This is a genomic window from Streptomyces sp. NPDC046349, assembly GCF_055587885.1.
Window position 1 is genome coordinate 229,200 of sequence record NZ_JBVJFK010000013.1, and the last position, 53,511, is coordinate 282,710.

The window sequence follows — 53,511 nt, forward strand, 5'->3', positions numbered from 1 at the left end:
GGGGCGCGGCCGGACAGGCGGTGCGTGGCGCCGTCCTTGCGGCCCTCGCCCTCCGCGACCATGACCTCCAGGGTGCGGCCGACCTGCTTCTTGTTCTCCTCCCAGGAGATCTCCTCCTGGAGGGCGACCAGGCGCATGTAGCGGTCCTGCACGACCTCCTTGGGGATCTGCCCGTCCATGTCGGCGGCCGGGGTGCCGGGCCGCTTGGAGTACTGGAAGGTGAAGGCGTTCGCGAAGCGGGCCTCGCGCACCACGTGCATCGTCTGCTGGAAGTCCTCCTCCGTCTCACCGGGGAAGCCCACGATGATGTCGGTGGAGATCGCGGCGTGCGGGATCGCGGCACGGACCTTCTCGATGATGCCGAGGAAGCGCTCCTGGCGGTACGAGCGGCGCATCGCCTTCAGGATCGGGTCCGAGCCGGACTGCAGGGGCATGTGCAGCTGCGGCATCACGTTCGGGGTCTCGGCCATCGCCGCGATCACGTCGTCCGTGAAGTCGCGCGGGTGCGGGGAGGTGAAGCGGACCCGCTCCAGGCCCTCGATCCCGCCGCAGGCGCGCAGCAGCTTGCTGAAGGCCTCGCGGTCGCCCAGATCGGAGCCGTAGGCGTTCACGTTCTGGCCGAGCAGGGTGATCTCCGAGACGCCCTCGGCGACCAGGGCCTCCACCTCGGCGAGGATGTCGCCGGGCCGGCGGTCCTCCTCCTTGCCGCGCAGCGCCGGGACGATGCAGAAGGTGCAGGTGTTGTTGCAGCCGACGGAGATCGAAACCCATGCGGCGTACGCGGACTCGCGGCGGGTGGGGAGCGTGGAGGGGAAGGCCTCCAGCGACTCGGCGATCTCGACCTGCGCCTCCTCCTGGATCCGGGCGCGCTCCAGCAGCACAGGCAGCTTGCCGATGTTGTGCGTACCGAAGACGACGTCGACCCAGGGGGCCTTCTTGACGATCGTGTCGCGGTCCTTCTGGGCGAGGCAGCCGCCGACGGCGATCTGCATGCCGGGGCGCTTCGTCTTCATCGGTGCGAGCCGGCCGAGGTTGCCGTACAGCTTGTTGTCGGCGTTCTCGCGGACGGCGCAGGTGTTGAAGACCACGACGTCGGCGTCGCCGTCGGAGCCCTCGGGCGCGCGGACGTAGCCGGCGTCCTCCAGCAGACCGGAGAGCCGCTCCGAGTCGTGAACGTTCATCTGGCACCCGTAGGTGCGCACCTCGTAGCTTCGCTTCTCGTCCACTGCCTGGCTCCGGTCGCTGCTGGTCATGCAACAAGGGTAGGCGGTGGACGGGAGCCCTCCGGTCGCCGTGCGCCAGGGCACCTGGCGGCAGCCGGCCGAACCGGACGAGCCGCAGGTCAATGGCTCGGGGGCGGTCGTGGGCGGGGTCCGCGGACATCCCGCGCCGTGACAGGACGGCGGCCGGGTGGCAGGATCGCGCCCATGCCTCTCGTACCGCCCCGGATCAGCAGGCGCCACGCCCTGCGGGTCCTGGTGGCCGTACTCGCCGTGCTCGGCGTCCTCACCTGGTGGCTGAATCCCTTCGGAAAGCCGGACCCGGAGGGCGAGCTGACCTTCAGCACGGGCGCTCGGACCGGTGTCTACCACCGGTACGGACAGCTCCTGCAGGAGGCGCTGGGGCGGGACATGCCCGGGGTGGACGTGACACTGGTGACCAGCGAGGGCTCGCAGGAGAACCTGAAGCGGCTGGCGACCGGGGAGGCCGACTTCACCGTGGCCACGGCCGACGCGGTCGCCAAGTACCGCCTCGACGGGAAGCCCGGCGCGGACCTGCTGCGCGGATGCGCGCGGCTCTACGACGACTACGTGCAGCTGGTGGTGCCGGCCGGGTCCCCGGTGCAGTCGGCCCGGGACCTGCGGGGCAAGCGGGTGGCGATCGGCCAGCCCGGTTCCGGGGTGCGGCTCGTCACGGAGCGGCTGCTCACCGCGGCGGGCATCGACCCCGTCCTGGACCTCACGTCGGTGTCCATCGGCCTCGACACCATGCCGGCCGAGCTGGAAGCGGGCAGGATCGACGCCTTCTTCTGGTCGGGCGGCCTGCCGACGAACGCGGTGAAGGAGTTGTCCGAGCGCTTCGACATCCGGCTCGTGCAGCTCGGCGACCTCGTGGAGCAGCTCCAGGGGAGCGGCAGCCCGGCGCGCTACTACCGGACGGCCGTCATGCCGCAGGACGCTTACAGCCGGGCGCGCAACACCAGCGCCGTGACCACCCTCGCCGTGCCGAACCTGCTGGTGACCACGGCCAAGACCGACCCCGAGCTGACCGAGCGGCTGACCCGGACGGTGATCCTCAGCCGCGACCGGGTCGGGCGGGCGGTGCACGCGGCGCAGCTGGTGGACCTGCGCACGGCGATCTACACCGACCCCTTGGAGCTCCACGAGGGAGCCGGCCGGTACTACCGGTCCGTCAAGCCCTGACGCTCACGCCGTGTGCGCGGGGGCGGGGGCGGATTCCGAGGACGCGGACGGGGACGGGGACAGCAGCATCGTCGCCGCCGCGGCCGCGCCGATCAGGCCCGCATGAGTCCCCAGGGTCGCCGGCACCACCTGGAGCTCCTGCACGAAGGAGAGCGTGGCGTACTGCGCGAGGTGGCTGCGGATCGGGCCGAAGAGGGTGTCCCCGGCGGCGGCCACTCCCCCTCCGATGACCGCGATGTCCGTTTCGACAAGGGTGGCGCTGGCCGCGATGGCGGCGGCCAGGGCGCGGCCGGCGCGGTCGAAGGCGGCCAGGGCGATCGGGTCCCCCTGTGCGGCGGCCGCGGCCACACCCGCCGCCGTGGCGTCGCGCACGGCGCCGGGGCCGTCGGAACCGTCCGGGCCGGAGCCGGCCGACGGGGTCCAGCCCTGATCGAGGGCCCAGCGGGCGATGGCCGTGCCGGAGGCGATCGACTCGACGCACCCGCGGCTGCCGCAGACGCACGGCTCACCGTCGAAGGCCACGCTGATGTGGCCGATGTGGCCCGCGTTGCCGGTGGGACCGGGGTGGAGCCGGTTGTTCAGGATGAGGCCGCCGCCGACGCCCGTGGAGACCACCATGCACAGGGCGTTCGCGTGTCCGCGGGCGGCGCCCAGCCAGTGCTCGGCCGCGGTCATCGCCACGCCGTCGCCGGCCAGTACGGTCGGCAGGGCGGCCCCGCGTGCCGCGAGCTCCGCCGCGATCCGCTCCTGCACGGGAAAGTCCCGCCACGCGCCGATGTTGACCGGGCTGACCGTGCCGCGGGAGGTGTCCACGGGGCCGGCGCTGCCGATCCCGCAGCGGACCGCGGAGGTCCACAGTGGTGATGCGGACAGGTCGGCGACGACCTCGGCCACCGCCGCCATGACGCCTTCGGCGTCCACTCCGCGCGGAGTGGGGCGGCGGGTGGTGGCCGTCATCGTGCCGTCGGGGTGCACCAGCGCCCCGGCGATCTTCGTGCCGCCGATGTCGATCGCCACCGTCGGTCCGGCGGCCGCCGTGGCGGCGCGCGGCGCGGGGGACGGGGCGGTGGGGGTGCTCACGGTGGCGGCTCCAGGAAGGGGTCAGGAATCAGTATGCGCCGGGGGCGGCGCCGTGCTGTCGCGAGGCTCCAGCCTCGGCCGCTCGCTCTCGCGGACGCCGGGCGGACCTCCGGCGAGCACGGAGAGGAGTTCCTCGGCGGCCAGCCGTCCGAAGCCGGCCGTGTCGCGGACGAGGGCGGTGAGGCGGGGGTGGTTGACCCGGCACAGCGCGGAGTCGTCCCAGGCGACGATCGAGAGCCGGTCCGGCACGGGGATGCCCAGCTCGGCGGCGACCGCACTGCCGGCGACGGCCATCACGTCGTTGTCGTAGACGAGCGCCGTCGGGGGCTGCGGCTCGGCGAGGACCCGGCGGGTGGCGGCCGCGCCCTGCGCGTCGGAGTAGTCGGTGACCACCGAGTACACGTGGTCCGGACCGAGGCCGCGGCGCGCGGCCTCGACCCGCAGGGACTCCATCCTGCGGACCGTGTGCGCGAGGCCGGGGAGCCCCGCGACGTGCACGATCCGGCGGTGGCCCAGCGCGTGGAGGTGCTCCAGGACCTGAGCCATCGCACCCGCGTCGTCGGCCCGGACCGAGGAGACGGGCGAGGGTGCGGGGACCGCCGAGGATCCGGGGACCGCCGAGGATCCGGGGACCGCCGAGGGCACCGGGTCCTTCGCGGACCCGGGGACCTTCGCCGACCCGGGGACCTTCGCGGCCGGGGCGCCGGGCTCGCCGATGGTGACCGCGGGCAGGCCCAGCTCCGCCAGGAGCGCGGGGCGCGGGTCCCCCGTACGGGGGTCGACGACGAGCACGCCGTCCACCCGACGCTCGGCCCACCACCGGCGGTAGACCGCGCATTCGGCGTCCACGTCCTCGACGACCTGGAACAGCAGGGCGGTCCGGGCGGCGGCGAGGACCTCCTGGATGCCGGAGACGAGCTGGAGGAAGAAGGACTCGACTCCGAGGGTGTGCGCGGGGCGGGCCAGGACGAGCCCGACGGCTCCGGACCGTTCGCCGGAGAGCGCACGGGCAGCGCTGTTGGCCTGCCAGCCGAGCTCCTCGGCGACGCGGCGGATCCGGGCCCTGGTGTCCTTGGAGACGCCAGGCCGGTCGTTGAGCGCGAAGGAGACGGCGCTCTCCGACACCCCGGCCCGGCGGGCGATGTCCTTGATCGTGGGTCTGCGGGCCATGGCCTGCCAGTCATCCTTCGCGCTACGGGCTACGGGCTACGGGCTACGGACGGCGCTGGCCGGACCGTACGCGATCCGGCCGCGGCGGACAGCACCGATCGCCGCACCCGTTGGGCCTCCCGGCAGGCGCGAACGGCCGCAGCCACCCGCCGCGATGACCGGGAATCCACTGTCCATTTCCGCACACTTCCCTGATCTCCGCCAGCACTAAACCGCATTAGCGAACAGGGAAGTTCAAAACTGAGCCCCTTGCGCCGAGCGGGCTGAAGCGCATAAGTGGGCGCACTTGAGGCCCTGTTGACTTTCCGTTTCGGCACCGGCAGTTTGTGGGCGTCCGGTGAATTCGTGCAGACTCCAGAGCCCCAGGACGCCTTGTGCAGGATCACGCGCTCCGCTTCGGTGCCAACTACACACCGGCCCAGGGATGGTTCCATCACTGGCTCGACTTCGACCTCGACGCGGTCAGGGCCGATCTCGACGCGATCGCCGCACTCGGGCTGGACCACGTCCGCGTGTTCCCGCTGTGGCCCGTCTTCCAGCCGAACCGCACGCTGATCCGGCCGCGGGCCGTCGAGCAGCTCGTCGCGCTCGCGGACGCGGCCGCCGAGCACGGGCTCGACGTCAACGTGGACGGCCTGCAGGGGCACTTGTCGAGCTTCGACTTCCTGCCGGCTTGGACCCGGACCTGGCACCGGCGCAACATCTTCACCGACCCCGACGTGGTCGCCGGTCAGGAGGAGTACCTGCGCACGCTCGCCGTGGCCCTCGCCGACCGGCCGAACTTCCTCGGCATGACCGTCGGCAACGAGATCAACCAGTTCTCCGGTGCCCCGCACCCCGACCCCGACCGCATCACCCCGGCGCAGGCCGCCGACTGGCTGGAGCGGATGCTGGCAGCCTGCGAGCGGGGGGCGCCCGGCCGCCTCCACCTGCACGCCGAGTACGACGCCGTCTGGTACCGGGACGATCACCCCTTCACGCCCGCCCAGGCCGCCGGGCTGGGCGGGGCCACCGCCGTCCACTCCTGGGTGTTCGACGGCACCGCGCAGCGGCACGGCGCCCGCGGGACGGCGACCGAGCACCATGCCGCGTACCTCGTCGAGCTCTCCAAGGCCTGGGCGCCGGACCCGCACCGGCCGGTGTGGCTCCAGGAGGCCGGCGCTCCGGCCCCGCTGATCGGGCCGGAACAGGCGGCGCGGTTCACCGAGGCCACGGTCGTGAACGCGCTGGACTGCCCGGACCTGTGGGGCGTGACCTGGTGGTGCTCGCACGACGTGTCCCAGGAGCTCGCCGACTTCCCGGAGCTGGAGTACGGCCTCGGCCTGCTCGCCAACGACGGCAGCACCAAGCCGGCCGGCGCCGCCATCGCCCGGATCGCCCGCGAGTGGCGCGGACGCGCGCACCGGCCCGCTCCCCGGTCCACCGCGCTCGCCGTGGACGTGGGCGGGGCGGAGCACGCTCCCCGCCGCTCCGTGTGCGCCCCCGGCGGCGCCTTCTTCGACGCGTGGACCGTGCTGACGGCTCAGGGGGCGCGCCCCGCGGTCGTGCTGGCGGAGCGTGCCGAGGACCGGGTCCACCTGGCGGCGCGCGGCATCACCGAGGTGCTGCGGGTGCGCGACGTCGTGTGATCTGCCCCGAACTGCCCCGAGCGGCCCCCGACATGCCGCGAGCGACAGCACGTGAACGACCCGGCGGACCCCGACCCGGCCCCGCCCCGCCCCGACCCCGTCCCGCCCCGACCCCCGTGAGGAGCCCCGCATGTCCGACCCCGACCACGGCGGCGATCCCCGTACGCCCCCCGCCCGGTTACGCCCGTCCCGGCGCAGAGTGCTGGCGGCCGGGACCGGCGCTGCCGCTCTGCTGGGCCTGGCCGGCCGGGCCCGGGCCGCGGCCACCACTGCGGTGCCGACGGCGCCCGTGCCCGAGCCCGCACCCGGCGGCCTGGCCCCGTACGCCTCCTACTGGTTCCCCGACTCCCTCCCGGCCGGCGCCCCGGGCCCCGGGATCGTGTGGCGCTCGCTCATCCGGTGGACCCCCGAGACCGACCCCGACCTGGCCCACAACACCGCGACCGTGCCGCTCGCCGAGCGGTTCACCCCTGTCCCGGCCAACGGGACCGCCCGGGCCGGCCAGGCCCGGATCGCCTCCCTCGTGTCCTTCGCGCCGACCGCCGCAAACCCCTCCCAGGGCTCCCCCACCGCCGACTACTACGCGCTCACGCACTGGGCGTACATCGACGAGCTGGTCTTCTGGGGCGGCTCCGCCGGCGAGGGGATCGTCCTGGCCCCGAACGCGCCGGTCGTGGACGCCGCCCACCGCAACGGCGTCCGCGTGCTGGGCAACGTGTTCCTGCCGCCCGTGGCCCACGGCGGCGACCTGCGGTGGACCCGCGACCTGGTGCAGCGCGACTCCCAGGGCCGCTTCCCGATCGCGGAGCAGCTCGTCCGGGTGGCGCGCACGTACGGCTTCGACGGCTGGTTCGTCAACGCCGAGACCGACGGCGGCGACAGCAGCCTCGCCACCCGGATGCGGGAGTTCCTGAGGGCCCTGCGGGCGGCGGGCGAGCCGCACGGTCTGCGGATCACCTGGTACGACGCCATGAACAGCACCGGCCGGGTCGGCTGGCAGGGCGCCCTGAACGCCCTCAACCAGGAGTTCTACGAGGACCGGGCCGGCAAGGTCGCGGACACGCTGTTCGTGGACTTCCGCTGGACCCCGCAGACGCTGGCCGACTCGGGGGCGCTGGCCGACCGGCTGGGCCGCTCCCGCCACGAACTGTGGGCGGCCGTGGACACCGAGTCGCGGGGCTGGAACGCCGACGTCCGCTGGGACGCGATCGTCCCCCGGGCACGTGACCACGTCGTCAGCTACGGCTTCTACCGGCCCGAGTGGACCCGAAATCACCTCATTGACCGCTCCCCCGGCGCCTTCCACCACGCCGACGACCGGTTCTGGACGGGTGAGTCCATGGATCCGGCCCGACCCGCCCCCGAGCGCTCGTGGCGGGCTCCCGCGACGGCCGTCGCCGACCGGTCCACCGTCACCGCCCTCCCCTTCGCCTGCTCCTTCAACACCGGACACGGACTGCGCTGGTACCACAACGGCCGGGCCGCCTCCGACACGCCCTGGAACCACCTCGGGCTCCAGGACCGGCTGCCGGGCCGCCGCTGGGTGGTGGACACCGCCGGAACCCGCCCGTCCGTCGGCTTGGACTTCGCCGACGCCTGGCGCGGCGGCTCCAGCCTGCTGGTCTCGGGCGTCCTGACGGCTCCGGTCGCCGTCGGTCTGCACTCCACGCGGCTGCCGCTGACCGGGGCGAGCGTCGTGGAGCTGGTGCACGCGGCCGGGTCGGGGCCGGTCTCGGTCGAGGTCGGGGTGGCCACCCGCGAGCCGTCCGCCCCGGGCGGACGGATCCCCTACACCTGGCTGCCAGCGGGGCGCACCGGCGCCGGGGCGGGCTGGCGCACGGCACGGGTCGCGCTCGCACCGCTGGCGGGCAGGACCGCGTACGCCCTGGCCGTACGGATCACGGCGCGCGGGGGGAGACCGGTGGTGTGGCGGCTCGGCGCGCTGTCGGTGTACGACGGGCCGCGCACCCGGCGCCCGGCCCCGCCCACCGCTGCGGCCGTGGACGCCGCGGCCCGCCAGGACGGCAGAGCCTGGCTCCGCCTGTCCTGGCGAAGGGCTGCCGGTGCGGGCGGGCGGCCGCGCCACTTCGAGGTGCACCGGGTACTCCCCGACGGCGCCCGCCCCTTCCTCGGCGGGACCTGCGGCACCGCCCTGTACCTCCCCGGGGTCCCGCGCGCCGGCCGGGAGGGGGCGGCCGTTTTCGAGGTTCGGGCCGTGGACGAGCTGTACGCGGCGTCCACCCCTGCCCGCGCCGTCCTGCCCTGGGAGCCGTAGCCCGGTGGGGGCCAGAGGCAGGGGGGCAGGGGCGCAGGGCACGCGCGCAGGGGCCAGGGGGCAGTCAGGGGTCAAGGGCCCTAGGGGCCGGTGCGGGGGACGGTCACCGTCACCCGCAGGCCGTGCGGCGGGTTCGTCTCGTAGGAGAGCGTCCCGCCGCCCCCGGCGAGCAGGGCCCGGGAGATCGACAGGCCGAGTCCGGAGCCCTTGATGTTCTGGTGGCGGCCGCTGCGCCAGAACCGGTCGCCGACACGCTGCAGCTCGTCCTCGGTGAGGCCGGGGCCTCGGTCGGCGACGACCACGCGCACCGAGCGGCCCTCGGCCGACACGGACACCTCGACCTCCTCGCCGGCGGGGGTGAACTTGAGGGCGTTGTCGATGACGGCGTCGAGCGCGCTGGAGAGGGCGATGGGGTCGGCCCAGCCGGTGACGGCGGTCCGGCCCGTCTCGGTGAGCCGTACGCCCTTCTCCTCGGCGAACGGCCGCCAGGCGGCGACCCGTTCCGCCGCCAGCGCGCCGATGTCGGTGAGGCTGATCTCGGCGGAGGCGTGCTCGGCCAGCGCGAGGTCGAGGAGGTCGTCCAGGACCTGCGTCAGGCGCTTGCCCTCGGTCCGGACGGAGGCGATCTCCTCGTTCCCCTCGGGCAGTTCGAGGGCGAGCAGCTCGATGCGCAGGAGCAGCGCCGCGAGCGGGTTGCGCAGTTGGTGCGAGGCGTCGGCGACGAACGCCCGCTGCTGCTCCAGAGCCTCTTCGACGTTGTCGGCCATCTCGTTGAACGAGCGGGCCAGGCGCTGGAGTTCCGGCGGGCCGCTGGCGGCCGCGACACGGGAGTTCATCCGCCCGGTGGCGATGCCGTGAGCGGCGGCGTCCAGGGTCTGTACGGGCTTGAGCACCCAGCTGGTGAGGCGCAGGGCTGCGCCGAAGGCGACCAGCATGGCGGCGGCGAGGCCGCCGGCGATGAGCAGCCAGCCCCTCAGGATCCGGCCGCGCATGAGGTCGGTCGGCGACTCGGTGGCGACGACCGCGACCACGTCGCCGTCGAGGACGACCGGGGAGACGACGAGTAGCTTTCCGTCGGTCTGCCAGGGCCACACCTGCGGCGGGTCGTGGCTGCGGCGCCCCGCGAGTGCCTCTTCGAGGGCTTTGCGGCCCTCACCGGACCGCGGGAGCTGCCACCAGCCCGGGGAGCGTGCCAGCGCGTTGTCGTCGCGGAGGAAGACCCCGACACGGATGCCGTACAGCTCCTGGTACCGGGCGAGTTCGAGCTGGAGCAGGTCCCGGCGCTCGGCGGCGCCGGTGGATCCGGAGCCCTGGGCGTCGATGACGAACTGGGCAAGGGCGGCGAAGCGGGCGCTGTCGTCGATGCGGTCGACCACGACCCGCTGCTGCTGCCCGGCGGCGAGCGACACCGCGAGCGGGAAGCCGAGCGCGAGGAGCGTGCCCGCCATCAGGATGACGAGCAGCGGGAGCAGACGTGCGCGCACGGCAGGAGTTTCCTAGGGGGCGGTCGGGGCGACGAGCCGGTAGCCCACCCCTCGGACGGTCTCGATCAGGGCGGGCATGCGCAGCTTGGAGCGCAGCGAGGCGACGTGGACCTCGAGGGTGCGCCCGGTCCCTTCCCAGCTGGTGCGCCACACCTCGCTGATGATCTGTTCGCGGCGGAAGACGACGCCGGGCCGCTGGGCGAGCAGGGCCAGGAGGTCGAACTCCTTGCGGGTGAGGGGTACGTCGGTGCCGTCCACGCTGACCCGGCGGGTGGACAGCTCGATGCTGACGGGGCCGAGGCTGACGACGGTGGGAGCACCGGTTCCGGTGGCGGCCGCCTCCTCGGAGGCTCCGGTGCGCCGGGCGACGGCGTGGATGCGCGCGAGGAGCTCGCCGGTGTCGTAGGGCTTGACGACGTAGTCGTCGGCTCCCATGTTCAGGCCGTGGATGCGGGAGCGTACGTCGGCCCGCGCGGTGACCATGATGACGGGCGTGGCGGTGCGCTTGCGGATCCTGCCGCACACCTCGTAGCCGTCCTGGTCGGGCAGGCCCAGGTCGAGCAGGACCACTCCGAAGGGCGGGGCGCCGGCCGGCAGCAGTGCCTGGAGGGCCTCTTCGCCGTTGCGGGCGTGGGTGACCTGGAAGCCGTGCCGGGCGAGGATCGCGGACAGGGCGGCGGCGACGTGATCGTCGTCCTCGACGAGCAGCAGTCTCATGTCGTCCCCCTCTCCTCTTCTCACTCTCGGTGGACCGGCGCCCGGGCACGGGTCACGGTCCTCGGTCCCTCGGTTCTCGCGGCTGGTCGGTGCCGCACGTGGCCGCAGAAAGGCCACCCTGCATCCACGCCCATGCGGAGTCCCACGTCAAGAGGGTTCCGCCGTGGCGCGCCTTCCGTTATGCACCCGGTACGCGCACAGGATCGGCCACGCCGGGCCGCGCACGGAGCGTATCCGGAAGAGGCCGGATCGTTATGCTCAATTCTCCCTCAGATGTGATGACGTTGTGCGCGACTCGTCACTACTGTCCTCCCAACCGAGGAGGACGGAGCTAGAAGCCGATGAGCGGAGTATCAGTGACCAAGGACGTTCAGGACGCGGCCGGTACCGCGGACGACCTGGTCGTGCTGAGCAACGTCAACAAGCACTTCGGCGCGCTGCACGTGCTTCAGGACATCGATCTGAGCATTGCCCGCGGCGAGGTGGTCGTGGTGATCGGTCCTTCGGGATCGGGCAAGTCCACGCTGTGCCGGACCATCAACCGCCTGGAGACCATCGACTCGGGCACCATCACGCTCGACGGCAAGGAGCTGCCCTCCGAGGGCAAGGAGCTCGCCCGTCTGCGCGCCGACGTCGGCATGGTGTTCCAGTCGTTCAACCTCTTCGCGCACAAGACGGTGCTGGAGAACGTCATGCTGGGCCAGCTCAAGGTCCGCGGGATCGACCAGGTCACGGCCCGCGCGAAGGCGGTGTCCCTGCTGGAGCGGGTCGGCGTCGGCACGCAGGCCGACAAGTACCCGGCGCAGCTCTCCGGCGGCCAGCAGCAGCGCGTGGCGATCGCCCGGGCGCTGGCGATGGAGCCGAAGGTGATGCTCTTCGACGAGCCCACCTCGGCTCTCGACCCGGAGATGATCAACGAGGTGCTGGAGGTCATGCAGCAGCTCGCCCGTGAGGGGATGACCATGGTGGTCGTCACGCACGAGATGGGCTTCGCCCGCTCCGCGGCGAACCGGGTCGTCTTCATGGCCGACGGAAAGATCGTCGAAGAGGCCACCCCCGAGCAGTTCTTCAGCAACCCGCGCAGTGATCGGGCGAAGGACTTCCTGTCGAAGATCCTGCACCACTGAGGTTTACGTCTGGTAGTCATCCGTATGCGGATCACTGCCGGAACGGTTCCTGTCGGCCGTGCGTGCGCCGTAAGCGTCGCTCGTCGTTCAACAACGTCTCATCCGAGGGAAGTTCACCATGAAGATCTCCAAGGCCGCTGCGGCCGCGGCAGTCGCCGTCGCCCTGTCCCTGACCGCGACCGCGTGTGGCGGCAGCAAGCAGGACGCCGCCACTGACGGCGGTGCGTCCGGTGGCGCCAAGGACAAGATCGTCGTCGGCATCAAGTACGACCAGCCCGGTCTCGGCCTGAAGACCCCGGACGGCAAGTTCACCGGCTTCGACGTCGACGTCGCGACCTATGTCGCCAAGGAGCTCGGTTACCAGCCCGACCAGATCGAGTTCAAGCAGGCCGTCAGCGCCGAGCGCGAGAACCTCATCTCCAACGGCGACGTCAAGTTCATCGTCGCGACCTACTCGATCAACGACAAGCGCAAGGAGCGGGTCGACTTCGCCGGCCCGTACTTCCTCGCGCACCAGGACCTGCTGGTCCGCGCCGACGAGACGAGCATCACCAAGGTCGAGGACCTCAACAAGAAGAAGCTCTGCTCGGTCACGGGCTCCACCTCGGCACAGAACATCAAGAAGACCCTGGCGCCCGAGGCCGACCTGCTGGAGCTCGGCGGCTACTCCGAGTGCCTCACCGGCCTGGAGAACGGGAAGGTCGACGCCCTCACCACGGACAACTCGATCCTGGCCGGCTACGCCGCGCAGGAGCAGAACAAGGGCAAGTTCAAGCTCGCCGGCCTGAGCATGAGCAACGAGAACTACGGCATCGGTCTGAAGAAGGGCGACAAGGAGCTCCAGACCAAGATCAACGCCGCGCTCAAGAAGATGGTCGAGGACGGCAGCTGGCAGAAGGCCGTGGACAAGAACCTCGGCCCGGCCAACTACAAGAACGAGCCTGCTCCGCAGATCACCGAAGGCAGCTGATTCATCGGTGAGGGGCGTCGCCGCCCGCCTGCCGCGGGCGGCGGCGCACCTCACCGGCCATCCTGGGGAGAGCGCAGGGCATCGTGTTCGATTTTCTTGATTCCGGGCAGTACGACGTGCTCGGAGCCTTCTGGGTGACGGTTCAGCTCACCCTCTACTCGGCGGTCGGCTCCCTGATCTGGGGCACCGTCCTGGCGGGGATGCGGGTCAGCCCGGTCCCGCTGCTGCGGGGCTTCGGTACCGCGTACGTCAACCTGGTGCGCAACACGCCGCTGACCCTCCTGGTCATCGGCTGCTCGCTGGGACTCAGCCAGACCCTCGGCATCGATCTGGGCGGCACCACCTTCAAGGAGACCGGCTTCCGGCTCGCGGTCCTCGGACTGGTCGCCTACACCGGCACCTTCGTCTGTGAGGCCCTGCGCTCCGGCATCAACACCGTGCCCGTCGGCCAGGCCGAGGCGGCCCGCGCACTGGGGCTGAGCTTCTTCCAGGTACTCACCCTGATCGTGCTCCCCCAGGCCTTCCGGGCGGTCGTCGCACCGCTCGCCAACGTACTGATCGCGCTCACCAAGAACACCACGGTGGCGGCGACCATCGGCGTGGCCGAGGCGGCGCTGCTGATGAAGGAAATGCTGGAGAACGAGGCCCAGGCGGTCTTCGCCGTCTTCGCGGTCTTCGCCCTCGGTTTCGTCCTTCTGACCCTGCCGACCGGTCTGCTGCTGGGCTGGGTGGCCAAGCGAGTGGCGGTGAAGCGATGAGCTCCGTGCTGTACGACACCCCCGGCCCCAGGGCCAAGGTGCGCAACTGGATCTACAGCGGGATCTTCGTCGTCCTGTTCGGGCTCGTCCTGTGGTGGGCGCTGTCCCTCATGGGCGAGAAGGGCCAGCTCGACGCCGACAAGTGGACCCCCTTCGTCACCGACAGCCGAATCTGGACCACGTACCTGATCCCCGGCCTGATGGAGACCCTCAAGGCCGGCGCGCTCGCCATGGTGATCGCCCTCCCCCTCGGCGCGGCGCTGGGCATCGGCCGGCTGTCCGACCACGGCTGGGTACGGGCAGCGGTCGGCGCGTGGGTGGAGTTCTTCCGCGCCATCCCGGTGCTGATGCTGATGCTGTTCAGCAACGCGCTCTACGCACCCCAGCTCATGGACGTCCCCTCCGACACCCGGCCGTTCTGGGCCGTGGTCACGGGCCTGGTCCTGTACAACTCGGCCGTCATCGCCGAGATCGTCCGGGCGGGCGTGCTCTCCCTTCCGAAGGGGCAGGCGGAGGCCGCGAAGGCGATCGGCCTGCGCAAGGGCCAGACCATGACCCACGTGCTGCTGCCGCAGGCCGTCACGGCCATGCTGCCGGCCCTGGTCAGCCAGCTCGTCGTGATCCTCAAGGACACCGCCCTCGGCGGCGCCCTGCTGGGCTTCGCGGAACTGCTCTCCATGAACCGGCAGATCGCGGCGAACTACAGCAACACCATCGCGACCATGTTCGTGATCGCCCTGATCTACATCGTGGTGAACTTCGCCCTCACCACTTTGGCCTCCTGGCTGGAGAAGCGGCTGCGGCAGTCGAAGAAGGGCACCGGCGCCGTCGTCGAGGGAGACGTGGCCGAGGTCGACGCGGGCGGCGCGGCCGGCGTGGGCAAGGCCCCCTGACCCGACGGGACGGCACTCCCGGGGCCTGACGTACGGTCAGCCACAGTGCGTATCCAGTGTGGTGCGGCGGAACTCATCCGCCGCACCACGCTGCGTTGCGCCCTCGGGTGTCACTTGACGCAGACACCTCCAGTGGGTTGCATACCTTCTGTGATCACATACCGGACATCGGGAGCCGCGCCATGGACCCGGTGATCGTCGTCGGCGCGGGCCCCGTCGGGCTGTCCCTGGCGCTCGCCCTGGCGGGCCAGGGCGTGCCCTCCGTCGTGCTCGACGAGCGGCCCGGCAAGGAGGAGGTCCGGCCGGCCCGTACGGTCGTCCTGCACGCGGACACGGCGGCCATGGCGCACAGGCTGGGCTGTACGACGCTGCGCGACGAGGGGGCGTACTTCGCCGCCTGGCGCACCATGCGGCGCGGGCGTGACGCCCATCGGCTCACTTTCGAGGACCACCCGGCGCCCCTGCACGTCCCGCAGCACGCGCTGGCGCGCGGACTGCGGGACACCGCCGCCGCGCACCCCCTGGTCCAGCTGGTCTGCGACAGCAGGCTGGACTCCCTGGAACAGGACGACCGGGGTGTCACCGCGCACACCCGGGGCGCCGAGACCACCTGGTGGCGCGGGAGTTACGTGGTCGGCTGCGACGGGGCCCGCTCCACCGTGCGCAAGCTGCTCGGCATCCGCTTCCCGGGCCGTACCGCCGTCGAGCGCCACGCCGTGGCCGCGCTGCGGACCGATCTGCCGTGGCCGGGGGAGGCCCTGCTGCAGCGCGGCGCACAGCAGGAGGTCACCTCGCGGCCGCTGCCCGACGGGGTCTGGCGGCTGGACTGGCTGCTCCCGGCCCGCGGCGAGCTGGTGACCCCCGACGCGCTGGTCACCCTGATCCGCGACACCCTCGCACAGTGGTGCGGCGGCACGACTCCCCCGTACGAACTGCTCGACACCGGCGTGCACACCCTGCACCACCGGCTGGCCCGGCGCTGGCGCGACGGCCGGGCCTTCCTCGCCGGCGACGCCGCGCACCTGCTGGGCGCACTGGGCACCCAGGGGGTGGAGGAGGGGCTCCGGGACGCCGAGAACCTGGCGTGGAAGCTCTCGCTGGCCTGGCACCAAGGCGCCTCCGAGGCCCTGCTGGACAGCTACGAGGGCGAACGGCGCACCGCGGTGGCCTCCCGGCTGCGCGCGGCCGACCAGGCGATGCCGACGCTGCGGTCCGGGGGCGGCCTGCGCACCTACCTCCCCGGGGCATCGCGTTCCGCGGAGTCCCTCCTCACCGACGGCCACCTGGGCCGGGGGCCTCTGGGCGCGGAGCCCGCGTACGCCCCGCCCGTCGCCGTGCGCGAGGTGCCGACAGCCACGGAACCGGGCGGTCCGGTGGCGAACGTCCCGGTCACCGCGCCCGACGGGGCGACCGTGCCGCTGCGCGACCTGCTGGGCCGGGGCCGGCTGCTGGTGGTCCTGGTGGCCCCGGGTACCGGGGTCTGGGACCGGCGCCACTGGCTGGGCGCCGGGCTGATGCCCCGCCTGGCCGCCGCGGTCAGCGCCCTGCCGGTCCGCACCGACCTGCTGGTCGCCGACAGCTACCCGGGCGCGCCGGCGCACACCGTGCTGCTCGTCCGGCCGGACGGTCATCTGGCGGCGACCTTCGCGGGGGTCCGCCCCGCGGAGTTGTACGAGGCCGCGGACGCCGTGCGGGCCGGCGCTCCCGCGTCCCGGGTGCCCGCGCCGGCACCCGCGCCGGCGCCGACCGCGGTGATCGATTGACCGTGCGCGGGCCCGCGTGGTTCACTCGCGAAATGACCGGCAACGACGTACGCCTGTGGCGGAGGGTCCATATGGACCTGCTCCGCTACGCGGGGTGCGTGTGTCGCCCTTCCTGTTGATTCGCCCTTCCCTCCGCGCGCCCCGTGCCGTCCTTCGGCCTGCGCGCACCTCCGCGAACCCAGGAACGGTCACCTTCCATGTCTGTACCCGCACCCGCGTACACCCCTGCGTCCGTACTCGCCGGGGGCCCCACGGCCACCGAGCTCCTCGACTTCGCCCTCCGTGCCGCGGCCGACCCCGACATCACGGCCTCGCTGCCGCTCGATCCGGAGGGCCGCACCTGGATCCGTCTCGACGGGCCCGGCGGCAGCGAGGCCTGGCTGATCGGATGGCCGCCGGGCACCGGCACCGGCTGGCACGACCACGCCGAATCCGTCGGCGCGTTCGCCACCGCCCGCGGTCGGCTCACCGAACGCTCGCTGGCCGTACGCCTGCCCTCGCAGGGGTGGCGGTCGCTGGAGCTGACGCCCGGCGTCGACCGCAGCCGCACGCTCACGGCGGGCGGCGGGCGGGCCTTCGGGCGTCACCACGTGCACGAGGTCCTCAACGAGTCCCCGGACGAGCACGCGGTCTCGGTGCACGCCTACTACCCGCCGCTGCCCCTGATCCGCCGGTACAGCCGCAGCGGTCCCGTGCTGCACCTGGAGCACGTCGAGCGTCCGGCGGACTGGCAGTGAGCGCCCAGGCCGAGCCGAGCGGCCCGAACGCCCCGATCGCCCCGGTCGGTATCGACGAGTTGCTGGAGCGCGTCCGAGCGGGATACACCCGCGTCGACGCCCAGGAGGCGTACGCGGCGGCCTCGTCGGCCGGCGCCCTCCTGGTGGACATCCGCTACCAGGCCCTGCGGGAGCGGGACGGACTGATCCCCGGGGCGCTGGTGGTCGAGCGCAACGAGTTGGAGTGGCGCCTGGACCCGACGGGAAGCCACCGCGCCCCCGAGGCCACGGGCCACGACCTCCGGGTGGTGGTGATCTGCAACGAGGGGTACGCCTCCAGTCTCGCCGCGGTCTCCCTGCATGCCCTGGGCCTGCACCGCGCGACCGACCTGACCGGTGGCTTCCAGGCCTGGAAGTCGGCCGGCCTCCCCGTCATACCGGGATCGGCGCCCCTTCGCTGATCACCCGGGGGGCCCGCGCTGCCCGAGCGGTGCGCGCCGCCGCGCGGCACTCGGTGCGGATCTTGGTGCGGAGTCCTGTGTCGAGGAGGCTGCAGCAGGCTGTCACGAGGGCCCTCGCGCGCAGGAGTGCGACGAAGGCGCCGAGGTAACGCAGCATCATGGCGTCAACTCGCTGCGCGGCACCCCTTGGCACGGGAGTCGTCCGGCGTCCCGGCCGGGGGCGGGCCGGCCGCACCCCGGGCCCTGGGGCTCACTCCCCCGGACACCCGAGGTCGTCTGCGTCCTCGCCCTCCGCCTCCAGGGCTCGGCGGACCACTCTCAGAGCCATGCCCTCGGGGTATCCCTTGCGGGCGAGCATCCCGGCCAGGCGCCGGATCCGCTTGTCCCGCTCCAGGCCCCGGGTGGAGCGGAGCTTGCGCTCCACGAGTTCGCGGGCGGTCTGCTCCTCCTGGTCGGAGTCCAGCTGTTCCAGGGCCACTTCCACGAGGGTGGCGTGCACCCCCTTGGTCCGGAGCTCCTGCGCGAGCGCCCGGCGGGCCAGGCCCCGGCCGCGGTGGCGGGACTCGACCCAGGCTCCGGCGAACGCCGCATCGTCGATCAGGCCCACCTCCTCGTACCGGGAGAGGACCTCCTGCGACACCTCCTCGGGGATGCCCCGCTTGTGCAGGGCGTCCGCGAGCTGGCGCCGGGTGCGCGGGCTCCCCGTGAGCAGGCGCAGGCAGATCGCCCGCGCCTGCTCCTCGGGGCTCTGGGGCGGCAGCTCCTGGCGGCCCTCACGGCCTCCTCGACTCCCGCCGCCCCCTTCCTGCTCGCGCATGGGTCAGCTCTTGGCCACGGCGGCCTTGGCCGTCGTCTTGGCCTTCGACGCGGGCGCGGGCACCGCCGTGCCATCGGCGGGCGCGGCGGCGGCAGCGGTCGTGTCGCCGTCGCCGTCCTTGCGGACGCCCACGCCCAGCTTCTCCTTGATCTTCCGCTCGATCTCGTTCGCGAGATCCGGGTTGTCCTTGAGGAAGTTGCGGGCGTTCTCCTTGCCCTGGCCGAGCTGGTCGCCCTCGTACGTGTACCAGGCACCGGCCTTGCGGATGAAGCCGTGCTCCACGCCCATGTCGATCAGGCCGCCCTCGCGGCTGATGCCCTGGCCGTAGAGGATGTCGAACTCGGCCTGCTTGAACGGCGGCGCGACCTTGTTCTTCACGACCTTGCAGCGGGTGCGGTTGCCGACCGCCTCCGTGCCGTCCTTCAGCGTCTCGATGCGGCGGATGTCGATGCGCACGGAGGCGTAGAACTTCAGCGCGCGGCCACCGGTCGTGGTCTCCGGCGAGCCGAACATCACGCCGATCTTCTCGCGGAGCTGGTTGATGAAGATCGCGGTGGTCTTGGACTGGTTGAGCGCACCCGTGATCTTCCGGAGCGCCTGGCTCATCAGACGGGCCTGCAGACCCACGTGCGAGTCGCCCATCTCGCCCTCGATCTCGGCGCGCGGCACGAGGGCCGCCACGGAGTCGATGACGATCAGGTCGAGGGCGCCCGAGCGGACGAGCATGTCCACGATCTCCAGCGCCTGCTCACCGGTGTCCGGCTGCGACAGGATGAGGTTGTCGGTGTCGACGCCGAGGGCCTTCGCGTACTCGGGGTCGAGCGCGTGCTCGGCGTCCACGAAGGCGACGGTGCCGCCGGCCTTCTGCGCGTTGGCCACGGCGTGCAGGGTCAGGGTCGTCTTACCGGAGGACTCCGGACCGTACACCTCGACCACGCGGCCGCGGGGCAGCCCGCCGACACCGAGGGCGATGTCCAGCGCGGTCGACCCGGTGGGGATGACGTCGATGGGGTCGTTCGGCTTGTCGCCGAGGCGCATGACCGCACCCTTGCCGAATTGCCGTTCAATCTGTGCGAGCGCGGCGTCGAGAGCCTTCTCGCGGTCGGTGCCTGCCATGGGTTCCACCCGGTTTGCTTGAGTCGATCGCTTCACGCCATTGACGCTAATGCCTGCCACTGACAATGCGCCTCCACGACCGGTTCGGCTGTGGATAACTCATCAGAATGGATGTTCGATTTCCGTGTCAAGCGCACCGCACTCAGAGCGCTATGCCCTGATTTCGTAGATATCCTATGAAGTGTGATCGAGTCTGGACGGCCGCGACATCGTAGGCGCCCCGGCCCGGGAAGGCTTGTGCGACTGTCGCCGGTCATCCTGACCATCGTCATCGCCAGCCTGGCATACAGCACTCCGCCGGAGATGGCCTTCAGCCGCCTCCTGCCCGCGGCCCCGGCCCTGGCCGCCGCCATGTGGCCGGTGCTCCCCACCGTCCTGCTCGGGACCGTCTGCCTCATCCTGATGATCGGCCTCAGCTTCGTCTTCCCGGACCTCGGGACGTGGTGGACGGCCGCGGGGATCATCGCGGTCACCGTGGCCGCCGCGTACGGGAGCCATGTACGGCTCCAGCGGGAGCGCACGCTCTTCCAGGTGCGGCTCGTCGCCGACGCGGCCCAGCAGGTCGTCCTGAGCCCCATGCCGCGCCTCCTCGGCAGGATCGAGATCGAGTCGCTCTACCTCGCGGCCGCGGCGGAGGCCCGCATCGGCGGGGACTTCTACGAGGTGGTCGACACCCCGCACGGGGTCAGGCTGCTCATCGGCGACGTACGCGGCAAGGGCCTGCCCGCGGTGGGGGCCGCCGCGGCGATCGTCAACGCCTTCCGGGAGGCCGCCTACGGCGAGACCGGCCTGGTCGAGGTCGCACGCCGACTGGACGCCAGCAGCACCCGCTACAACGCCGCCTTCCCGCCCGAGGGGCCGATGGAGCGCTTCGCCACCGCCCTGCTCGTGCAGATCCCGCACGAGGGAGGACGCATCGACGTCCTCAACTGCGGACACCCCCCGCCGCTGCTCCTGACCAGCGGCGGGCTGCGCACCCTCGAGTCGGCCACCCCGTCGCCGCTGCTCAGTCTCGCGGACTTGATCGGTGATCAGTACAGCATCGACAGTTTCGACTTCGCCCCCGACGACCTGCTGCTGCTCTACACCGACGGGATCGCCGAGGCCCGCGCCCGCGACGGCGAGTTCTTCCCGCTGGCCGCCTGGATGGACCGGCAGCCCCCGACGCCGCCCCACGAGCTGCTCACGGCCCTCCACCGCGACCTCCTGCGCTACAGCAGGGGGCGCCTCGACGACGACATCGCGGCCCTCGCCGTCCGCCTGCGCGACCCCGTGGCCACGGATCTTCCGTGAGCGCCCGGCACCGGCGGGGCTCGCGTCCGCCAATTCACGGCCGCGCGGGCGCGGGGCTCATACGATCGCCACATGTTCGAATTCCTGTATCCGCCCAAGCCCCGTCCCGGGGACCGGATCGCGGTCCTGTCCCCCTCCGCCGGGCTGCCCGGCCTGTTCCCGCTCCCCTTCGAACTGGGGCTTCGCAGGCTCCGTGACGACTTCGGACTGGAGCCCGTCGAGTACCCCACCACGCGGAAGATGGGCGCGACGCCCGAGGAGCGGGCCGCGGACATCCACGCCGCCTTCGCGGACCCCGACATCAAGGCGGTGATCGCCAGCATCGGGGGCGACGACCAGATCACCGTCCTCCCCCACCTCGACGGCGACCTCCTGCGCGCCCACCCCAAGCCGTTCGTCGGCTACAGCGACAACACCAACCTCCTGCTGTTCCTGCGGAACCTGGGCATCGTCTGCTACCACGGCGCCTCGGTGATGGTCGAGCTCGGCCGACCCGGCGCCATGCATCCGGCCACCGCCGACTCGCTCCGGGCGGCGCTGTTCACCTCGGGCGCCTACGAGCTCAACCGGTCCGGCGAGTACGGGGACGTCAACCTCCCCTGGGAGGACCCGCACACCTTCGAGTCCGAGCCTCCGATGGAACGCTCCTACGGCTGGACCTGGCACAACGACGACCGCGTGGTCGAGGGCGCCGGCTGGGGCGGCAACCTGGAGATCCTCACCTGGATGCTGGCGGCCGACCGCGAGGTGCTGCCCCCCGACGCGTACGCCGGCGACGTGCTGTTCCTGGAGACCTCCGAGGAGATGCCGCGCGCGGAGGAGGTCTACCGGATGCTCCGGAACATGGGCGAGCGCGGCCTCCTGCGGCAGTTCCCCGCGCTGCTGATGGGCCGGGCGAAGAGCTGGTCGTTCGAGAACCCGTTCGACGCCGAACGGAAGGAGCGGTACCGCAAGGAGCAGCGCGAGGCCGTCCTGCGCGCGCTGCGGCAGTACGCCCCCGACACGATGGCCGTCTTCGACGTGGACCTCGGCCACACCGACCCGCAGCTCGTGGTCCCCGTGGGCGGGCGGATCAGGGTGGACGGGCCGGCCCGGCGGATCACCGTCACCTACTGAGCCGTCACCCCCCGGGGCCGGGCGAGAGCGCGACGCCGAGCGAGTCGGCGGCGAAGGGCTTCGGCGCGCGCTCCTGGTAGAAGACGTCGAGTTCGGCGACCGTGAAGCCGGCGGCGGTCAGCAGGTCCACGGTCGGCCGGGTGAGGTGGCACCCGCCGCAGAGCCGCTTGTGCAGCGGCTCGATCCGTCGCTGCATGCGGCGCACGCGCGGGTCCTCCTCCGGCGCCAGACCGTGCTCGACGAAGTGGAGGCCGCCTCCGGGCTTGAGTACGCGGCGCACCTCGCGCAGGGCCGCCACGGGATCCGCAATGGTGCACAGCGTCCACGTGGACAGGGCGGCGTCGAAGGCGCCGTCCTCGAAGGGCAGCGACCGGCCGTCCGTGCCGGCCCGCCGTACCGGGACCGGCGAGGCCCGTACGCGGTCGGCGGCGAGCCTCCACCCCAGGTCCGAGGGCTCGATCGCGGCCACGCCGGTGACACCCGGCGGGTAGAAGGGGACGTTGTGGCCGGAACCGAAACCGATCTCGACGACCTCCCCGGCCAGGCCGGCGCAGACGCGCCGCCTGAGCGGCAGGGTGGCCCGTGCCCCGCATGCGAGGTCGACGATCCGCGGAACGATCCGTTCGGCGTAGAAACCCATCGCAGCCTCCGAGTCCGTGTTCCCAGCATGACACCGGGGCGCGGCGAATCCGCCACCAAGTGACAACCCAAGGTTGACACCCTCTCGACTGTCAACCTAGGGTTGCACTTATGACGAACCCTTCGGTGGAACCCGTTCGCATGACCAACCCGGTACGCCTCGACGACCTGATCGAGGCCATCAACAAGGTCCACACCGATCCCCTGGAGCAGCTCAGCGGCGCCGTCGTCGCCGCTGAGGCCCTCGGGGACGTCGCGGACCACCTCATCGGCCACTTCGTCGACCAGGCCCGCCGCTCCGGCGCCTCCTGGACCGACATCGGGCGCAGCATGGGCGTCACCCGCCAGGCGGCCCAGAAGCGCTTCGTCCCCAAGGCGGACAAGGAGGGCGCCGGCGCACTCGACCCGAACGCGGGCTTCGGCCGCTTCACCCCCCGCGCCCGCAACGTGGTCGTGACCGCGCAGAACGAGGCCCGCGCGGCCAACAACGCCGAGATCCGCACCGAGCACCTGGTCCTGGGCCTGATGGCCGAGGCCGACGGCCTCGCGGGGCTCGTCCTGCGCGCCCAGGAGGTCTCGCCGGAGGACGTCCGGGCCGCCGCGACCGCCGCACTCCCGCCGGCCCAGGACGAGATCCCCGACCTCGTCCCCTTCGACGCCTCGGCCAAGAAGGCCCTGGAGCTGACCTTCCGTGAGGCCCTGCGCCTGGGCCACGACTTCGTGGGCACCGAGCACATCCTGCTCGCGCTCCTGGAGCTGGAGAACGGCGAGGGCCTGCTGAGCGGCCTCGGACTGGACAAGGCCGCCGCCGAGGCGACCGTCAACGAAGCCTTGGCAGCCGTACTCGGCGACGCGGACGGGAAGTAGAGGAGTCCGCGTCCCGCGTCAGCTCGTAGCGCTTGACGTACGCGCCGAGGAAGGCCTGCAGGGTGGCGACGGCCGGGATCGCGATCAGCGCCCCGACCGCGCCCAGCAGGGCGGTGCCCGCGATGACCGATCCGAAGGCGACCGCCGGATGGATGTCGACGGTCTTCGAGGTCAGCTTCGGCTGGAGCATGTAGTTCTCGAACTGCTGGTACACCACCACGAATCCGAGGACGTACAGCGCGTACCAGGGATTGACGGTGAAGGCGAGCAGGACCGGCAGCGCGCCCGCGAGATAGGTGCCGATGGTGGGGATGAACTGCGAGACCAGTCCCACCCACACGGCGAGGGCGGGCGCGTACGGCACCCCGAGGACCGCCAGCACGATGTAGGTCGCGACACCCGAGATCAGCGCCATGAGTCCGCGCGAGTAGAGGTAGCCGCCCGTCTTGGCGACGGCGATCTCCCAGGCGCGCAGCACCTCGGCCTGCTTCGCGGGCGGCAGCACGGAGCACAGCGCGCGCCGCAGTCGCGGTCCGTCGGCGGCGAAGTAGAAGGAGAACAGTCCGATCGTCAGCAGCTTGAAGAGCCCGCCCAGCACCGTGGCGGACACGTCGAGCACACCGGACGCGCTGTTCTGCATGTACTTGCGCAGCCAGTCGGAGCGCAGCACGCTCTCCTGGATCTCCAGCCGGGACAGGTCGGTGTTGAGGGTGGAGTTGATGAAGTTGATCACCGAGTCGAGGTAGCCGGGGAAGCCCTCCACCATGGCCACGATCTGTCCGGCGAGCAGGGAGCCGAGCAGCGCGAGGAACCCCACGGACACGGCGAACACCGCCGTGAACACCAGGAAGGTGGCGAGCCCGCGGCGCATCCCGCCCGCCGCCATCCTGGCGACCGCGGGTTCGATCGCGAGCGCGAGGAAGAACGCGATCAGGACGTTGACGAGCAGCCCGATCAACTGGTGGAAGGCCCAGCTGCCGAGCTGGAAGCAGGCGACCAGGCTCAGGACGAGGACCACAGCGCGCGGCAGCCAGGGCGGCATGCGCTCACCGCCGTCGGCCGGCGGCCTGCCGGGGCCGACGGGCCCGCGCGGCGATGCGGGATCGGCGGGCCGGTCCGGCCCCGGGCCCGCCGCGTTAGGGTCCGGCTCCGGCTCCGGGCCGGAGGCGACCGGTGCGGCGGGGGCGGCGCCCGGGTCGGCCGCCCGGGGCGGCGGCAGCGCGCCCTGGACGGCTGCGGGCTGGTCGGTCGTCTCTTCGAAGGCTGCCACGCCCACAAGTCTGTCCCACCGGCGGCCCGTGCAGCGAAAAACGCCGCCCCGCCCGCGCTCCGGCCGCCGGAGGGCGTCAGCGCAGCGAGGCCGGCACGTCCATCGCCGAACACACCGCGCGCCACACGTCCTTGGTCTCCCAGCCCGCCTCCAGCGCCTGGTGGACGGTCAGGCCGCCCAGCTCCGCCATGACGTGGTCCCGCGCGAAGGAGTCGGCGTAGCCGGCGCCGAAGTGCTCGGCCATCCGCTCCCAGAAAATCGTCAACCGCATGCCTCCAGTATCCCGCCCCGGGAGAGTGCACCGGCGGCGTTCACCCCGCGCCCCCGCGTCACCGCGTCCTACGTTGCACGCATGCCCGGAGACGAAGCTTCCCCGCAAAGCCCGCGATCCCCGCGATCCCCACAGGTCCCGGACTCCCCGCAGCCCCCATCGGACCGGCAGCCACCGTCGGACCGGCAGCCACCGTCGGACCGGCAGTCCGCTCTGGCCCGCGCCGAGCGGTTCATGTGGCTCACGGCCCGTGTGCTGGAACAGCGGCGGTTCGCGTTCCACTTCCTCGGCGGGGAGGCCGACCCGGTGGACACGGCGCTCGGTTCCTACCTCAACCCCGACGGCGGCTACGGCCACGCCCTCGATCCGGATCTTCGCGGCCCGCTGAGCCAGCCCCTGCACACCGCGCACGCGCTGCGGGTGCTGGACAGCCTGGGCCGCTGTGCGGGCCAGCGCATCGAGCGGCTCTGCCGCCACCTGACGGGGGTCTCCACTGCGGAGGGCGCGCTTCCGGTGGTGTTCCCGGCCCCGCACGACTACCCCGCGGCGCCGTACCACCCGATGCACGACGACCCGCCGGGCGAGCTGCTGACCACCGGCCCGGTCGTCGGCCTGCTGCACCGCAACCGCGTCTGGCACGCCTGGCTCTTCCGGGCCACGGACTTCTGCTGGGACCGGGTGGAGCACCTGCACCGCACGCATCCGTACGAGGTCCAGAGCGCCGTTGCCTTCCTCGACGGCGTCCCTGACCGGGCGCGCGCGGCGACGGCCGCGGACCGGCTGGGACGGCTCGTGCGCGAACAGCGGCTCGTCGTACTCGATCCGCGCCGACGGGCGGAGTTCCCGCCGGCCGCGGGCTACGCACCGGGCGAGCAGCTGTTCCCGCACGACTTCGCGCGGCGGCCCGAGTCGCTGGCCCGCGGCTGGTTCACGGACGAGGAGATGCGCCGCTCGCTGGACTTCCTGGCCGCCGCGCAGCAGCAGGACGGCGGCTGGCCGGTCCGCCGCGAGGCCTGGGCGCCGGGGAGCTCCCTGGAGCGGCGGCCGATCGCGACGCTGGAGGCGCTGCTGACCCTGCGGGCGTACGGGCGCCTCCCGGCGCAGGTCAGCCGCCCAGGGCCCGTACCCCCGCGGTGACGACGACGGCGGCCGCGACCACGACCAGGAACGGGGCCCGCAGGAGCAGCGCGAGCCCGGCGGCGGCCAGCCCGGCGGCGCGGGCGTCGACGACGAGGGCGGACCCGGTGCTGAAGGTCTGCTGGGCCGTGAGCGCGGCGAGCAGCGCGACCGGCAGCAGCGCGGCCAGGCGGCGCACCAGGGGCCGCTCCAGGGCGCCGGCGGGAACGAGCAGCCCCGCGTACTTCACGGCGTAGCAGCCGACGGCGGTGAGCCCGATGGCGATCCAGACGTTCACGAGCGGCGTCCCTTCCACCACAGCACGACGGGGGCGGCCAGGGCCGCGATCAGCACGGGCACCCCGGCGGGCAGCACGGGCAGGAAGCCGAGCCCGAGGACCAGCGCGAGGGCGGCGACCGCCCGCTCGGTGGCCGTCTTCAGCATCGGCGCGAGCAAGGCCAGGAACACCGCCGGTCCGGCGGCGTCCAGCCCCCAGGCCCGGGTGTCGCCGATGGCGTCGGCACCGAGCGCGCCGAGCAGGGTGGTGAGGTTCCACAGCGCGTAGAGGGTGAGCCCGGTGACGGTGAAGCCGAGGCGGGCCGACTTGCGGTCGGGCTGGGCCAGCGCCACGGCGGTGGTCTCGTCGATCACCCAGTGCGCGGCGAGCGGCCGTACGGCGTGCGGCAGCCGGAGCAGATGTGACAGCCGCAGCCCGTAAAAGGCGTTCCGGGTGCCGAGGAAGAACGCCCCGGCGGCGGCGGTGAACGGGTTCCCGCCCGCGGCCAGCGCCCCGACCAGGGCGAACTGCGAGGCCCCGGTGAACACGAGCAGGCTCAGCACGCAGGCCTGGAGGGTGCTGACGCCGGCTCCGGCCGCGGTCACCCCGAAGGCGAATCCGGACAGGCCGACGGCGACGCCGACCCCGAGCGCGTCCCGTACGACCGCGGCCCGCGGCCGCCCGTCGGGCGCCGCTGCCTCTCGTATCTCTGGCTCTGTGACCAGCTGCTTCTCTCCCACGCCCCGAAGGTACGCGGGCCCGCCGTGCGGGTCTTGTACGTTCTTGCGCGCGACCTGGCGTCAGTCCCGCCGCCTCACCGGCTCCCCGAGCAGCGCGGTGAGCTCCGCCTCGACGGCGGCGACCAGCGGAGCCCCGAAGACGGTCAGCGTCTCCTCCCAGGGGTGCCCGAAGGTCCCGAACGCCAGATCGGGGTGGAGGTAGAGGTGGTAGTCCCCGTCCGGGTGGACCTCTCCCGGCCGGTCCGGGGCGCCGGGAGAGCCGACCCGGTGGGGATCGAAGGTGTACCCGCTGTGCTGCCGGTCGAGCCGGACCAGTCGGCCCCCGGCACGGGTATGCGCCGCCAGGGCGGGTCGCACGATCAGGTCCGGTTCGTCGGCGAGCGTGCTCTTCAGCCGCCAGGTGGCACAGGGGGCGGGTGCGGCGAAGCCGGGGACTTTCGCGATAGTCGAACTCACGCTCGAGTCGGTCCCACAGCAGGGCTTCGGCCCGCCGGCCGATCAGGCCGACCGGCCTGTCGGCGGCCCGCTTCCGGCGTTCCGACAAGGCAGCGAGGCGCCGTGGCCATCGCCGTGCGCCCGCCGGGGATCACGGGACAGCCCTCAGACGGCCCGCTCCCGCCGGTAGGCGCCCGGCGGGACGCCCACGATGCGGGTGAAGTGGCGGTTGAGGTGGGGCTGGTCGGTGAAGCCGACGGCCACGGCGGCCTCCGCCGGCGGGGTGCCCGCGTCGAGCAGCCGGCGCGCCCGCCGGACCCTGGCGTCGGTCAGCCAGGTGTGCGGCGGCATCCCGTACCGCTCCCGGAAGGCCCGCAGCAGGGCGAACGGACTCGTCCCCAGCTCCGCGGCGAGCTGCTCCAGCGACGGCGGGTCGGCGAGGCGCTCCTCCAGTACCGCCCTGGCCGCGGCCGCTTCGGCGCCGCCCGTGCCGCGGACCGTACGGGCGGGCAGCGGTTCGGCGTACCGGGTCAGCATCCGGGCGACCACCCCCCGCAGCAGGGTGTCGGCGGCCAGCGCGTTCCCGGCCTCGGCGGCCCGGTGCACCTCGGTGATCGTGCGCGAGGCCTGCGGGTCGGCGACGACGTCGGCGGTGAAGCCGGGGGTGCCGCGCAGGGTGCCGACCTCGGCGGCGACCTCGGCGATCAGCGCGCTGGAGGGGTAGAGGGTGGCGTACGCCCAGCCCTCGGGCGCCCCGGCGCGCGCCGTGTGGGGCACCTCGGGGTTGATCAGTACCACGCTGCCCGGACCGGCGCGCACGACGTGGCCGGGGAGGCCGACCTCCTCGATGCCTCCGGTGACGGCCGCGATGACGTACCCGTCGTGCGCGTGGCGCGGGAAGGTGTGGCGTACGTAGTGGGCGCGCAGCAGGTCCAGCCCGGGCAGCTGCGGGTACCGCCAGTGCCGTGCCCACTCCCGGTGGCGCTCTTCCGTCCCCATCACCCCATTCTGCGCCCCCTCGCCGACGCGTGTTTGCCCAGGTCCGGGGCGTTGTCAGTGGCGGGGTGCACGATGGGGGCATGGCAGGCGCTGCGCTCGACTCGTTCTCCCCCGCGACCCGCTCGTGGTTCACGGGGGCTTTCGTCACGCCCACGAGCGCGCAGGAGGGTGCCTGGCGGGCCATCGGGGAGGGTTCGGACGTGCTGGTGGTGGCGCCCACCGGCTCCGGGAAAACCCTTGCGGCGTTCCTCGCCGCCCTCGACCGGCTCGCCTCGACCCCGCCGCCCGCCGAGTCGAAGAAGCGCTGCCGGGTCCTGTACGTGTCGCCGCTGAAGGCGCTGGCCGTCGACGTCGAGCGCAATCTGCGCAGCCCGCTGACCGGGATCCGCCAGGAGTCCGTCCGACTGGGGCTGCCGGAGCCCGACATCCGGGTGGGGATCCGCTCCGGCGACACCCCGGCGGCGGAGCGGCGGGCGCTGGCCACGCGGCCGCCGGACATCCTGATCACCACGCCCGAGTCGCTGTTCCTGATGCTGACCTCGGCGGCGCGCGAGGCGCTGACCGGGATCGAGACGGTGATCGTGGACGAGGTCCACGCGGTCGCCGGAACCAAGCGCGGCGCGCACCTCGCCGTCTCCCTGGAGCGGCTGGACGTGCTGCTGCCGCGCCCCGCCCGCCGGATCGGGCTGTCGGCGACGGTCCGCCCGGTGGACGAGGTGGCCCGGTACCTCGCGCCCCGCGGCAAGGTGGAGATCGTCCAGCCGCCGTCCGCGAAGGAGTTCGACCTGTCGGTGGTCGTCCCGGTGCAGGACATGGGCGAGTTGGGCGGCTCCCCCGCGACGGAGGGCCGGGAGGGCGGGGACAGGCCGTCGATCTGGCCGCATGTGGAGGAGCGGATCGCGGACCTCGTGCAGGCGCACCGGTCGACGATCGTGTTCGCCAACTCCCGCCGCCTCGCCGAGCGGCTGTGCAACCGGCTCAACGAGATCGCGTACGAGCGGGCAGTCGGCGAGAAGCTGCCCGAGCACTCCTCGCCGGCCGAGGCCATGGCCCAGTCGGGTGCGGCCCTGGGCGCCCCGCCGCTGCTGGCCCGGGCGCACCACGGCTCGGTGTCCAAGGAGCAGCGGGCACTGGTGGAGGAGGAACTGAAGGCGGGCCGGCTGCCGGCGGTGGTCGCCACCTCCAGTCTGGAACTGGGCATCGACATGGGCGCGGTGGACCTGGTGGTGCAGGTGGAGTCCCCGCCCTCGGTGGCGTCCGGGCTGCAGCGGGTGGGCCGGGCCGGGCACCAGGTGGGCGCGGTCTCCACGGGGGTGGTCTTCCCCAAGTACCGGGGCGACCTGGTCCAGGCGGCCGTGGTCACCGAGCGGATGCGGACGGGGGCGATCGAGTCCCTGCGCATCCCGTCCAACCCCCTCGACGTGCTGGCGCAGCAGCTGGTCGCGATGGTCGCGATGGACACCTGGCAGCTGGACGACCTGTTGGCACTGGTGCGGCGGGCGGCGCCGTTCGCGGCGCTTCCGGAGTCGGCGTTCACGGCGGTGCTCGACATGCTGGCCGGCCGCTATCCGTCGGACGCCTTCGCCGAGCTGAGGCCGCGCGTGGTCTGGGACCGGGTGGCGGGGACGGTCACGGGCCGGCCGGGGGCCCAGCGCCTCGCGGTCACCTCCGGCGGCACCATCCCGGACCGCGGGCTGTTCGGGGTCTTCCTGGCCGGCTCGGACCCGAAGAAGGGCGGCGGGCGGGTCGGCGAGCTCGACGAGGAGATGGTCTACGAGTCGCGTGTCGGGGACGTCTTCACGCTGGGCACCACCTCGTGGCGCATCGAGGACATCACCCGCGACCGGGTCCTGGTCACGCCCGCCCCCGGGGTGCCGGGCCGGCTGCCGTTCTGGAAGGGCGACCAGCTCGGCCGCCCGCTGGAACTGGGCCGCGCGGTCGGCGCGTTCCTGCGCGAGCTCGGCGCCCTCTCCGCGGAGGACGCCCGACTGCGGCTGGTGGCGGCCGGCCTGGACGCCTGGGCCGCGGAGAACGTGCTGGCGTACCTCGCCGAGCAGCGCGAGGCCTGCGGCCATGTCCCGGACGACCGGACGATCGTGGTGGAGCGGTTCCGCGACGAGCTGGGCGACTGGCGGGTCGTGGTCCATTCGCCGTTCGGTGCGCAGGTGCACGCCCCGTGGGCGCTGGCGCTGAGCTCCCGCCTCGCCGAGAAGTACGGCATGGACGCCCAGGTGATGCACGCCGACGACGGCATCGTGCTCCGCCTCCCGGACGCGGACCTGCTGTCCATGGACCTCCTGGACCACGATCCCTCGGGCCCGCCCGCCTTCGAGTTCGACGACGAGCAGGCGCCGCTGGGCGCGGCCGACGTGGCCTTCGACCACGGTGACGTCAACCAGATCGTCACCGACCAGGTGGGCGGCTCCGCGCTGTTCGCATCCCGCTTCCGCGAGTGCGCAGCCCGCGCCCTGCTGCTGCCGCGCCGCAGTCCGGGCCGCCGGACCCCGCTGTGGCAGCAGCGCCAGCGCGCCTCGCAACTGCTCCAGGTGGCGTCGGAGTTCGGCTCCTTCCCGATCGTGCTCGAAGCCGTACGCGAATGCCTCCAGGACGTCTTCGACGTGCCCGGCCTGACCGAGCTGATGGGTGACATCGAGGCGCGCCGGGTCCGGCTGGTCGAGGTGACCACCCCGGAGCCGTCCCCCTTCGCCCGTTCCCTCCTCTTCGGGTACGTCGCCCAGTTCCTCTACGAAGGCGACTCCCCGCTGGCCGAGCGCAGGGCGGCAGCACTGTCGCTGGACTCGCGGCTGCTGGCCGAGCTGCTCGGCCAGGCGGAGCTGCGCGAACTCCTCGACGCGCAGGTGCTGGAGGAGCTGGAGCGGGAGCTCCAGTGGCTCACCGAGGACCGGCGGGCCAAGGACGCCGAGTCGGTGGCCGACCTCCTGCGGCTGCTGGGCCCGCTGACGCAGGACCAGCTGGCGGCTCGCGGGGCGGATCCGGCCTGGGCGCAGGAGCTCGCCGCCGCCCGCCGCGCCATCCGGGTCCGGATCGCCGGCGCGGACCACTGGGCGGCGATCGAGGACGCGGGCCGGCTGCGGGACGCGTTGGGCACCGCCCTGCCCGTCGGTGTCCCGGAGGCGTTCACCGAGCCGGTCAAGGACCCCCTCGGAGACCTGCTGGCCCGGTACGCCCGCACCCACGGGCCGTTCACGACGGCTGCCGTGGCCGCCGCCTTCGGCCTGGGTACGGCGGTGACGGAGGGGGCCCTGAACCGTCTCGCGGCGGCGGGGCGCGTGGTGCAGGGCGAGTTCCACCCGGCGGGCATCGGCCAGGAGTGGTGCGACGCGACCGTGCTGCGCAGGCTCCGCCGCCGCTCGCTCGCCGCGCTCCGCCAGGAGCTGGAACCGGTCCCGCCGACGTCTCTGGCCACCTTCCTGCCCCGGTGGCAGCACCTGGGCGGAGCCCTGCGCGGTCTCGACGGCCTGGCCCGGGCGGTCGAGCAGCTCCAGGGCGCGCCGGTGCCGGCCTCCGCGCTGGAGCGGCTGATCCTGCCGTCCCGGGTGGCCGGCTACGCCCCCGGCCTGCTGGACGAGCTGACGACCACCGGTGAGGTGGTCTGGGCGGGGGCCGGAGCCCTCCCGGGCAAGGACGGCTGGGTGTCGCTCTACCTGGCGGACGCCGCCCCGCTGCTTCTGCCGCCGCCGCACCCCCTGGAGCCGAGCCCCCTCCAGCAGGCGGTGCTGACGGCGCTCTCCGGCGGGTACGGCCTGTTCTTCCGGCAGATCGCGCAGGCGGTGCGCGCCGACATCCCCGAGGTGTCGGACCTCGCCCTGTCCGAGGCGGTGTGGGATCTGGCCTGGTCGGGCCGGCTCACCAACGACACCCTCGCCCCGCTGCGCTCACTGCTCGGCTCGGGCCGCACGGCGGGTTCCACGGCCCACCGGGCCCGCCGCACCGTCCCGCGCGGCCGGTACGGCACGCTGAGCGCGGCCGCGTCGCGCACGGGCCCGCCCACGGTCTCCGGTCGCTGGTCGCTGCTGCCGTCCCCGGCGCCCGACGCGACCCACCGCGCCCACGCCCTGGCCCGTACCCTGCTGGACCGGCACGGGGTGGTGACGCGCGGCGCGGTCGCGGCGGAGGGCGTCGAGGGGGGCTTCAGCGCGGTCTACCGCGTCCTGTCGGCCTTCGAGGACAGCGGCCAGGCCCGTCGGGGCTATGTGGTCGAGGGGCTGGGCGCTGCCCAGTTCGCGATGGACGGCGCGGTGGACCGGCTCCGGGCCGCCGAGCGGACACCGCCCCCGCTGGCGGCGGTGGTGCTGGCCGCCGCCGACCCGGCGAACGCGTACGGCGCGGCCCTTCCGTGGCCGGAGCCCCCGGCCGGTGCCACCCACAAGCCGGGCCGCAAGGCGGGCTCCCTGGTGGTCCTGGTGGACGGGGAGCTCACCCTGTACCTGGAGCGCGGCGGCAAGACGCTGCTGGCCTGGCCGGGCCCGGAGGACGCGCGCCTGACGGCGGCGGTCGGCGCCCTCGCCGCCGGCTGCCGGGCGGGAACCCTGCCGGCGCTGACGGTGGAGCGGATCAACGCCGCGGCCGCACTCACCTCGCCCCTCGGGGCTCCGCTCGAAGCGGCCGGGTTCCATGCCACACCCCGGGGGCTGCGCCTGCGGCAGTGACCAGCGCCCCCACGGCCGGGTCGGCGCGTCAGTGCGTCAGCACATCAGCGCATCACCTTCACGCCGAAGCGGGCCCCGCCGAGCGCGAACTGGATGGCGCTGTGCATGTGGGCGTACATCTCCATGCCGCGGGAGCTCACCAGCGGCCCGAGGTCGAGGACGTCCTGCCAGCCGTAGGACCGCAGCAGCTCGGCGACCTCGGCCTTCGCCTCGGCGTCCTCGCCCGCGATGAACATGGTGTGGTCGCCGCCCGCCACGGCCCGCGGGTCGACCACGGTCTCCTGCTCCTGGGTGACGCCCGCCTTGACCACCTTGGCGCGCGGCAGCGCGCGCTGGATCCGCTCCCCCAGGCTGTCGTGGTCGACCGGGTCCAGGGCGGGCATCACCCCCCACGGGGTGGGCCAGGGGTGGGCCTGCTCGGGGTTGTAGACGTAGGGGACGGCGTAGTCCATCAGGGTCTTGCCGGACAGCTGTCCGGCGATGCCGGTGAGCACGCCGACCGCGCTGGCCCCGTCGATCCCGTTGATGACGAAGTCGGCGGCCGCGGCGGCGTCGCCGAAGTTGCGCAGTTCGATGCCGGGGTAGTCGGCGAGCCACTGGCCGAAGGGTTCGACGCCCATGAAGTCCGGCTCCGTCCGGCCCAGGGTGACCTGGGAGTCGCGGGTACCGACGTACACGTCGTGCCCGAGGCTGAGAAGCTTTGCGGCGTGCGCGCGGCCGCCCGCGCCGGTTCCGAGGACTGCGATCTTCATGGTCGTGCTCCGTTCCTGATGGTGTCGTCCCCCGGAAGGAGCCTGACCACCGGGACCGGGAAAGCCCGCAGAACCCGCCGACACGGCCCCGACCGGCGGGAGCGGATCGCCGGGGTGGCCCAGGAACCGGCGCGCACCCGGGCCGGAGTGTCGCCCGGACGGGCCGTCGCGCACCCGGCCGGCGGCCCGTCCGGGCGACAATGGGGGCATGCCCGAAGGCGACAGCATCCGGCGCGCGGCGACCCGGCTGCACGCGGTCCTCGCAGGCCGTGAACTGACCCGGAGCGACCTGCGCGTGCCCCGCTTCGCCACGGCGGACCTCACCGGCCGTGTCACCCTCGACGTCACCCCGCGCGGCAAGCACCTCCTCGCCCGTTTCGAAGGCGGCCTCACGCTGCACAGCCACCTCCGGATGGACGGCGCCTGGCACGTCTTCGCCGCCGGCGAGAAGTGGCGCGGCGGCCCCGCCCACGAGATCCGCTGCGTCCTGGGCACGGCCGGGCACACCGCCGTCGGCTACCGCCTCCCCGTCCTGGAGCTGATCCGCACGGCCGAGGAGGACCGCGCCGTGGGGCATCTCGGCCCCGACCTCCTCGGGCCGGACTGGGATCCCGCCCGCGCCGCCGCCAACCTCCTCGCCGCCCCGCAGCGGCCCCTCGGCGAGGCCCTGCTCGACCAGCGCAACCTCGCCGGGATCGGCAATATCTACAAGGCCGAGCTCTGCTTCCTGGCCCAGGTGACCCCGTGGACTCCGGTCGGCGAGCTCCCCGAGGCCAACCTGCCGCGGCTCGCCGCCGCCGCCCACCGCCTGCTGTCCGCGAACACCGGCGACCGGCCCGGGCACCGCAACACCACCGGTATCCACCGCCCCGGCCAGGAGCTCTTCGTCTACGGCCGTGCCCGCCGGCCCTGCCTGCGCTGCGGCACGCCCGTCCGCGAGGCCCCCCAGGACGGCCGTCCCACCTACTGGTGCCCCCGCTGCCAGCCGGGGCCCACCCCCTGACCCGCCCCTGACCCCCCGCCTCGTCCGGCCGGCGGACGCAGTGATTGACGATCCGTCAGATCCGGTCGTACCGTCCCCTCATGCCCACACCGCCCACGCCCACAGCCTCCTACGACCTCACCGGCCGCACCGCCCTGGTCACCGGAGCCGCCAGCGGCATCGGCCGCGCCACCGCAGTGCTCCTCGCCGCGGCCGGCGCCCACGTGCACTGCGCCGACCGTGACGAACAGGGACTGGCCGAGACGGCCGCCCTGGCCGCCGAAGCCGGCGGCGTCACCACCGTCCGGCCCCTCGACGTCACCGACCGGGCCTCGATCCGGGCGGCCGTGAGTGCGGCGGGCCCGCTCGACATCGCCGCCGCCATCGCCGGGATCATGCACACCAGCAGCGTCCTGGAGACAGCCGACGAAGACCTCGACCGCGTCATGGACGTCAATTTCAAGGGAGTCCTGCGCACCTGCCAGGAGGCCGCCCGCGCCATGATCGCGGCGGGCCGCCCCGGATCGATCGTCACCATGGCCTCCGGCGCCGTGGACGCCGCCCAGCCCGGCCTGCTCTGCTACAGCGCCGCCAAGGCCGCCGTCGTCCAGCTCACGAAGACCCTCGCCACCGAGACCGGCCCGCACGGCATACGGGTCAACGCGGTCGCGCCCGGCTGGATCCGCACTCCCATGACGGGCCGCCGCAGCCCGCAGGCCCGGAAGCTGACCGAGGCGGCCATGGTCCGCATGTCCCCGCTGCGCCGGGTCGGCGAGCCCCAGGACATCGCCCAGGCAGTCCTCTACCTCGCCTCGGACGCCTCGTCCTTCATGACGGGCCAGATCCTGCGTCCGAACGGTGGGGTGTCGATGCCCTGGTAGGCGTGCCCACCACCGCGGCCACTCCGTAGCCGTCACCCCCGGGATCCCCGTCGCCGCCGCCCCGGGCGCCCCGGCCGGCCCGCCGCCGGGTCCTGCGCAGAGGCGCCGGTACGCAGTGGACCGGCAGCAGACCCAGACCCCAGCCGCCCACCGCCACGGCGCCCTCCACGGCCCCGGACTCCGCGGGCGCCAGCACCAGGCGCAGCACGGCCCACCACCACAGGGCCCCCACCGTCAGCGCGAGGGCCGCCACCACGTGCGGGCGCGACACCGCGGGTATGCGCAGCGACGTCCGCACTGCCACCTCCAGGGGGCCGGGACCCGGACGGCCCCATCGTCTCGCACACCCCTCGCGCCCGCACCCAGAACGGCCGGGAGCCCCGGCCGGTGCTCCACGCACCGGCCGGGGCTCCGGCCAAGCTCAAACACGCACGTGCTCGCTCACGCGGCTACTACATTCACCGCTTCCGCAGGCGCCTTGATGGTCACCCTTTCCGGACCGGCGACCGAAGCCATCGAGACCGAATTGAGCATCGGGCGGACCGGTACGGTGACCGGTTCGCTTGCCGCGGCCGACTGTGCCAGCTCAGCGAGCGACAGTTCATCACTGACTTCGCGCATCAGCTCGGACATCCGTACGTCCAACGCGTCGCAGATCGCGGAGAGCAGCTCGGAGGATGCCTCCTTCTGCCCCCGCTCCACCTCGGAGAGATAGCCGAGCGAAACTCGGGCCGACGAGGAGACTTCGCGCAGAGTACGGCCCTGGCGCTGGCGCTGCCGACGCAGCACGTCACCCAGCAGGCGACGGAGCAGAATCATCGGTGGCTCCCTCCTCTGACCGTGTAGCCGCATCCTTCACGCCCCACCGTACCGCCTCGCGCCGCGGCCGTGCGGGGAGCGATGTCGTGTTCACTCAGGGCTGCAAACATCAAATCCCCCCGTTCTGTTCCGTATCCTGCCCCCGCGCATTCTCACGGAGTTCGTCCGCGAGAAGCTCGAGCACTGTCCGTGCACTCTCCCTACGGATTTCCGCGCGGGAGCCGTTCAACCTCAGACGGACCGTTTTCCTGGCCCCCGGACCGTCCACGGCGACGAAAACCGTGCCCACCGGCTGCCCGTCCTGCGGGTCGGGGCCGGCCACCCCGGTCGTCGCGATCCCCCACGACGCGCCCATCACCCGCCGCACACCGGCCGCCATCTCAGCCGCGACCTGCGCGTTCACCGCGCCTTCGGCTGCCAGCAGGTCCGCGTCCACTCCCAGGACCCGGTGCTTGATCTCCGTCGCGTACGCCGTGACCGAGCCGCGGAACGACCGAGAGGCGCCGGCCACGGCCGTGAACTCCGCAGCGACCATGCCGCCGGTCAGGGATTCCGCAACGGCGACCGTCTGGTCACTCTCCGCGAGGAGCTGGAGCGCATACGCGGCGGGCGCGCGCCCCCCGCTCGCTCCGGAGCGCCCCTGCGCCACCGGAGACTCCCCCGCCTCACTGGTCACCGCGCGGCCCGCTCCGCGGCGAGACCCTGGCGCCGGAGCACGATCGCCTGGCGGATGTAGTCCAAACCGGTGACGACGGTCAGCACGACCGCGACGGCCATCACCCAGAAGCGCATCGTCGCCAGCGCACCGGTCAGCGCGAGGACGTACATGCCCACGGCCGTGCCCTGGGCCAGTGTCTTCAGCTTGCCGCCGCGGCTGGCCGGGATCACGCCGTACCGGATGACCCAGAAGCGCAGCAGCGTGATCCCGAGCTCCCGTCCGAGGATCACCCCGGTCACCCACCACGGGAGGTCGCCCAGCCAGGAGAGGCAGATCAGCGCCGACCCCATGATCGCCTTGTCGGCGATGGGGTCGGCGATCTTGCCGAAGTCCGTGACCAGGTTGTACGTCCGGGCCAGGTGCCCGTCAAAGATGTCCGTGATCATGGCGACGGCGAACGCCGCCCAGGCCCAGGCCCGCCAGGCCGGGTCGTAGCCGCCGTCGGCGAGGAGCAGCAGGACGAATCCCGGCACCAGCACGAGCCGGATCATCGTCAGGATGTTGGCGATGTTCCACAGGCTGGCCTGATTGACCGCCGCGGCCCCCAGCTTCGCGCCGGGTACGGGCCGGCGGCCGGTCCCGCCCGCCGCAGATGCCGGGACACCGGTCATCCGGCCGCCTCCTCGAAGTCCAGGTCCAGGGGCTCCGCCACCAGGTCCACTCCCAGGGTGCCGACGACCTTCGCCGTGACGATACGCCCCGGGACCAGGCCCGTGCCGTCGGTGAAGACGACCTGGCCGTCGGTTTCGGGGGCCTGGTGCGCGGCGCGCCCGTAGGCGCCCTCGCCGTCCTCGGCCTCGTCGAACGGGACGACCGTCTCCACCAGCACTTCCAGGGTCTCCCCGATCCGCTCTTCCGCACGCTGGGCGGTGAGCTCCTCGGCGAGCCGCTGCATGTGCGCCAGGCGCTCGGCGATCGTGTCCTCGTCCAGCTTGTTCTCGTAGGTGACGGCCTCGGTGCCGTCCTCGTCGGAGTAGCCGAAGACGCCGATCGCGTCGAGGCGGGCGTGGGTGAGGAAACGCTCCAGCTCGGCGAAGTCGGCTTCCGTCTCGCCGGGGAAGCCGACGATGAAGTTGGAGCGGACACCGGCCTGCGGGGCCTTGGAGCGGATGGTGTCCAGCAGCTCCAGGAAGCGGTCGGTGTCACCGAAGCGGCGCATGGCGCGCAGCACGTCGGGGGCGGAGTGCTGGAAGGACAGGTCGAAGTACGGAACGACCTTGGGGGTCGAGGTCAGCACGTCGATCAGGCCCGGGCGCATCTCGGCGGGCTGGAGGTAGCTGACCCGGACGCGCTCGATGCCGTCGACGGCGGCGAGCTCGGGCAGCAGGGTCTCCAGCAGGCGGATGTCGCCGAGGTCCTTGCCGTACGAGGTGTTGTTCTCGGAGACCAGCATGATCTCCTTGACGCCCTGCTCGGCGAGCCAGCGGGTCTCGCCCAGCACGTCGGCGGGGCGGCGGGAGATGAAGGACCCGCGGAAGGACGGGATGGCGCAGAAGGAGCAGCGCCGGTCGCAGCCGGAGGCCAGCTTGACCGAGGCCACCGGGCTCTTGTCCAGGCGACGGCGCAGCGGGGCGCGCGGGCCGGAGGCGGGCGCGACACCTTCGGGCAGGTCTGCGGGGGCCTCTGCGGGCTCCTCGGCGGGCGCCTGGGCGTGCCCGGGGAGGGCGACGTCGGCGGCCTGGCGCGCTGCGGGGCTGATCGGCAGCAGCTGGCGGCGGTCGCGCGGGGTGTGGGCTTCGACACTGCCGCCGCTCAGGATGAGCTGGAGGCGGTTGGAGATGTCGGCGTAGTCGTCGAACCCGAGGACCCCGTCGGCCTCGGGAAGGGCCTCGGCGAGCTCCTTGCCGTAGCGCTCGGCCATGCAGCCGACGGCGACGACGGCCTGGGTCCTGCCGTGATCCTTGAGATCGTTGGCTTCCAGCAGGGCGTCTACGGAGTCCTTCTTGGCGGCTTCGACGAAGCCGCAGGTGTTGACGACGGCTACGTCCGCATCGGCGGCGTCCTCGACGAGCTCCCAGCCATCCGCCGCCAAGCGGCCTGCGAGCTCCTCCGAGTCCACCTCGTTACGGGCGCAGCCAAGAGTGACAAGGGCGACGGTACGGCGTTCGGGCATGGACTCAAGACTACTTCGTCCCGGCGCGGGTCCCAGCCGCACGTCCCCGCACACCAAGATCCCCGGGGTGCGCAGCACCCCGGGGATCTTGGTTCACGCCTTCCGCCCTGGGGCGGCCCCTCGGGTCAGCCCGCCTGCGGCTGGCCCTGGGAGGGGTCCTCCTTGGTGTATGTGAGACGTTCCACCTGACCCGGCTGGAAGTCGTCCTTGATCTCCTTGCCGTTCACGAAGAGCTTCACGACCCCGGCGTCGCCGAGTACGAGGTCGACGGACTCCTTGTCCGTGAAGGTCTTCGACTCGCCCTGGGCGAGGGTTCCGTCGAAGAGGAGCCGGCCCGTGGAGTCCTTCGCGGAGATCCAGCTCTCGCCGGTGTCGGCCGTCAGGACGACGGTGACGAGATCCTTGGGGGCGGCGGCGATGGCGCTGTCGGAGGGCTCCGGCTTTGCGGCCGGCGGAACCTGCGAGGGCTGCGCGGCCGGCTTGCCGCCGGACTGCTTGGGTGCGGGCTTGGGGGAGGCGGATCCCTCCGCCACCGGGCGCTTTTCCTTCTCGGCGTCGCCGCTGAAGGCGGTGAAGCCCACGAAGCCGATCACGGCGACGATGGCGGCGACCATGGCCGCGGTCCAGTTGGGCCGCTGCCGCTCGGGGCGGATCCGCTCGGCGTCGAACATCGGCGCGGCGGGGGTGGGTGCCGGCCGGCCGCCGTGGGCCGCGTCGTAGCTCTCGACCAGGGGTGCCGGGTCGAGGTGCACGGCGCGGGCGAGCGTACGGATGTGACCGCGGGCGTAGACGTCGCCGCCGCACCGCGTGAAGTCGTCCTCCTCGATCGCGTGCACGATCGGGATGCGCACGCGGGTGATGGAACTGACCTCGTCGACTGTGAGCCCGGCGGCGATCCGGGCCTTCTTGAGGGCCGTCCCGATGGACGGCTCTTCGACGGAGCGTTCGACGAGACGGTCCTCGGACCGGTCGTCGGTCGAAGGCCGCTCTTCTTCGGGGGAGTTGGAGTTGCCGATGGACACAAGGGCGCCTTTCGAGCGTGTAGCCACCTGCTGGAGGTCCAGTCTAGGGGGGTGACGAAAGGGTGGAGCAACCGGAGGGTGCCCTTCCTACGCCATACGAATGGCGACGGGAGGTCCCCTTCGGCGTGGCGGCCCGACGCCGTACGCGAGTCGTGCGCGGCGCCGCCCCTCCGTTCAACTTGACGCGGCCCCAAGGGAAACGGTTGCCCGCGATTTCACTACGAATGCGTCTCGCCGCGGATGACCGCGAGTACCCCGTCCAGCTCGTCGGCCTTCAGCAGGACGTCGCGCGCCTTCGAACCCTCGCTCGGGCCCACGATGCCCCGCGACTCCATGAGGTCCATGAGCCGGCCGGCCTTCGCGAAGCCCACCCGCAGCTTGCGCTGGAGCATCGAGGTGGAGCCGAACTGGGTGGTGACGACGAGTTCCGCCGCCTGGCACAGCAGGTCCAGGTCGTCGCCGATGTCCTCGTCGATCTCCTTCTTCTGCTTCTGCCCCACGGTGACGTCGTCCCGGAAGACCGGCGCCATCTGGTCCTTGCAGTGCTGGACGATCCCGGCGATCTCGTCCTCGGTGACGAAGGCGCCCTGGAGGCGGACGGGCTTGTTCGCGCCCATCGGCAGGAACAGCCCGTCACCCTTGCCGATGAGCTTCTCGGCGCCGGGCTGGTCGAGGATGACCCGGCTGTCGGCGAGGGAGGACGTGGCGAAGGCGAGACGCGAGGGCACGTTCGCCTTGATCAGTCCGGTGACCACGTCCACCGAGGGCCGCTGGGTGGCGAGCACCAGGTGGATGCCGGCGGCGCGGGCCAGCTGGGTGATGCGGACGATCGAGTCCTCGACGTCGCGCGGGGCCACCATCATCAGGTCGGCCAGCTCGTCGACGATCACCAGCAGGTACGGGTAGGGGCTGAGCTCCCGCTCGCTGCCCGGCGGGAGTTTGATCTTCCCGTCCCGGATGGCCCGGTTGAAGTCGTCGATGTGGCGGTATCCGAAGGCGGCCAGGTCGTCGTAGCGCAGGTCCATCTCGCGCACGACCCACTGGAGCGCCTCGGCGGCCCGCTTGGGGTTGGTGATGATCGGCGTGATCAGGTGCGGGATGCCCTCGTACGCAGTCAGCTCGACCCGCTTGGGGTCGACGAGGACCATCCGGACGTCCTCCGGGGTGGCCCGGACCATGATCGAGGTGATCAGGCAGTTGATGCAGGAGGACTTGCCGGAGCCGGTGGCTCCGGCGACGAGCACGTGCGGCATCTTGGCGAGATTCGCCATGACGTAGCCGCCCTCGACGTCCTTGCCGAGCGCGACCAGCATCGGGTGGTCGTCCTCGGCCGCGTCCGCGAGGCGCAGGACGTCGCCCAGGTTGACCATCTCGCGGTCGGTGTTGGGGATCTCGATGCCGACAGCGGACTTGCCCGGGATCGGGCTGATGATCCGGACGTCAGGGCTGGCCACGGCGTAGGCGATGTTCTTGGTCAGGGCCGTGATCCGCTCGACCTTGACGGCCGCGCCGAGTGTGACCTCGTAGCGGGTGACCGTCGGTCCCCGGGTGAATCCGGTGACGTCGGCGTCCACCTTGAACTCGGTGAACACGTTGCGCAGGGATGCGACCACGGCGTCGTTGGCGGCGCTGCGGGTCTTGCCGGGCCCGCCCTTCTCCAGCAGCTCCAGCGAGGGCAGGGAGTACGTGATGTCCCCGCGCAGCTGGAGCTGCTCCGCGCGCGGCGGCAGCGGCTGGGCCTCAGGTGGGGCCTTGGTCAGGTCGGGCACCGCCAGCGTCCCGGAGGCCGCGGCGGTGGTGGCGTGCGGCTGCTCGGCGGGCTCCGGGCCGGCCGCGGGCGCGGCGACCGCGGGCGCGGCGGACCGCCCGCCGCGGGCGGTCGGCACCGGAGTGGTGGCCTCCCTGCCCTCCCGCTCGGCGGCGATCCCCTGCGTGAGGTCGGCGACGAGCGGGGACGGCGGCATTCCGCCGTAGACGGCCCCGTCCAGCGCGGCGGCGGCCGCCGCGGCCACGTCGACGGCGTCCATCTCCCGGTCGACCGCCGGCAGGGCGGCGGTCCGGCGCGGCCGGCGCCGCCGGGCGAGGGCCGCTTCCTCGGCGGCGTCCGCAGGGTCGCCGGGGCCTGCGCCGGCCCCCGAGCGGGCCCTCCACTGCTCCGGGTCGTGCCGGACGGCGGGGCCGACCTCGGGCTCTCCGTATCCCTCGTCGTACTCGTTGGGGGCGATGATCCCGAGTCGGATACCGAGCCGGCGCAGCCGCTGCGGGATCGCGTTGACCGGGGTCGCGGTGACCACGAGCAGCCCGAAGATCGTCAGCAGTACCAGCATGGGCACGGCCAACGGCGCGCCCATGGTGAAGATCAGCGGCTTGGATGCGCCCCAGCCGATGAGCCCGCCGGCGTTCTGCATGGCGGTGGTGCCCTCGTCGCGGCCGGGCGCTCCGCAGGCGATGTGGACCAGGCCGAGGACGCCGATGACCAGGGCGGACAGCCCGATGCCGATACGTCCGTTGGCGTCGGCCTGTTCGGGGTGGCGGATGAAACGTACCGCCATGACGCCGAGCAGTATCGGCACCAGCAGGTCCAGGCGTCCGAAGAGACCGGTGATCAGCATGGTCACCAGGTCCCCGACCGGACCGCTCAGATTCGACCAGGTACCGGCCGCGACGATCAGCGCGAGAGCCAGGAGCAGCAGCGCGACGCCGTCCTTGCGATGGGCGGGGTCGAGGTTCCTGGCCCCCTGGCCGATACCCCGGAAGACCGCGCCGACCGCGTGCGCGCAACCCAGCCACAGGGCCCGCACCAGTCGCAGCACCCCGCTCGTCGGGGACGGCACGGGCTTGGCCGCCGCCTTCTTCGCCGGGGCGCGCTTGGCGGCCGCGGCCTTCTTCGCCGGGGGCTTGCGTGCAGGGGCCGCCTTCTTGGCGGGCGCCGCCGTACGGCCGGTGCGGCCCTTCGCGGTGCCCGCAGCGCTCGGGGAACCCTTGCCGGACGTACTTGAGGCCATGGGCCCGAGGTTACCGGTGCGCGCGCCGGTGGACACGCGTGCCCACCCCTTCACCCGTTCGTGTCGTCGCCGGGGCAGGTACTTTGACGCTCCGCCAAGCCGGACGTCGGCGAGGTCAGTTCTGTGAGGGCAGCGCCGGAGCGCCTCCGGCGCTCCCGGGCTCCAGCGCGTCGAGTGCCCGCCGCAGTCCGGTGAGTTTGCGTTCCAGATGCGCCGCGGTCGCCACGACCCCGGCATCGGCGGCATCCTCGCCGAGCTGCTTGGTCAGCGCCTCGGCCTGCTCCTCGACCGCCGCGAGCCGCGCGGAGAGCTCGGCCAGCAGGCCCGCCGTCTCCTTGCCGGCGTCCACGCCGTTGGAGCCGCCGCCCTCCAGCTGCAGCCTCAGCAGGGCCGCCTGCTCCCGCAGTTGGCAGTTCTTCGTGTACAGCTCCACGAAGACGGAGACCTTCGCCCGCAGCACCCACGGATCGAACGGCTTGGAGATGTAGTCGACCGCACCCGCCGCGTAACCGCGGAAGGTGTGGTGCGGACCGTGGTTGATCGCGGTGAGGAAGATGATGGGGATGTCCCGGGTCCGTTCCCGCCGCTTGATGTGCGCGGCCGTCTCGAAGCCATCCATACCGGGCATCTGGACATCCAGCAGGATGACTGCGAAATCGTCCGTGAGCAGCGCTTTGAGCGCCTCCTCCCCCGACGACGCCCGAACCAGTGTCTGATCGAGCGCGGAGAGGATGGCCTCCAACGCCAGCAGATTCTCCGGCCGGTCGTCGACCAGGAGGATCTTGGCCTTCTGCACCATGCCCTGTCCTCCTCGCCCCGGCACGGGGCCTCCCCGGCTCCTGGCACCGGCCTGTACGCCGGGCCCCGCCCCAGAGGACGACACCCGTGCGCCGTCCGTCCTTGTGCCGGTCATCGTAGCCCCAGTCCCGAGATCGCCACACCCTGTCACCAAGATGTCACTGTGCACGAAGCAGAAACGCGGCGGGAGAGCAGAAGGTTCCCCGTTTACCGCCCGTCCACACCGCTACGGCCACAGTGTGTCAGCGGTCCGGCTCCCTCCGCTCTCCCTCCCGTCACTTGCCCCGCATCCACTGCTCCATGACCGACAACAGGTAGTCAGGGTCGACCGGCTTGGTGACGTAGTCGGAAGCGCCGGAGTCGATCGCCTTCTCCCGGTCCCCCTTCATCGCCTTGGCCGTGAGCGCGATGATCGGCAGGCCGGCGAACTGCGGCATCCGCCGGATCGCCGAGGTCGTGGCGTACCCGTCCATCTCGGGCATCATGATGTCCATCAGCACGACCTTCACGTCGTCGTGCTGCTCCAGGACCTCGATGCCCTCGCGCCCGTTCTCCGCGTACAGCACCGCCAGTCCGTGCTGTTCCAGCACGGAGGTGAGCGCGAAGACGTTGCGGACGTCGTCGTCCACGATGAGCACCCGCTCGCCGCGGAAGTCGTAGGTCCGCGCCACCGCCGGAAGCTCCCCCTCCGCAGCGTCCCGGGCATCCTCCGCACCCGCCGCGTCCGGCTGCCCCGGCACCGCGGTACGCGGCTCCAGGTCGCTCAGCGCCTTGCGGCGCCGACGGAACAGCGCGGCCCCGCCCCGTCCCGCTCCGGCCTCCGGCGACGCGGACCGCACGGGCTGGGACTGCGCCGCCGGCTCGGCCGCGGACCCTGCCGACAGCACCGGAAGACCGGGCTGCGCCCCGTCGAGGGACCGCCGGTACAGCTCGCCGCGGGCGCCTCCGGGCGTGGGCGGCGCGTATCCCTGCGGCGGCAGCTCGCTCGGGTGCAGCGGCAGGTACAGCGTGAAGGTGGAGCCGCGGCCCGGCTCGCTCGCCGCGTGGATCTCACCGCCCAGCAGCCGGGCGATCTCCCGGCTGATGGACAGCCCCAGGCCGGTGCCGCCGTACTTGCGGCTCGTGGTCCCGTCCGCCTGCTTGAAGGCCTCGAAGATCACCAGCATCTTGCTCGCCGCGATCCCGATGCCGGTGTCGGTGACCGAGAAGGCGATCAGGTCCGCGTCCGCCTCCCGCAGCGAACCGGCCTCCAGCAGCTGCTCGCGGATCTCGGTGGGCACATCGGCCCCGGCGGGCCGGATCACCAGCTCCACCGCGCCGGTGTCGGTGAACTTGACCGCGTTCGACAGCAGGTTGCGCAGCACCTGGAGCAGCCGCTGCTCATCGGTGTGCAGGGTCGCAGGCAGCTCCGGGGAGACCCGGACCGAGAAGTCGAGGCCCTTCTCGGCCGTGAGCGGCCGGAAGGTCGCTTCCACATAGTCCACGAGCTGGACCAGCGCGATCCGGGTCGGCGAGACGTCCATCTTCCCGGCCTCGACCTTCGACAGGTCGAGGATGTCGTTGATCAGCTGGAGCAGGTCCGAGCCTGCGCCGTGGATGGTCTCGGCGAACTCCACCTGCTTCGGCGAGAGGTTCTCGTCCGCGTTGTCGGCGAGCAGCTTGGCGAGGATCAGCAGCGAGTTGAGCGGGGTGCGCAGCTCGTGGGACATGTTCGCCAGGAACTCGGACTTGTAGCGCATCGAGACCGCGAGCTGCTCGGCGCGCTCCTCCAGGACCTGCCGGGCCTCCTCGATCTCGGTGTTCTTCACCTCGATGTCCCGGTTCTGCTGGGCCAGCAGTTCGGCCTTCTCCTCCAGCTCCGCGTTGGCGGCCTGGAGGGCCTTCTGGCGGTTCTCCAGCTCGTCGGAGCGCTCGCGCAGCTGCTCGGTCATCTCCTGCGACTGCTTCAGCAGCATCTCCGTCTTGGAGTTGACGCTGATGGTGTTGACGCTCGTACCGATCATCTCGGCGATCTGGCTGAGGAAGTCCTTCTGGATCTGCGTGAAGGGCGTGAAGGAGGCCAGCTCGATGACGCCGAGCACCTTCCCCTCGAAGAGCACCGGCAGCACGATCACGTGCGCCGGCGGCGCCTCGCCGAGGCCCGAGGAGATCTTCAGGTAGCCGGGCGGGGTGTTCTCGACGAGGATCGTCCGCTTCTCCTCGGCGACCGCTCCGATCAGCCCCTCACCCGGCCTGAAGGAGATGGGCATCTGCCCGCCCGCGTACGCGTAGCTGCCGCGCATCCGCAGCTCGTACGAGCCGTCCGCGCCGCCCTCCGTACCGATCTCGGTGGTGCCGCCGGCCGGCACCGCCAGGAAGAAGGCTCCGTGCTGCGCGGAGACCACCGGCGTCAGCTCGCTCATGATCAGCGAGGCGACGTCGTCGAGGTCGCGGCGGCCCTGCATCAGCGCGGAGATGCGGGCCAGGTTGCCCTTGAGCCAGTCCTGCTCCTTGTTGGCCAAGGTGGTGTCGCGCAGGTTGACGATCATCGTGTTGATGTTGTCCTGGAGGACCTGGATCTCGCCCGCCGCGTCCACGTCGACCTTCAGGCTGAGGTCACCGCGGGTCACCGCGGTCGCCACGGCCGCGATCGCGCGCACCTGCCGGGTGAGGTTGCCGGCCATCTCGTTCACGGACTCGGTCAGGTCCCGCCAGGTGCCGTCGACGTCCCGGACCCGGGCCTGGCCGCCCAGGATGCCCTCGGTGCCCACCTCCCGGGCCACCCTCGTCACCTGGTCGGCGAAGGAGGAGAGCTGGTCGACCATCGTGTTGATGGTGGTCTTGAGCTCCAGGATCTCGCCCCGGGCGTCGATGTCGATCTTCTTGGTCATGTCGCCCTTGGCGATGGCGGTCGTGACCATGGCGATCTGCCGCACCTGACCGGTGAGGTTGGAGGCCATGAAGTTCACCGAGTCGGTGAGGTCCTTCCACGTACCCGAGACCCCCGGCACGTGGGCCTGTCCGCCGAGGCGGCCCTCCGTACCCACCTCGCGGGCCACCCGCGTCACCTCGTCGGCGAACGACGACAGGGTCTTCACCATCGTGTTGACGGTGTCGGCGAGCTGGGCGACCTCGCCGCGCGCCTCGACCGTGACCTTCTTGGTCAGGTCGCCGTTGGCGACGGCCGCCGAGACCTGGGCGATCCCGCGGACCTGGGCCGTCAGGTTCCCCGCCATCGTGTTGACGTTGTCGCTGAGGTCCTTCCAGATGCCGGTGACCCCGCGGACCCGCGCCTGGCCGCCGAGGATGCCCTCGGTGCCCACCTCGCGGGCCACCCGGGTCACCTGCTCCGCGAACGAGGACAGCTGGTCCACCATCGTGTTGACGGTCGTGACGAGTTCGAGGATCTCGCCCTTGGCGTCGACGGTGATCTTCTTGGAGAGGTCGCCCATGGCGACCGCCGTCGTCACCTCGGCGATGTTGCGGACCTGCGAGGTCAGGTTGTTCGCCATGAAATTGACGGACTGGGTGAGGTCCTTCCAGGTGCCGGAGACACCCTTGACCTCGGCCTGACCGCCGAGGATGCCCTCGGTGCCCACCTCCCGGGCCACCCGGGTCACCTGCTCCGCGAAGTTCGAGAGCTGGTCGACCATGGTGTTCAGGGTGTTCTTCAGCTCGAGGATCTCGCCGCGGGCGTCCACGTCGATCTTCTGCGACAGGTCGCCGCGCGCCACCGCCGTGGCGACCTGGGCGATGTTGCGCACCTGCGAGGTCAGGTTCCCGGCCATGCCGTTCACCGAGTCCGTCAGGTCCCGCCACACGCCTGCCACGCCCGGCACCTGCGCCTGACCGCCGAGGCGGCCCTCCGTACCCACGTCCCGGGCCACCCGGGTCACCTGCTCGGCGAAGGCGGAGAGCTGGTCGACCATCGTGTTGATGGTGTTCTTCAGCTCGAGGATCTCGCCCCGGGCGTCCACGTCGATCTTCTGCGACAGGTCGCCGCGCGCCACCGCCGTGGTCACCTGCGCGATCTGACGCACCTGCGAGGTGAGGTTCCCGGCCATGAAGTTGACGGAGTCCGTCAGCTCCTTCCAGGTACCGGAGACCCCCTCCACCCGGGCCTGGCCGCCGAGGCGGCCCTCCGTACCCACGTCCCGCGCCATCCGCGTGACCTGGTCGGCGAAGGACGAGAGCTGGTCGACCATGGTGTTCACGGTGTTCTTCAGCTGGAGCATCTCGCCGGAGACGTCCACCGTGACCTTCTGCGACAGGTCGCCGTTGGCCACCGCCGTGGTCACCTGGGCGATGTTGCGGACCTGCCCGGTGAGGTTGCGGAAGGCGGTGTTCACCGAGTCGGTGAGGTCCTTCCACGTCCCCGCCGCCCCCGGCACCTGCGCCTGCCCGCCCAGCTCGCCCTCGACGCCGACCTCGCGGGCGACCCGGGTCACTTCCGCACCGAAGGACTGGAGTTGGTCGACCATCGTGTTGACGGTGTTCTTCAGTTCCAGCATCTCGCCGGCGACGTCGACCGTGACCTTCTGGGACAGGTCGCCGCTGGCGACCGCCGTGGTCACCTGCGCGATGTCCCGCACTTGGGTGGTGAGGTTGCGGAAGACCGTGTTAACCGAGTCGGTGAGGTCCTTCCAGGTCCCCGCGGCCCCCGGCACTTGGGCCTGCCCGCCGAGCAGGCCCTTGGCGCCCACCTCGCTGGCCACGCGCGTGACCTCGTCCGCGAAGGTCCGCAGCGTCTCCGTCATCTGGTTGATCGTTTCGGCCAGCTGGGCGACCTCGCCGCGCGCGCTGACCCGCACCTTCTGCGACAGGTCGCCGTTGGCGACCGCCGTGGTCACCTGCGCGATCCCGCGCACCTGGGCCGTCAGATTCCCGGCCATGGTGTTGACGGAGTCGGTCAGGTCCTTCCACACGCCGGCGACGCCGGGCACCTTGGCCTGACCGCCCAGCTCGCCCTCCGTGCCCACCTCGCGGGCGACCCTCGTCACTTCGGAGGAGAAGGAGGACAGCTGGTCCACCATGGTGTTCACGGTGTTCTTCAGCTGCAGCATCTCGCCGGCCACGTGCACGGTGACCTTGCGCGACAGGTCGCCCTTCGCCACCGCCGTCGTGACGAGAGCGATGTCACGCACCTGCGCGGTGAGCCGGTACGCCATCGTGTTGACGGAGTCGGTCAGATCCTTCCAGGAACCGGACATTCCGCGCACCTGGGCCTGACCGCCCAGCTTGCCCTCGGTACCCACCTCCAGCGCCACGCGCGTCACCTCGTCGGTGAACGCGGACAGCTGGTCGACCAGGTTGTTGACGGTACGGCCGACCTTCAGGAACTCGCCGCGCAGCGGATGCCCGGCCCCGTCGGCGGTCTGCGTCCGCAGGTCCATCCGCTGGTCCAGGTCGCCCTCGGCCACCGCCGACAGCACCCTCCCCACCTCGGACACCGGCCGGGCCAGATCGTCGACGAGCTGGTTCGAGGCGTCGATCGCGGCCGCCCAGGAGCCCTCGCACGCACCGGTTTCCAGCCGTTCGCTCAGCTTCCCCTCACGGCCCACCATCCGCCGGACCCGTGACAGCTCCCCGGTCAGGTGGAGATTGCGGTCGGCGACCTCGTTGTAGACGGCGGCGATCTCCGCCATCACGCCTTCGCCGGACACCGTCAGCCGCTTGCGGAAGTTTCCGTCCCGCATCGACACCAGGGCCGTGAGCAGCCGGTTCAGAGCGGCGGTATCGACCTCTGTCGTGCCGCCGCGCCGGGACCGCCCGCCCTTCGGCCGCGTCCCCGTACGCCGCACCACTGCGCCAGACTCCACCGTGTCCCTCCCGAAAGGGTCGACCGCTGTTCCACCGGACACCTGACTCATCACGAGCCGGCTCTACAAGCCTGCCCAGTGTTTCACCCTGGCCGAACCCGGCCATAACACTTCGGCACCATCGCACACCCGCCGTACCCTGCGAGTGGATTCCCGGACGACGGCACCATGCCGTCCGCGAAGGTAAGTAACCTGGCAACCGATGTCCAACCGCGTCGAAGGAGATTCGTGATCACGGCACGGGCGGCTGCCAGCTTCGATCCCCTCGGGCGCTCGGTCGCCGCCGCTCGCGCGTTCGTCCGCGACACCCTGCAGGGCTGGGGCTTCGCGGACATCGTCGACGACGCGGTGGTCCTCACCAGCGAGCTCGTCACCAACGCCGTGGTCCACGCCGGAACCAGGGCCGAGGTCCTGTGCCTGCGCACCGAGGACGGTGTGCGGGTCGAGGTCGCCGACCGCTACCCGGAGCGCGAGCTGCCGCTGCGGCACCCCGTCGAGCGCCCGTACGCCGACCCCGACCGCGAGAACGGCCGCGGGCTGATGCTCTGCGCCGCCCTGGCCACGCGGTGGGGCGTCGAGTACACCGCCACCCACAAACACGTCTGGTTCCGCCTGGACCTGCCAGACCGGCCGGTCGGTACCCGCTCGGCGGGCCCGGTCGTCCCCGACCGGATGCTCCCCCTCGCCGACAGCCGGGTCCGCGTCGCCGTCCTCCAGGTCGATTCGGCCGACGCCGTCTGCGCCTGGAACGAGGACGCCGAGCACATCTTCGGCCACCCCGCCGAGAAGGCGGTGGGCCGCCCGCTCGCCGAGCTCGCAGCCTGGCCGCAGACCCCGGGCACCGGGACCGGCATCGCCGAGGCGCTGCGGCTGTCCCGCTGGGAGGGCAGCTACGGCGTCCGCGGAGCCGACGGCCGTGTCATCCCCGTCTACGCGTCGCACCTGCGGGTCCGCGACGCCCACGGCGAACCGTCCACGGTCTGCCTCCTCGTCCACGACGACGAGCGGGCCCTGCTCCAGAGCCCGGTACGGGTGCCCTCCTCCGACAGCGGCCATTTCGCCGAGCCCCGCGCCGCCGACCCGTTCGAGGTCTTCATCGGCTCGCCCGCCCCCGACGACCTGGACGGCCTTCTCCAGCGCACCGTCGAGCGGGCCCGCGACCTCCTGGACGCCGACGCCGCCTTCCTGCTGCTCGCCACCGACGACGAGACCGAGCTGGAGGTCCGCGCCACCACCGGCCTGCCGTCCACCCGCCAGCGCTTCGCCCGTGTCCCCGTGGAGGCCGGCACCAACCGCTACGGCTCCGCCCGCATGCCCGCCGTCCACGACGACCTCGTCGCGGTGCCCGGGGCGGTCCCGCTCCTTGACGCAACCGGCATGCGCTCCGCGGTCACCGTTCCCTTGAAGGTCGAGGGCCGGCTCACCGGCTCCCTGGGCGTCGCCGCCGAGAGTCCCGGCCGCTATTCGAACGAGGAGGCGCTCCACCTCCAGTTCGCCGCCGACCGCATCGCTTTGGCGGTGGAGTCGGCCCGCCTCGGGGAGCTGGAGCGGCTGCGCCGCGGTTCCCTTTCCTTCCTCGTCGAGGCCTCCGACCTGCTGGCGGGCACGCTGGACCGGGACCAGACCCTGGCCCTCATGGCCCAGATGACCGTCCCGACCCTCGCCACCTGGTGCGCCGTCTACACCATTGCCGATCAGTCCTCGGACCCGTACCTCAGTTACGTCCTCCACGAGGACGAGGACCGCATCGACGGTCTGAAGGCCCTGCTGTCGCGGGTCAGCCCGCCCGAACCGGTCCGCGAGGCCGGCGCCCGCCCGTGGCCCGAGGCCGCCCTGGCGGTCGGCGGTGAGACGGTGGTCCTGCCCCTCCTCGCCCGCAACCGCGTCATCGGGATGCTCACCCTGGGCAAGCCCCGGGAGGAGCACTTCCGCCAGGAGATCCTGGAACTCGCCGAGGACCTCTCTCGCCGGGCCGCGCTCGCCCTGGACAACGCCCGCCTCTACTCCGAGCGCACCGCGATCAGCCGTTCCCTGCAGCGCAGTCTGCTGCCGCCGGGCTCCCCCGCCATCCCGGGCATGGAGGTCGAGGTCATCTATCGGGCGGCCGGCGAGGGCAACGAGGTGGGCGGCGACTTCTACGACGTCTTCCCGATCCGGGACGGCGTGTACGGCTTCGCGATCGGCGATGTGTGCGGCACCGGCCCGGAGGCGGCTGCGGTGACCGGTCTGGCCCGGCACGCGCTGCGCCTGCTGGCCCGCGAGGGGCTCGGCGGGCCGGCGGTCCTGGAACGTCTCAACGCGGCCATCCTCGACGAGGGGGCGCGCAGCCGCTTCCTGACCCTCCTGTACGGCGAGCTCCATCCGCAGCCGGACGGCGGCGCCCTGATGAAGGTCGTCTGCGCGGGCCACCCGCTCCCGCTGCGCCTGCGCCCGAACGGCGAGGTGGACGCGGCCGCGGAACCGCAGCCGCTGCTGGGTGTGATCGAGGACCTGGACCTGTACGAGGAGACCCTCACCCTCGACCCGGGCGACGTCCTGCTGTGCGTCACGGATGGTGTCACCGAGCGGCGTGAGGGCAGCCGGATGCTCGGCGATGACGGCCTCACGGAGGTCCTCACGACCTGCACGGGGCTCACCGCCGGCGCGGTCGCCTCCCGTGTGCTGCGCGCGGTGGAGCGGTTCGCGGCCGAGCCCGCCTCGGACGACATGGCGATCCTCGCCTTCCGCGTGCCCCACCCGCGGGCGGGCGATTAATCGCGGTGCGCCCGGTGACGGTGTGGGCTAGCCTCGGCGCCCATGCCGACTCCTCGCACACGCCCTGATTACACCGCCGATGAACGTACCCAGCTCCTGGGCTGGCTCGACATGCACCGCTCGATCATCCATTGGAAGTGCGAGGGCCTCTCGGACGAGGACGCCCACCGCCCCGTCCTGCCGTCTTCCCCGCTGATGACGGCGGCGGGGCTCGTCTCCCACATGCGCTGGGTCGAGCACTGCTGGTTCGAGGTGATGCTGCTGGACCGGCCCTCCGACATCAACCCGCAGTTCGGGGATGTGGAGGACGCGGACATGCAGGTGGACGGAGTCCCCCTCCGCCGGCTTTTGGAGGAGTACGACCGCCAGTGCGCGGTGTCGAACGAGATCCTGTCGTCGCTCTCCTTGGACGACACGGGCCGCAACACGGAGTTCAAGGCGGGCGCCGCCTCGGTGCGCTGGGTCATGCTCCACATGATCGAGGAGACCGCCCGCCACGCCGGCCATCTGGACGCGATCCGCGAGCTGGTGGACGGCGAGAGGGGCTATTTCTGATCCCGTCAACGCAAAAAGGCCCCCGCCTGATGGCGGGGGCCTTTCTGTTTGGAGCCCTTTAACGGAATCGAACCGTTGACCTTCTCCTTACCATGGAGACGCTCTACCGACTGAGCTAAAAGGGCGGGTTGTTCGGCGGCGTCCTACTCTCCCACAGGGTCCCCCCTGCAGTACCATCGGCGCTGAAAGGCTTAGCTTCCGGGTTCGGAATGTAACCGGGCGT

43 protein-coding genes, 1 tRNA gene and 1 rRNA gene (1 of these 45 cut by a window edge) are annotated in these 53,511 nt (G+C 72.3%); 20 read left to right on the top strand and 25 right to left on the bottom strand.

Features of this window, described 5'->3' with window-relative positions:
* Positions 1 to 1,253 carry the 5' portion of a tRNA (N6-isopentenyl adenosine(37)-C2)-methylthiotransferase MiaB gene (miaB, locus tag ACZ6JS_RS28780; RefSeq protein WP_469302179.1) on the bottom strand. The gene continues 271 nt to the left of window position 1, outside the view, so the window shows 1,253 of its 1,524 coding nt (coding positions 1–1,253); the start codon lies at positions 1,251 to 1,253; its stop codon lies off the left edge, out of view.
* Between the two features lie 174 nt (positions 1,254 to 1,427).
* Between miaB and ACZ6JS_RS28785 the strand changes: the two genes are divergently transcribed.
* Positions 1,428 to 2,423 carry a TAXI family TRAP transporter solute-binding subunit gene (locus ACZ6JS_RS28785; RefSeq protein WP_469302181.1) on the top strand — a complete coding sequence of 332 codons (996 nt, stop codon included), beginning with the start codon at positions 1,428 to 1,430 and terminating at the stop codon, positions 2,421 to 2,423.
* Positions 2,424 to 2,426: 3 nt separating this feature from the next.
* Here ACZ6JS_RS28785 and ACZ6JS_RS28790 read toward each other — a convergent pair whose 3' ends face one another.
* Positions 2,427 to 3,440, bottom strand: a complete 1,014-nt coding sequence (locus ACZ6JS_RS28790; RefSeq protein WP_469302241.1) for an ROK family protein — start codon at positions 3,438 to 3,440, stop codon at positions 2,427 to 2,429.
* An 84-nt stretch (positions 3,441 to 3,524) separates the two neighbouring features.
* Entirely contained in the window at positions 3,525 to 4,673 is a 1,149-nt protein-coding gene (locus tag ACZ6JS_RS28795) for a LacI family DNA-binding transcriptional regulator (RefSeq protein WP_469302183.1), read from the bottom strand.
* Positions 4,674 to 5,047: 374 nt separating this feature from the next.
* Between ACZ6JS_RS28795 and ACZ6JS_RS28800 the strand changes: the two genes are divergently transcribed.
* A complete protein-coding gene (locus ACZ6JS_RS28800) occupies positions 5,048 to 6,301 on the top strand; it encodes a glycoside hydrolase 5 family protein (protein ID WP_469302185.1) in 1,254 nt (417 codons plus the stop codon).
* 130 nt (positions 6,302 to 6,431) lie between these two features.
* Positions 6,432 to 8,576 carry an endo-beta-N-acetylglucosaminidase gene (locus ACZ6JS_RS28805; RefSeq protein WP_469302186.1) on the top strand — a complete coding sequence of 715 codons (2,145 nt, stop codon included), beginning with the start codon at positions 6,432 to 6,434 and terminating at the stop codon, positions 8,574 to 8,576.
* 80 nt (positions 8,577 to 8,656) lie between these two features.
* On the opposite strand, the gene ACZ6JS_RS28810 is transcribed toward ACZ6JS_RS28805, so the two are convergent.
* The gene (locus tag ACZ6JS_RS28810; RefSeq protein WP_469302188.1) at positions 8,657 to 10,060 is read right to left on the bottom strand and encodes a sensor histidine kinase; all 1,404 of its coding nucleotides are present in this window, start codon (positions 10,058 to 10,060) and stop codon (positions 8,657 to 8,659) included.
* Between the two features lie 12 nt (positions 10,061 to 10,072).
* Entirely contained in the window at positions 10,073 to 10,777 is a 705-nt protein-coding gene (locus ACZ6JS_RS28815; RefSeq protein ID WP_469302190.1) for a response regulator transcription factor, read from the bottom strand.
* A 341-nt stretch (positions 10,778 to 11,118) separates the two neighbouring features.
* On the opposite strand from ACZ6JS_RS28815, the gene ACZ6JS_RS28820 reads away from it, so the two are divergent.
* The 8 genes from ACZ6JS_RS28820 (at position 11,119) to ACZ6JS_RS28855 (ending at position 17,465) form a co-directional block, all read left to right on the top strand.
* Positions 11,119 to 11,904, top strand: coding sequence for an amino acid ABC transporter ATP-binding protein (locus ACZ6JS_RS28820; RefSeq protein ID WP_469302192.1), 786 nt, complete (start codon positions 11,119 to 11,121; stop codon positions 11,902 to 11,904).
* Between the two features lie 118 nt (positions 11,905 to 12,022).
* Entirely contained in the window at positions 12,023 to 12,874 is an 852-nt protein-coding gene (locus ACZ6JS_RS28825; RefSeq protein ID WP_469302193.1) for a glutamate ABC transporter substrate-binding protein, read from the top strand.
* Positions 12,875 to 12,957: 83 nt separating this feature from the next.
* Complete coding sequence (locus tag ACZ6JS_RS28830) at positions 12,958 to 13,632, top strand: amino acid ABC transporter permease (protein WP_469302195.1); 675 nt, start codon at positions 12,958 to 12,960, stop codon at positions 13,630 to 13,632.
* A complete protein-coding gene (locus ACZ6JS_RS28835) occupies positions 13,629 to 14,525 on the top strand; it encodes an amino acid ABC transporter permease (protein WP_469302196.1) in 897 nt (298 codons plus the stop codon). Before ACZ6JS_RS28830 ends, ACZ6JS_RS28835 begins: the two co-directional genes overlap by 4 nt.
* 182 nt (positions 14,526 to 14,707) lie before the next feature.
* Positions 14,708 to 16,288, top strand: a complete 1,581-nt coding sequence (locus tag ACZ6JS_RS28840; RefSeq protein WP_469302198.1) for an FAD-dependent oxidoreductase — start codon at positions 14,708 to 14,710, stop codon at positions 16,286 to 16,288.
* Between the two features lie 32 nt (positions 16,289 to 16,320).
* A complete protein-coding gene (locus tag ACZ6JS_RS28845; RefSeq protein WP_311318651.1) occupies positions 16,321 to 16,407 on the top strand; it encodes a putative leader peptide in 87 nt (28 codons plus the stop codon).
* 78 nt (positions 16,408 to 16,485) lie between these two features.
* Positions 16,486 to 17,025 (top strand): cupin domain-containing protein, encoded by a 540-nt coding sequence (locus ACZ6JS_RS28850; protein ID WP_469302199.1) that lies wholly within the window; start codon positions 16,486 to 16,488, stop codon positions 17,023 to 17,025.
* Positions 17,022 to 17,465, top strand: coding sequence for a rhodanese-like domain-containing protein (locus ACZ6JS_RS28855; protein ID WP_469302200.1), 444 nt, complete (start codon positions 17,022 to 17,024; stop codon positions 17,463 to 17,465). Before ACZ6JS_RS28850 ends, ACZ6JS_RS28855 begins: the two co-directional genes overlap by 4 nt.
* Before the next feature lie 250 nt (positions 17,466 to 17,715).
* Here the strand turns inward: ACZ6JS_RS28855 and recX are convergent, their stop codons facing one another.
* Positions 17,716 to 18,282, bottom strand: a complete 567-nt coding sequence (gene recX / locus ACZ6JS_RS28860; protein ID WP_469302202.1) for a recombination regulator RecX — start codon at positions 18,280 to 18,282, stop codon at positions 17,716 to 17,718.
* A gap of 3 nt (positions 18,283 to 18,285) precedes the next feature.
* The gene (gene recA / locus ACZ6JS_RS28865; protein WP_469302203.1) at positions 18,286 to 19,398 is read right to left on the bottom strand and encodes a recombinase RecA; all 1,113 of its coding nucleotides are present in this window, start codon (positions 19,396 to 19,398) and stop codon (positions 18,286 to 18,288) included.
* Between the two features lie 237 nt (positions 19,399 to 19,635).
* Between recA and ACZ6JS_RS28870 the strand changes: the two genes are divergently transcribed.
* A complete protein-coding gene (locus ACZ6JS_RS28870; protein WP_469302204.1) occupies positions 19,636 to 20,691 on the top strand; it encodes a PP2C family protein-serine/threonine phosphatase in 1,056 nt (351 codons plus the stop codon).
* Between the two features lie 72 nt (positions 20,692 to 20,763).
* Positions 20,764 to 21,807 (top strand): S66 family peptidase, encoded by a 1,044-nt coding sequence (locus ACZ6JS_RS28875; RefSeq protein WP_469302206.1) that lies wholly within the window; start codon positions 20,764 to 20,766, stop codon positions 21,805 to 21,807.
* A 4-nt stretch (positions 21,808 to 21,811) separates the two neighbouring features.
* Here ACZ6JS_RS28875 and ACZ6JS_RS28880 read toward each other — a convergent pair whose 3' ends face one another.
* The gene (locus ACZ6JS_RS28880; protein WP_469302207.1) at positions 21,812 to 22,447 is read right to left on the bottom strand and encodes a class I SAM-dependent methyltransferase; all 636 of its coding nucleotides are present in this window, start codon (positions 22,445 to 22,447) and stop codon (positions 21,812 to 21,814) included.
* Positions 22,448 to 22,557: 110 nt separating this feature from the next.
* On the opposite strand from ACZ6JS_RS28880, the gene ACZ6JS_RS28885 reads away from it, so the two are divergent.
* Positions 22,558 to 23,313, top strand: a complete 756-nt coding sequence (locus tag ACZ6JS_RS28885; protein ID WP_469302209.1) for a Clp protease N-terminal domain-containing protein — start codon at positions 22,558 to 22,560, stop codon at positions 23,311 to 23,313.
* Here the strand turns inward: ACZ6JS_RS28885 and ACZ6JS_RS28890 are convergent.
* Positions 23,267 to 24,355, bottom strand: coding sequence for an AI-2E family transporter (locus ACZ6JS_RS28890; protein ID WP_469302243.1), 1,089 nt, complete (start codon positions 24,353 to 24,355; stop codon positions 23,267 to 23,269). The two genes, ACZ6JS_RS28885 and ACZ6JS_RS28890, sit on opposite strands and share 47 nt — an antisense overlap.
* A gap of 304 nt (positions 24,356 to 24,659) precedes the next feature.
* Positions 24,660 to 24,854 (bottom strand): DUF3046 domain-containing protein, encoded by a 195-nt coding sequence (locus tag ACZ6JS_RS28895; RefSeq protein ID WP_037929867.1) that lies wholly within the window; start codon positions 24,852 to 24,854, stop codon positions 24,660 to 24,662.
* A gap of 234 nt (positions 24,855 to 25,088) precedes the next feature.
* Here ACZ6JS_RS28895 and ACZ6JS_RS28900 point away from each other — a divergent pair, with 234 nt between their 5' ends.
* Positions 25,089 to 25,991, top strand: coding sequence for a hypothetical protein (locus tag ACZ6JS_RS28900; RefSeq protein WP_469302210.1), 903 nt, complete (start codon positions 25,089 to 25,091; stop codon positions 25,989 to 25,991).
* On the opposite strand, the gene ACZ6JS_RS28905 is transcribed toward ACZ6JS_RS28900, so the two are convergent.
* The 4 genes from ACZ6JS_RS28905 to ACZ6JS_RS28920 form a co-directional block, all read right to left on the bottom strand.
* Positions 25,960 to 26,268 (bottom strand): AzlD domain-containing protein, encoded by a 309-nt coding sequence (locus ACZ6JS_RS28905; protein ID WP_469302211.1) that lies wholly within the window; start codon positions 26,266 to 26,268, stop codon positions 25,960 to 25,962. The genes ACZ6JS_RS28900 and ACZ6JS_RS28905 overlap by 32 nt on opposite strands.
* The gene (locus tag ACZ6JS_RS28910) at positions 26,265 to 26,972 is read right to left on the bottom strand and encodes an AzlC family ABC transporter permease (RefSeq protein ID WP_469302245.1); all 708 of its coding nucleotides are present in this window, start codon (positions 26,970 to 26,972) and stop codon (positions 26,265 to 26,267) included. Before ACZ6JS_RS28910 ends, ACZ6JS_RS28905 begins: the two co-directional genes overlap by 4 nt.
* 75 nt (positions 26,973 to 27,047) lie before the next feature.
* Entirely contained in the window at positions 27,048 to 27,443 is a 396-nt protein-coding gene (locus ACZ6JS_RS28915; RefSeq protein WP_469302213.1) for a DUF2716 domain-containing protein, read from the bottom strand.
* Between the two features lie 144 nt (positions 27,444 to 27,587).
* Entirely contained in the window at positions 27,588 to 28,421 is an 834-nt protein-coding gene (locus ACZ6JS_RS28920; RefSeq protein ID WP_469302214.1) for an AraC family transcriptional regulator, read from the bottom strand.
* 80 nt (positions 28,422 to 28,501) lie between these two features.
* Between ACZ6JS_RS28920 and ACZ6JS_RS28925 the strand changes: the two genes are divergently transcribed.
* Positions 28,502 to 33,091: an ATP-dependent helicase gene (locus tag ACZ6JS_RS28925; protein WP_469302215.1), complete on the top strand. Its 4,590-nt coding sequence runs from the start codon at positions 28,502 to 28,504 to the stop codon at positions 33,089 to 33,091.
* 44 nt (positions 33,092 to 33,135) lie between these two features.
* Here the strand turns inward: ACZ6JS_RS28925 and ACZ6JS_RS28930 are convergent, their stop codons facing one another.
* Complete coding sequence (locus tag ACZ6JS_RS28930; RefSeq protein ID WP_469302216.1) at positions 33,136 to 33,843, bottom strand: NADPH-dependent F420 reductase; 708 nt, start codon at positions 33,841 to 33,843, stop codon at positions 33,136 to 33,138.
* Between the two features lie 208 nt (positions 33,844 to 34,051).
* Between ACZ6JS_RS28930 and ACZ6JS_RS28935 the strand changes: the two genes are divergently transcribed.
* Both ACZ6JS_RS28935 and ACZ6JS_RS28940 read left to right on the top strand, forming a co-directional pair.
* On the top strand, positions 34,052 to 34,846 hold the full coding sequence (locus tag ACZ6JS_RS28935; RefSeq protein ID WP_469302218.1) for an Fpg/Nei family DNA glycosylase: 795 nt from the start codon (positions 34,052 to 34,054) through the stop codon (positions 34,844 to 34,846).
* Positions 34,847 to 34,926: 80 nt separating this feature from the next.
* Positions 34,927 to 35,706 (top strand): SDR family NAD(P)-dependent oxidoreductase, encoded by a 780-nt coding sequence (locus ACZ6JS_RS28940; protein ID WP_469302219.1) that lies wholly within the window; start codon positions 34,927 to 34,929, stop codon positions 35,704 to 35,706.
* 441 nt (positions 35,707 to 36,147) lie between these two features.
* Here the strand turns inward: ACZ6JS_RS28940 and ACZ6JS_RS28945 are convergent, their stop codons facing one another.
* The 8 genes from ACZ6JS_RS28945 to ACZ6JS_RS28980 form a co-directional block, all read right to left on the bottom strand.
* The gene (locus tag ACZ6JS_RS28945) at positions 36,148 to 36,525 is read right to left on the bottom strand and encodes a helix-turn-helix domain-containing protein (RefSeq protein ID WP_030664971.1); all 378 of its coding nucleotides are present in this window, start codon (positions 36,523 to 36,525) and stop codon (positions 36,148 to 36,150) included.
* Positions 36,526 to 36,634: 109 nt separating this feature from the next.
* On the bottom strand, positions 36,635 to 37,174 hold the full coding sequence (locus ACZ6JS_RS28950; protein WP_469302247.1) for a CinA family protein: 540 nt from the start codon (positions 37,172 to 37,174) through the stop codon (positions 36,635 to 36,637).
* A 23-nt stretch (positions 37,175 to 37,197) separates the two neighbouring features.
* Positions 37,198 to 37,854: a CDP-diacylglycerol--glycerol-3-phosphate 3-phosphatidyltransferase gene (gene pgsA / locus ACZ6JS_RS28955; protein ID WP_469302221.1), complete on the bottom strand. Its 657-nt coding sequence runs from the start codon at positions 37,852 to 37,854 to the stop codon at positions 37,198 to 37,200.
* Positions 37,851 to 39,356 (bottom strand): 30S ribosomal protein S12 methylthiotransferase RimO, encoded by a 1,506-nt coding sequence (gene rimO / locus ACZ6JS_RS28960; RefSeq protein WP_469302223.1) that lies wholly within the window; start codon positions 39,354 to 39,356, stop codon positions 37,851 to 37,853. The genes pgsA and rimO overlap by 4 nt, the downstream gene beginning before the upstream one ends.
* Before the next feature lie 125 nt (positions 39,357 to 39,481).
* Positions 39,482 to 40,378, bottom strand: coding sequence for a helix-turn-helix domain-containing protein (locus tag ACZ6JS_RS28965; RefSeq protein WP_469302224.1), 897 nt, complete (start codon positions 40,376 to 40,378; stop codon positions 39,482 to 39,484).
* 218 nt (positions 40,379 to 40,596) lie between these two features.
* Positions 40,597 to 43,383, bottom strand: a complete 2,787-nt coding sequence (locus tag ACZ6JS_RS28970; protein WP_469302226.1) for an FtsK/SpoIIIE family DNA translocase — start codon at positions 43,381 to 43,383, stop codon at positions 40,597 to 40,599.
* A gap of 115 nt (positions 43,384 to 43,498) precedes the next feature.
* Positions 43,499 to 44,182 (bottom strand): response regulator, encoded by a 684-nt coding sequence (locus ACZ6JS_RS28975; protein WP_030962021.1) that lies wholly within the window; start codon positions 44,180 to 44,182, stop codon positions 43,499 to 43,501.
* A 274-nt stretch (positions 44,183 to 44,456) separates the two neighbouring features.
* Positions 44,457 to 49,979, bottom strand: coding sequence for a HAMP domain-containing protein (locus ACZ6JS_RS28980; RefSeq protein ID WP_469302228.1), 5,523 nt, complete (start codon positions 49,977 to 49,979; stop codon positions 44,457 to 44,459).
* A 168-nt stretch (positions 49,980 to 50,147) separates the two neighbouring features.
* Between ACZ6JS_RS28980 and ACZ6JS_RS28985 the strand changes: the two genes are divergently transcribed.
* Together ACZ6JS_RS28985 and ACZ6JS_RS28990 are read left to right on the top strand one after the other, a co-directional pair.
* Positions 50,148 to 52,733, top strand: coding sequence for a SpoIIE family protein phosphatase (locus tag ACZ6JS_RS28985; protein ID WP_469302229.1), 2,586 nt, complete (start codon positions 50,148 to 50,150; stop codon positions 52,731 to 52,733).
* A gap of 42 nt (positions 52,734 to 52,775) precedes the next feature.
* On the top strand, positions 52,776 to 53,288 hold the full coding sequence (locus ACZ6JS_RS28990) for a DinB family protein (protein WP_469302231.1): 513 nt from the start codon (positions 52,776 to 52,778) through the stop codon (positions 53,286 to 53,288).
* A 49-nt stretch (positions 53,289 to 53,337) separates the two neighbouring features.
* Here the strand turns inward: ACZ6JS_RS28990 and ACZ6JS_RS28995 are convergent.
* Positions 53,338 to 53,413 (bottom strand) — tRNA-Thr (locus tag ACZ6JS_RS28995).
* A gap of 5 nt (positions 53,414 to 53,418) precedes the next feature.
* Positions 53,419 to 53,511, bottom strand: a 5S ribosomal RNA gene (gene rrf / locus ACZ6JS_RS29000); the annotation flags it as partial.

Coding starts and splice junctions, on each gene's coding strand:
- ACZ6JS_RS28785 (WP_469302181.1), top strand. CDS start 1,428: ATGCCTCTCGTACCGCCCCGGATCAGCAGGCGCCACGCCCTGCGGGTC.
- ACZ6JS_RS28795 (WP_469302183.1), bottom strand. CDS start 4,673: ATGGCCCGCAGACCCACGATCAAGGACATCGCCCGCCGGGCCGGGGTG.
- ACZ6JS_RS28805 (WP_469302186.1), top strand. CDS start 6,432: ATGTCCGACCCCGACCACGGCGGCGATCCCCGTACGCCCCCCGCCCGG.
- ACZ6JS_RS28815 (WP_469302190.1), bottom strand. CDS start 10,777: ATGAGACTGCTGCTCGTCGAGGACGACGATCACGTCGCCGCCGCCCTG.
- ACZ6JS_RS28820 (WP_469302192.1), top strand. CDS start 11,119: ATGAGCGGAGTATCAGTGACCAAGGACGTTCAGGACGCGGCCGGTACC.
- ACZ6JS_RS28825 (WP_469302193.1), top strand. CDS start 12,023: ATGAAGATCTCCAAGGCCGCTGCGGCCGCGGCAGTCGCCGTCGCCCTG.
- ACZ6JS_RS28835 (WP_469302196.1), top strand. CDS start 13,629: ATGAGCTCCGTGCTGTACGACACCCCCGGCCCCAGGGCCAAGGTGCGC.
- ACZ6JS_RS28840 (WP_469302198.1), top strand. CDS start 14,708: ATGGACCCGGTGATCGTCGTCGGCGCGGGCCCCGTCGGGCTGTCCCTG.
- ACZ6JS_RS28845 (WP_311318651.1), top strand. CDS start 16,321: ATGACCGGCAACGACGTACGCCTGTGGCGGAGGGTCCATATGGACCTG.
- ACZ6JS_RS28850 (WP_469302199.1), top strand. CDS start 16,486: ATGTCTGTACCCGCACCCGCGTACACCCCTGCGTCCGTACTCGCCGGG.
- recX (WP_469302202.1), bottom strand. CDS start 18,282: ATGCGCGAGCAGGAAGGGGGCGGCGGGAGTCGAGGAGGCCGTGAGGGC.
- recA (WP_469302203.1), bottom strand. CDS start 19,398: ATGGCAGGCACCGACCGCGAGAAGGCTCTCGACGCCGCGCTCGCACAG.
- ACZ6JS_RS28875 (WP_469302206.1), top strand. CDS start 20,764: ATGTTCGAATTCCTGTATCCGCCCAAGCCCCGTCCCGGGGACCGGATC.
- ACZ6JS_RS28880 (WP_469302207.1), bottom strand. CDS start 22,447: ATGGGTTTCTACGCCGAACGGATCGTTCCGCGGATCGTCGACCTCGCA.
- ACZ6JS_RS28885 (WP_469302209.1), top strand. CDS start 22,558: ATGACGAACCCTTCGGTGGAACCCGTTCGCATGACCAACCCGGTACGC.
- ACZ6JS_RS28890 (WP_469302243.1), bottom strand. CDS start 24,355: ATGCCGCCCTGGCTGCCGCGCGCTGTGGTCCTCGTCCTGAGCCTGGTC.
- ACZ6JS_RS28895 (WP_037929867.1), bottom strand. CDS start 24,854: ATGCGGTTGACGATTTTCTGGGAGCGGATGGCCGAGCACTTCGGCGCC.
- ACZ6JS_RS28900 (WP_469302210.1), top strand. CDS start 25,089: ATGTGGCTCACGGCCCGTGTGCTGGAACAGCGGCGGTTCGCGTTCCAC.
- ACZ6JS_RS28920 (WP_469302214.1), bottom strand. CDS start 28,421: ATGGGGACGGAAGAGCGCCACCGGGAGTGGGCACGGCACTGGCGGTAC.
- ACZ6JS_RS28925 (WP_469302215.1), top strand. CDS start 28,502: ATGGCAGGCGCTGCGCTCGACTCGTTCTCCCCCGCGACCCGCTCGTGG.
- ACZ6JS_RS28930 (WP_469302216.1), bottom strand. CDS start 33,843: ATGAAGATCGCAGTCCTCGGAACCGGCGCGGGCGGCCGCGCGCACGCC.
- ACZ6JS_RS28935 (WP_469302218.1), top strand. CDS start 34,052: ATGCCCGAAGGCGACAGCATCCGGCGCGCGGCGACCCGGCTGCACGCG.
- ACZ6JS_RS28940 (WP_469302219.1), top strand. CDS start 34,927: ATGCCCACACCGCCCACGCCCACAGCCTCCTACGACCTCACCGGCCGC.
- ACZ6JS_RS28945 (WP_030664971.1), bottom strand. CDS start 36,525: ATGATTCTGCTCCGTCGCCTGCTGGGTGACGTGCTGCGTCGGCAGCGC.
- pgsA (WP_469302221.1), bottom strand. CDS start 37,854: ATGACCGGTGTCCCGGCATCTGCGGCGGGCGGGACCGGCCGCCGGCCC.
- rimO (WP_469302223.1), bottom strand. CDS start 39,356: ATGCCCGAACGCCGTACCGTCGCCCTTGTCACTCTTGGCTGCGCCCGT.
- ACZ6JS_RS28970 (WP_469302226.1), bottom strand. CDS start 43,383: ATGGCCTCAAGTACGTCCGGCAAGGGTTCCCCGAGCGCTGCGGGCACC.
- ACZ6JS_RS28975 (WP_030962021.1), bottom strand. CDS start 44,182: ATGGTGCAGAAGGCCAAGATCCTCCTGGTCGACGACCGGCCGGAGAAT.
- ACZ6JS_RS28985 (WP_469302229.1), top strand. CDS start 50,148: ATGCCGTCCGCGAAGGTAAGTAACCTGGCAACCGATGTCCAACCGCGT.
- ACZ6JS_RS28990 (WP_469302231.1), top strand. CDS start 52,776: ATGCCGACTCCTCGCACACGCCCTGATTACACCGCCGATGAACGTACC.